Consider the following 57,671-nt stretch of genomic DNA (forward strand, 5'->3'; position numbering starts at 1 on the left):
GTGGGGTTCGCCGGAGCAGATCACCGACCCGCAGTACGCGACGACGGCGTTCCTCAAGGGCCTCCGACAGGTCGACGGCTGGCAGGACATGCCCCTGACCGACGCCGCCCAGACGGTGCAGGTCTCCGCCTACCCCGACGCCTACGCGCAGTGGGAACAGCAGGCCGCCGACCTCGTCACCCAGCACTGGAACAACAGCTGACACCACACACATACACACACGCCGCCGGCCGGACCCCGACAACAGGGGCCCGGCCGGCGGCGGTTGCGCGGGGCGTACCAGATCAGACGCGGTAGCCGGCGGCGCGGGCGGCCTGGCGTTCGCGGCGACGGTCCCGGCGGCGGCGCAGGAACCAGACGGTGAAGGCGACCAGGCCGAGCAGGAAGGCCAGCACCAGCACCGGCAGGATGATCGCCACCAGGGACATGACGACGCTGGTGGCGTCCTCGGCGGTGCTGGCGACCGGCGCGCCGAAGCCGGCGGTGGTCGCGTTGATCACCGGGCGGGCGGCGGACTTGAGCAGATGGACGCCGAGCGCGATGAGCACGCCGGTGACCACCGGCACCCAGTCGTTGGACGAGAAGAAGCTGCCCGGGTCGCTCACGGTGACCGTCTCGGAGGTGGAGCCCGCGCCGAAGGCGAGGCCGCCGGCGGTCGGCCGGACCACGGTCTGGACGACGTCGTTGACGTGGTCGAGCACCGGCACCTTGTCGGCGACGACCTCGACGGTGAGCAGCACCGCGAGGATGGCGACGACCCAGCCGTTGCCGAGCCACTGCCAGCCGCTGGGCAGGTCGATCAGGTCGGTGTAGCGGGCCAGCAGTCCCATGGTCAGCAGGGGTATGTAGGCGTTCAGGCCGGCCGACGCGGCCAGCCCGGTACCCGTGAGGACTTCGAACACCGTCTCAGCATCGCACCGGCGCGCCAGTGCCGCTCGGCGGCGGACGCCGGGGTCTGGGCTACCCTCGTCGGGTGCGGCTGGTGATTGCGAAGTGCTCGGTGGACTACGTCGGACGGCTCTCGGCACACCTGCCGTTGGCCACACGCCTGTTGATGGTGAAGGCGGACGGGTCGGTGTCGATCCACGCCGACGACCGGGCGTACAAGCCGTTGAACTGGATGAGTCCGCCCTGCCGGCTGGAGGAGGCCCCCGGCGTGTGGCGGGTGGTCAACAAGGCCGGCGAGGAACTGCGGATCACCCTGGAGGAGGTCTTCCAGGACACCTCGTACGAGCTGGGCGTCGACCCCGGCCTGCGCAAGGACGGCGTCGAGGCGCACCTCCAGGAGTTGCTGGCGGCCAACCCGACGGCGCTGGGCGAGGGCTACACGCTGGTGCGCCGGGAGTACATGACGGCGATCGGGCCGGTGGACCTGCTCTGCCGGGACGCCGACCTCGGCGCCGTCGCCGTCGAGGTGAAGCGGCGCGGCGAGATCGACGGGGTGGAGCAGCTCACCCGCTACCTCGAACTGATGAACCGTGACCCCCTGCTCGCCCCGGTGACCGGCGTCTTCGCCGCCCAGGAGATCAAGCCGCAGGCGCGGGTGCTGGCCACGGACCGGGGCATCCGGTGCGTCGTCGTCGACTACGACAAGCTGCGCGGCATCGAGCGCGACGAGCTGACCCTGTTCTGAGGGCCGCCTGCGCGGGCCGGGTCAGCGCCTGCGGCCGTACAACAGCTTGGTGACCTTGACCAGGCGGGCGACGTCGGCGGGGGTGCGCTCGAAGGTCATCGCCGGCAGCAGCGACCGGGCCCGGCGGCGGGTGACGGCCTTGGGACGGCCGAACTCGCGCAGCCCGTCCTCGCCGTGGATGCGGCCGAAGCCGGACTCGCCGACGCCGCCGAACGGCAGGGTGGACATCCCTGCGAACGTCAGGGTGGAGTTCACCGCGGCCATCCCCGAGCGCAGCCGCCGCGCGATGGCCACGGCCCGCCGCCGGCCGAAGACCGACCCCCCCAGGCCGTACGGGAGCGCGTTGGCGCGGGTGATCGCCTCCTCGGCGTCGCGGACCCGGTTGATCGTCAGCGTCGGGCCGAAGGTCTCCTCGCGGACGGCGAGCGAGTCCTCCGGCACGTCGACCAGGATGGTCGGCCGCACGTAGGGCGGCTGCACCGCCTCGGCGCCGCCGAGGACCGCACGCCCGCCCCGGGCCAGCGCGTCGTCGATGTGCCGGCGGATCACGTCGAGCTGGCCGGGCATGGTGATCGGGCCGATGTCGGACCCGTCGGCGCCGACCGTCAGCCGGCCGGCCCGCTCGACGACCTTGCCGACGAAGACGTCGAAGACGGGTTCGACGGCGTACACCCGCTCGATGCCGATGCAGGTCTGGCCGGCGTTGGTGAGCCCGCCCCAGACGCACGCCTCGGCGGCGGCGTCGAGGTCGGCGTCGCTGTCGACGATCATCGCGTCCTTGCCGCCCGCCTCCAGCAGGACCGGGGTGAGCGTCTCGGCGCAGGCGGCCATCACCTTCTTGGCGGTGGCCGTCGAGCCGGTGAAGGCCAGCTTGTTCACGCCGGAGCGGCACAGGGCCGCGCCGACGTCACCGAGGCCGTGCACGGCGGTGAGGACGGGCTGCTCGGGCACCACCTCGGCGAGGCTGTCGACCAGCCACTGGCCGACGACGGGGGTGTATTCGCTGGGCTTCAGCACGACCGTGTTGCCGGCGGCGAGCGCGTACGCCGTGGAGCCGATCGGGGTGAAGACCGGGTAGTTCCACGGCCCGATGACGCCGACCACCCCGTACGGCTGGTATTCGAGGTGGCCGGTGAACTCGGCCAGGATGAGCCGGGAGCGCACGCGGCGCGGGCGTAGCACCCGGCCGGCGTTGCGGGCGGCCCAGTCGATGTGCTCGATGGCGGTGAGGACCTCGACGATCGCGTCCGGGACGGGCTTGCCGCCCTCGGCGTGCATCAGCTCGGCCAGCTCCTCGATCCGCCGGGCGAGGACACCCCGCCAGCGCAGCAGCCGCTCCCGGCGGCCGGTGAAGCCGAGCCCCGCCCACCAGCCGGCCGCCTCCCGGGCCTGCTCGACCGCCCGCGCGACGTCGTCCCCGGCGGCGACGGGCAGCCGACCCACCTCGGCCCCGGTGGCGGGGCTGGTGGAGACCAGCCGCCCGTCTGAGATGATCGGGGCACCCGGGACACGTACAGCCGTCATGGCGGAAGTCTAGACCCCGAAGCTACTCGTCGGTAGGTGTTCGGTCGGGCTGGTCAGCGGTCCCCGGCGCGGGGCCGGCGGCTCCCGGGGCCGGTGCCCGGCGCGGGACCAATGGCCCTGGTGCGCCGCGCCGCAAGCCGAACCGGCTAACGGGAGTTGTCCGCCCGGGGGCTGGGAGGTGTCCGGGCGGTGGTGGGCATCGATACGGTGTGCTGGCAGGCTGACGCCGGACACCGGTGGCTGGAGGCTGACCGTCCATGGAGGACTTTCCGGAACTGATGCCGCTGCTGACGGTGGCGGGTGGACCGATGCGTGGGGCGAGCTTCCGGCTCAGCCGCACGCCCCAGGTGATCGGCCGTGCGACGACCGTGCAGGTCAGCGTCGACGATCCACACCTGAGTCGCCGGCACGCCAGCGTACGGCTGGCCGCCGACGGGGTGTGGCTTGAGGACCTGGGCTCGACCAACGGCACGTGGCTCAACGACCGCCGGATCGAGGTGCCGGAGCTGCTCTCCGACGGGGACGTGATCCGGCTGGGCCGCACCGAGCTGCGCTTCTTCGACCCGGGCCTGGCCCGGACGGACCCGGTCGGGCTGCGGCTGGCCCCCCAACTGGGCCCGCAGCGCCGCGACCGCCGGCCGACCCTGCCGCTGCCCGTCGCCGCCCCGCCGGCCGCCCGCGCCTGACCCCCGCCTGGCCGCCGCCTGGCTCCGCCGGGTGGCGGGGTGAGCAGGGGACCCTTCTCTACCGTATGCGTTAACAAGGGGCCCCTCCTTTCATGTGGGCCGGCCACATGGAGCCGGCCGCCGCCGCGTGGCAGCATGCCGCGGCATGGAGAGCACGCAGCACACCGTGCAGGCCAACGGCATCGTCCAGCGGGTCCGGGTGGCGGGGTCACCCGACGGCGCGCCCGTGCTGCTGGTGCACGGCAACTGTTCGTCATCGGCGTTCTGGGAGCCGCTGCTGCGGCGGCTGCCCGACACCCTCCGGGTGGTCGCCCCGGACCTGCGCGGTTACGGCGACACCGAGACCGCCGCGGTGGACGCCACCCGGGGGCTGCGGGACTTCGCCGACGACGTGGCCGCCCTGCTCGACGCCCCGGGGCTCTTCGCCCCCGGCGCGCGGCCGGTGGTGGTCGGGCACTCCCTCGGCGGGGGCGTGGCGATGCGGCTGCTGGTCGACCACCCCGACCGGGTGGCCGGGCTGCTGCTCTCCGCGCCCGTCTCCCCGTACGGCTTCGGCGGCACCCGGGACCTCGACGGCACGCCGACCACGCCCGACTTCGCGGGCACCGGCGGCGGCACCGCGAACGGGGACTTCGTGGCCCGGCTGGCCGCCGGTGACCGGGGCGCGGACGGCCCGACCAGCCCCCGCAGCGTGCTGCGGACCGCGTACGTGGCCGACCCGGCGTCGCTCGGCGACGACGAGGAGCTGCTGCTGGACAGCCTCCTGTCCACCGCGACGGGGGACGGCAACTACCCCGGCACGGCGGTCGCCTCGCCGCACTGGCCGGGCACCGCGGCCGGCGACAGCGGCGTGCTCAACGCCCTCGCTCCGGCCCACTTCCGCATCGCCGACGACCTCGTCGCCGTCGCCGGCAAGCCCCCCGTCACCTGGGTACGCGGCGACGCCGACGTGATCGTGTCGGACACCTCGCTGTTCGACCTGGCACACCTCGGGTCGCTCGGGGTGGTGCCCGGCTGGCCGGGGGAGCGGGACTGCCCGCCGCAGCCGATGGTCGGGCAGACCCGGGCGGTGCTCGACCGGTACGCTGCGGCCGGCGGGGCGTACCACGAGGTGGTGTTGCCGGGTTGCGGGCACAGCCCGCACCTGGAGCGGCCGGCGGAGTTCGTCGCCGAGCTGCTGGCGCTGACCGACCGGAGCCGCTGAGCCGCCCGACCGGCTCTGCGGCCCCCTCCGCGTCCCGGCGACGGTCCGTCACGTGGCAGACTCGCGCGCATAACCTTAGTGACCGTTCATGCGGTCCCGCGGGGTCCCGTCCCCGCGGTCCCGCGCAGCATTGGGGAGGCCGGTCGTGGCGCGCGAGTTCACCAGCGTGGGCGTTGTGGGGCTGGGCACCATGGGTGCCGGCATCGTCGAGGTCTTCGCGCGCAACGGCATCGACGTCGTCGCGGTCGAGGTCTCCGAGGCCGCCCTCGACCGTGGCCGGGCCAACCTGACCGGCTCGACCGACCGGGCCGTCGCCCGGGGCAAGCTCGCCGAGGCCGACCGGGACGCCCTGCTGGCCCGGGTCGACTTCCAGGTAGGGCTGGACGCGCTGCACTCGGTGGACCTGGTGGTCGAGGCGGTCCCCGAGCGCCTCGACCTCAAGCGGCGGATCTTCGCCGAGCTGGACCGGGTCTGCAGGCCCGACGCGATCCTCGCCACCAACACGTCCTCGCTGTCGGTCACCGAGGTCTCCGTCGCCACCGGCCGACCCCAGCAGGTCGTCGGCATCCACTTCTTCAACCCGGCCCCCGTGATGAAGCTGGTCGAGGTGGTCCGCACGGTGGTGACCGCCGCCGACGTGGTCGCCGACGTCGAGGCCCTCTGCGCCCGGCTCGGCAAGGTCGACGTCACCATCGGCGACCGGGCCGGCTTCATCGCCAACGCGCTGCTCTTCGGCTATCTCAACCACGCCGTGGCGATGTTCGAGTCGCGCTACGCCAGCCGCGAGGACATCGACGCCGCCATGAAGCTTGGCGGCGGCCTGCCGATGGGGCCGCTCGCCCTGCTGGACCTGATCGGCCTCGACACCGCGTACGAGATCCTGGACACCATGTACCGGCGCGGCGGGCGGGACCGCCGGCACGCCCCGGTGCCGCTGGTCAGGCAGATGGTCACCGCGGGTCTGCTCGGCCGCAAGTCCGGCCGGGGCTTCTACACCTACGAGAAGCCGGGCTCGTCGAAGGTCGTACCGGACGAGTCGACCCCGCAGGAGCGGCCGGCGGCCGGCGACGGCGCGCGCCGCGTCGCCCGGGTCGGCGTCGTCGGCTCCGGCGCGACGGCCGCCGGGCTCGTCGAGGTCTTCGCCGGGGCCGGGTACGACGTGGTCCAGGTGGCCCCGGGCGCGGAGCCGCTCGACGGGCTGGCCGAGGTCGACCTGGTCGTCGAGGCCGTGGCGGAGGACCTGGGCGTCAAGAAGGAGCTGTTCGCCAGCCTCGACGGCGTCTGCAAGCCGGGCGTCGTGCTCGCCACCACCACCTCGTCGCTGCCGGTGATCGACATCGCGATGGCCACCGGGCGGCCCGCCGACGTGGTCGGGCTGCACTTCGCCGGCCCGGTGCCGGCGCGGCCCCTGGTGGAGATCGTGCGGACCATCCGCACCGGCGAGGAGGCCACCGCCACCGCCCGCGCCGTCTGCGCGACGCTCGGCAGGACCGCCGTGGTCTGCGGCGACCGGGCCGGTTTCGTGGTCGACGCGCTGCTCTTCCCGTACCTGAACGACGCGGTGAAGATGCTGGAGGCCGGCTACGCCACCGTCGACGACATCGACCACGCGATGAAGCTCGGCTGCGGCTACCCGACGGGCCCGTTCGAGCTGCTGGACGCGGTCGGCCTGGACGTGACGCTCGCCAGCCAGCGCGCGCTGTACCGCGAGCTGCGCGACCCCGGCTTCGCCCCGGCACCGCTGCTGGAGCACCTCGTCACCGCCGGCTACCTGGGCCGCGAGGCGGGGCGCGGCTTCCGCGACCACACCGCCCGCTGACCGGGCCGCCCCGCGCGTGGCACCCGCCGCCGGCCGGGCCGCCCCCGCGCGTGGCACCGGCCGCCGGCCGGGCCGCCCCCGCGCGTGGCACCGGCCGCCGGCCGGGCCGTCGCGCAGGCGCACCTCGCCGGGCCGGTGGCGGGAACCGACCGTAACCTTGACGAGGTGAGCCCCCGTCGCAACCGTCCCCGCCGGGACGAGCACGCCCACCTCGACGCCGACCGGGCCCGCCACGGGGTGCCCACCGTGCAGCAGTGGCGCGACGGCGACTGGCAGGTGCGCGGGATCAGCGGCGGCGCGTCGGTCAAGACGTACCGCTGCCCGGGCTGCGACCAGGAGATCCGCCCGGGGGTGGCGCACCTGGTGGCCTGGCCGGCCGACGACCGGGGCGACCTGACCGACCGCCGGCACTGGCACAGCGGGTGCTGGCGGGCGCGGGACCGGCGCGGCCCCGGCATCCAGCGCGGGCGGGGCGCGCCCCGCTACGGCTGAGCGATCTGGATCACCCTGTTTCCGCCCGGGCGGGCGGTGCCGGCGCCGACGCGCGAGACTGGGACGGTGAGCACACCGATCCGCGCGTCCTCGATCCTGCCCGGGCACCGCGAGGACATCGAGCTGCACACCGCCGACGGCCTGACCCTCGTCGGCGAGCTGGCCCGCCCCGTCGGGAAGGAGCCGGCCGGCACGCTGGTCTGCCTGCACCCGCTGCCCACCCACGGCGGGATGATGGACAGCCACGTCTTCCGCAAGGCCGCCTGGCGGCTGCCGGCGCTGGCCGACCTGGCCGTGCTCCGGTTCAACACGCGCGGCACCAGCAGCGTGCGGGGCACCAGCGAGGGAGCGTTCGACAACGCCGTCGGCGAGCGCTTCGACGTCGCCGCCGCCATCGAGTACGCCGAGTTCGCCGAGCTGCCGAACGTCTGGCTGGTCGGCTGGTCGTTCGGCACCGACCTGACCCTCAAGTACGGCTGCGACCCGGCGGTGGCCGGCGCGATCCTGCTCTCCCCGCCGCTGCGCTTCTCCGCCCCCGAGGATCTCGCCCACTGGGCGCAGGAGGGCAAGCCGCTGACCGCCCTGGTGCCGGAGTTCGACGACTACCTGCGCCCCGACGAGGCGCGGCGGCGCTTCGCGGCGGTGCCGCAGGCCGAGGTGGTCGGGGTGCCCGGCGCGAAGCACCTGTGGGTCGGCGACGCCGAAACCGTGCTCGACGAGATCGTCCGCCGGGTCAACCCGGCCGCCCCGCTGCCCCTGCCGCGCACCTGGGACGGGCCGATGACCACCGGCGACGTCAGCGCGTACGCCGACCGGACGGTCGCCTCGTTCGCCGACGTCCCGGTGCCGGGCCCGAAGGCCGGCTCCGCCGACTGAGCCGGGGCGGGTCGGTCGCCCGTCAGCGGGCGTCCTGGCGGGGCAGCACCACCTCGCGCAGGATGAGCTGGCCGGCGGCCACCGTCGGGATCGCGATCAGCGCGCCGACCACGCCCATCAGCGACACCCCCAGCAGTGCGGCGAGCAGGGCCGCGACCTCGTTGACCTCGACCGAGCGGCGCATCACCTTCGGGTAGATCAGGTAGTTCTCCACCTGCTGGTAGACCACGAAGAACGCGACGCAGGCGATCCCCACCGGCAGGTCGGTGGCGAAGCCGACGAGGCTGACCACCACCGCGCCGAGGGTGGCGCCGATCTGCGGGATCAGGTCGGTCACCGCGACCACCACGGCCAGCGCGAACGGGTACGGCAGCCCGACGGCCAGCGCGAACACGAAGGTGGTCACGCCGGCCAGCACGGCGATGCTCAGGGCGCCCACCATGTACGCGCCGACCTTCGCCAGGATCTCGTCGCCGATGAGCTGCACTCGGTGCCGGCGGGAGCGGGGCACCAGCGCGTACCCCACGCGGCGCAGCCGGTCGAAGTACGCGAGGAAGTAGATCGTCAACACCAGCACGGTGAGCGCCCGGAAGACCGTGCCGAAGATGAGCTGGGCGCCGCCGAGGACCCCGCCCAGCGCCCGCCCGATCGTGTCGGCGTTGGCCGCGGCCTGCACCTTGGCCATCACGTCGTACCGGACGACGAAGTCGTTGACGGCCTCGTTGCGGCGCAGCTCGTCAACGTAGCTGGGCAGCTGCTCGACGAACTGCCCGGACTGGGTGACCACCGGCGGGACCAGCGCCACCAGGCCGCCGACGATCAGCAGCAGCACGATCAGCGTCACCGCCGTGACGGCCAGCCCGTTGGGCAGGCCCCACGAGCGCAGCCGGACCACCGCCGGATTCAGCCCGACGGCGAGGAAGAGCGCGATGACGACCAGCACCAGGATGCCGGCCGAGTTGCGGACGCCGAGGAAGACGGCGTACGCCAGCAGCACGCCGAGCGCGCCGGTAAAGCCGACGAGAAAGCTGTTGCGGCGCAGGGGCCGCCCCGGCACGCCGAAGCGGCCCGAGCTGGCGGCGGGCGACCCGGGCGGGTCGAAGTCGCCGGGGTCGCCGAGGTCCGCCCGGTCGTCGTCCGGTGCGGTCCGATCCGGTGCGGTCCGATCCGGTGCGGAGCGCATCGGCGGGGGGCCGACCGGGTCGGTGCGGCCCGCTGGGACGCCGTCCGGACCGGTGTGGTCCATCTGCCCGTGGCCCACCGGCGCGTGGTCCGGCTGCCCGTCGTGCGCCCGTCCGCCGTCCGCCACCGAGACCTCCTCCGCCCTCCGGCGGGTGCGCCCGGAGGGTCGTCAGCCGCCCACGGCCCCGGCCGGGCGCGGGTCCTGCCGACAGGAGGGTAGTTGCCGGGCGGACGGTCCGGCCACCCCGGCTCACTCGGACTCGACGGACACCTTGCTCGGCCTGGCGCTGCGCTCGTCGGTCGTCGGCTTGGTCGGCCGCTTACCGTTCTCACCGGTGCTGGTGATCTTCGTGGGGGTCGCCCCCCGGCCGCCCTCGCCGGGCACCGCGGCCACCGTCGGCTCGCCGTCCACCCCGGCGCTGGCCGCACCGCCGTCCACCGTGGTGACCGGCTCGGCCACCGGCCGGGTCCGGGCCGGGGCGGCGTCGTCGGTGGGTGCGGTCTTCGCCGCTCCCGCGTCGGCCGTCGCCTTGATCGGGGTGGGCTTCGCGGGCTCGCCGGGCCCGGCGGCGGCCGGCTTGCCCGACGTGGCGGCCTCGGCCGGCTTGCCCGGGGCGGCAGCCGCCTTGACCGGAGCGGCAGCCGCCTTGACCGGGGCCGTGCCGTCGGCGGCCGGGTCCGGTGCGGAGCCGTCGAGGGACACCGCCGGGGCGGTCGCCTTCGCCGGAACGCTGGCCGACAGGCGGGCACCGGCCAGCTGCTGCCGCAGGTCGAGCAGCTGGTGCTGGAGCTCGTCCGACTCCTGCCGGGACTGCCAGGTCTCCTGCCGCAGGTCGGCCAGCTGCTGCTGGGCCTGGGCGATCTCCAACATCACCTGGGCGAGCTGCTGGCGGCCGGCGGCCACCTCCTGCTGGGTCGCCGCGAGGTGCTGCTGCGTGGTGGCCAGGTGCTGCTGGGTGGTGGCCGCGTACTCCTCGAACTGGCGACGGGAGGCGGCGACGTGCTCGTCGGCCCGGCGTCGCCTGTCGGTCGCGTCGGCCTCGGCCCGGCCCAGCAGCTCGGCGGCCTCCTCCTCGGCCTGCCGGCGCATCGCGAGGGCGTCCTGCTCGGCGGCGCGCCGGATCTCCGCGGCACCGTCCTCGATCTCGGCCCGCCGGGCGGTGTACTGCTGCTCCAGCTCGTCCTGCCGGGCCGTGAACTGCTGCTCCAGCTCGTCCTGCCGGGCCGCGTGCTGCCGGTCCAGCTCGTCGCGGCGCTGGGAGTGTTCCCGCTCGGCGGTCTCCTTGCGCTGGGCCAGCTCCCGGTCGGCGGCCTCCCGCCGGCCGTTGACCTCCTGCTCCACCCCGGCCCGCCAGGCACCCAGCTCCTGCTGCGTCTGGGCGCGGGACTGCTGCACGTACGCCTCGGTCTCCGTGCGCATCCGCTGCACGTACGCCTCGGTGTCGGCGCGTTGGCGCTTGCTGGCCTCGGTCGCCTGCGCGGTCAGCCGCTCGGCCTCCTGCCGGGCCCGGTCGCGGGTGGCCTTCGCCGCGCCCTCGGCGTCGTCGGTGATCCGCTTGGCCTCCTGCAACGCCTTGGCGTGGGTCGCCCGGCCGGCCTCGGTGGCGTTGTCGGTGAGCCGCTTCGCCTCCTGCTGGGCCTTGGCGTGCACCTCCTTGGCGGCCTCGCGGAGCTGGGTGGCCTCCTGCTGGGCCTTGGCGAGGGCCTCCTTGGCGGCCTCGCGCAGCTTGGTCGCCTCCTGCTGGGCCCGGGTGTGGATCTCCTTCGCGGCGTCCCGGAGCTGGGTGGCCTCCTGCTGGGCCTTCTCCAGGGCCTCCTGGGCGGCCTTGCGCAGCCGGGTCGACTCGTCCTTGGCGGCCTTCAGCGTGGCGTCCGCCTCGGCGCGTCGGGCGGCACCGTGCCGCTCCTCCTCGGCCCGCCGGGCGGCGAGGGCGATCTCGAAGTCCTTGAGCGCCTGGGCGGCCTGCTCCTTGGCCTCGGCGACGATGTGCTCGGCGGCGGCCCGCCGCGCCTCGATCTCCTCGTTGGCGGCGGCGAGGATGTCGTCGGCCTGCTCCTCGGCGAGGACGAGGATCTGCTCCACCCGGGGGCCGAGGTGCCGGAACGAGGCCCGGTCCACCACGCCGACCTGCTTGCGCACCTGGGCGAGGTCGCGTTGCAGCACCTCGACCTGCCCGGCCAGCTTGTGGATCTGGGTGTACGCCTGTTCCCGCTCGGCCGCCAGTGTCGCGATCTCGTGCTCCGCGCGAGCGACGTACCTGTCGACCTGTCGTTTCTCGTACCCCCGCAGGGCGGACTCGAAGCTGGGCTCCGTCGTCACATCCCCGCCGAGAGCGAACAGTTCCTCGCCGTGCGACATGCCCCCATCCTCACACGCATCCGGCTCGGCTGGGGCGATACGGACGCCCCGGATGGGAGCTGATTCACTGCCGTTACCGGCGTCCGGGCCAGAGTGCGGGAAACGCATACGGCGCGGGGTCACACCGGTTACCCGGTGTCACCCCGCGCCGTGTCCATGCCCCCCGGCCGTGCGGTCGCTCAGCCGGCGGACTCCGCGTTCACCCGCTCGTCCTTGCTGTCCGCCTTGGCCGGCTCCGGCTTGGCCTGCGCCGGCGGCACGCCCGGCACGATGCCGGCGAGGCCCGACAGCATCTGGCCGAGCTGCGAGGTGACGGCGTCCTTCTGCCGGGTGAGGTCCTCGACCTCGCGGCGGGCGGCCTGGGTGGTCAGGTCGGCCTCGGTGCGGGCCTCCGTGAGCAGCCGCTTCGCCTCGGCCTTGGCCTCGTTGAGGGTCTTCTCGGACAGCGCCTTGGCCTTCTCGACGGTGTCGTTGGCGGTGCGCTCGGACTCGACCCGGCGGGCCTCGGCGCGCTGCTCGATCTCCTTGGCCCGCTCCTGGGCCGCCCGGGCGCGCTGCTCGGCCTCGCCGACCAGCTTCTGGGTCTGGGCGACCTGGGCCGCGTGCCGCTCGGACTCCTCGCGCTCGGCCTTCTCCCGCCGCTCGGCGAGCTGCAGCTCCAGCGCCTGGAGGTCCTTGTCGCGCTTGTCGCGGGCATCGGTGAGGAGCTTGGTCGCCTCGGCGCGCTTCTCCTCGGCCTCCCGCGCGGCCTTCGCCCGCTGCTGGGTGATCTCCCGCTCGGCGGTGGCGCGCAGGGTGGCGACCTCACGCTCGACGGTCGACTTCAGCTCGGCGACCTCGTGCGCGGTGACGGTGCGCAGCTGCTTGGTCTCCCGCTCGGCGTCGGCGCGCAGGGTGTCGGCCTCCCGACGGGCCTGCACGCGCACCTCGGCGGCCTCGCGCTCGGCGGCGGTGCGGACGCTGCCGGCCTCGCGCTCGGCGGTGGCCTTCATCGCGGCGGCCTCGGCGCGGGCCTTGTCGGTGATCTCGCGCGCCTCCAGGCGGGCCGCGGAGAGGATGCCCTCGGACTCCCGCTTGGCCTCGTTGCGGTGGTCGTTGGCCTGCTCCTCGGCCAGCCGCAGGATCTGCTCGACGCGGGTGCCCAGGCCGGACAGGGTCGGCCGGCTGTTCTCCTCGAGCTGCTTGTTGGTCTCGGCGAGCTTCTGCTCCAGCGCGCTCTGGCGCTGCTCGGCCTGGCGGAGCCGACGCTGGGCGTCGTTCATCCGCTGCTCGGCCTCGGCGCGGGCCTGCTCGGACTGGGTCAGCGCGGCGGTCAGCCGACCGATGAAGTCATCGACCTGCCCGACGTTGTATCCGCGCAGGCCAACGGTGAAATCTGGCTGCGAGTTCGCGTTATCGAAGAACGCAAGAGGGGAGGACTGCTGCTGGGGCATTGGGACATACTCGCAGACCCCCCGGGGTGCTTCGCAAGAGCGGTGCGGGGCTTTCGTGTCCTGTTTACATGGTCAACAGGCCGCCGTCGGGCGGGTCCGATCGATGGGCGATCTTGGCAGCTCCGGGGCCGGTCCGGCGGCCCAGCGGGCGGGTGGTCGGGCGTGCTGGAGGCGGGTGGTCGGGCGGCCCGGTGGGCGGGTGGTCGGGCGCGCGGGGGCGTGCGGGAAAAGGGCCGTGGGAGCGCCCGGCGGTCCTTTGCCGGCCCGTGCCGGTTTCTTGTCGGCCGGTGCCGGGGGTCGGCGGCTGCCGAACCGCTTGATCGACTTGATGTCGGCCGGACGGGGGTTTCCCGTCCCGTTGATACCGCCATGCCGCCGACATGAAGTCGATCAACTCGGCCGCGCACCACTGCGCTCGCGCGGGGGCTGTCGTGGTGCCGGGGCGGGTGCCACCGGGGCGCGAGGCGGGGCAGGGCGGGGCAGGGTGGTTAAGAAGGGGCCCCTGCTCCACAGAATGCGTTAACAGGGGGCCCCTCCTTTCACCTTTCACCGCTGGGCGGGCTCGACCAACTCGACGAGGACGCCGCCCGCGTCCTTGGGGTGGACGAAGTTGATCCGGGAGTCGGCGGTGCCCCGGCGTGGGGTCTCGAAGAGCAGCCGCAGGCCGCGCTCGCGCAGCGCCGCGCACGCCGCGTCGATGTCGGTCACCGTGTACGCCACCTGCTGCACGCCCGGCCCGTTGCGGTCGAGGAACTTGGCGATGGTCGACTCCGGGGTGAGCGGGGCGAGCAGCTGCACGCAGCCGCCCTCGGCGGTCGGCCCGACCGTCAGCATCGCCTCGCGCACGCCCTGCTCGGCGTTGGTCTCGGTGTGCACGCAGCGCATGCCGAAGGTGCGCTGATAGAAGTCGATCGCGGCGTCGAGGTCGGCGACGGCGATCCCGACGTGGTCGATGCGGCGCAGGCCGATGTCTGTGACGAAGTCGGCAGCGGGCTCGGCGGGGGAGTTCTCAGCCATGGCGTTAGTCTGACCGAACACCCGTCCAACCGAACAATCGTTAAGGTTCACAGCTCGGCACCCCCCTCGGAGGCAGGCACATGGCTTCGGTGATCGTCAGCGGCGCGCGGACCCCGATGGGGCGCCTGCTCGGCAACCTCAAGGACCTCCCCGCCACCAAGCTCGGCGGCATCGCGATCAAGGCCGCGCTGGAGCGCGCCGGGGTGCCCCCCGAGCAGGTGCAGTACGTCATCATGGGCCAGGTCCTGCAGGCCGGCACCGGGCAGATCCCGGCCCGCCAGGCCGCCGTCGAGGCGGGCGTCCCGATGTCCGTGCCGGCGCTGACGATCAACAAGGTCTGCCTCTCCGGACTGGACGCGATCGCCCTGGCCGACCAGCTCATCCGGGCCGGCGAGTTCGACGTCGTGGTGGCCGGCGGCATGGAGTCGATGACCAACGCCCCGCACCTGCTGCTCGGCCAGCGCGCCGGCTACAAGTACGGCGACGTGACGATCAAGGACCACATGGCCCTCGACGGGCTGACCGACGCCTGGGACTGCTGCTCGATGGGCGAGTCGACCGAGCGGCACGGCGCGCGGCACGGCATCACCCGCGCCGAGCAGGACGCCTTCTCCGCGGCCAGCCACCAGCGGGCCGCCGCCGCGCAGAAGAGCGGGCACTTCGCCGACGAGATCACCCCGGTGATCATCCCGCAGCGCAAGGGCGACCCGGTGGTGATCAGCGAGGACGAGGGCATCCGCCCGGACACCACCGTCGAGTCGTTGGGCCGGCTGCGCCCGGCGTTCACCTCCGACGGCACGATCACCGCCGGCAGCGCCTCGCCGATCTCCGACGGTGCGGCGGCCGTGGTCGTAATGAGCAAGGCGAAGGCCAGGGAGCTGGGGCTGACCTGGCTCGCCGAGATCGGCGCGCACGGCAACGTGGCGGGCCCGGACAACTCGCTGCACTCGCAGCCCTCCAACGCGATCAGCCACGCCCTGCGCAAGGGCGGCCTGGGGGTGGAGGACCTCGACCTGGTCGAGATCAACGAGGCGTTCGCCGCGGTCGGCATCCAGTCCATGCGCGACCTGGGCATCGGCGACGACAAGGTCAACGTCAACGGCGGCGCGATCGCGCTGGGCCACCCGATCGGCATGTCCGGTGCCCGGCTGGTGCTCACCCTCGCCATGGAGCTCAGGCGGCGCGGTGGCGGCACCGGCGCGGCGGCGCTCTGCGGCGGCGGGGGCCAGGGCGACGCCCTGATCATCCACGTGCCCGACCCCGCCGAGCAGCAGTGAGCGGAGCCGTCGAGCAGGTCCCGGTCGCCGGTGTGCCGTCGGTGCGCCGCAGCCGGGACGTGCCGATGCTCGTGGAGCGGGCCCGCGCCGGTGACCCGCGTGCCGTGGCCCGGCTGATCACCCTGGTCGAGTCCGGCGACGAGGTGCTGCCCCGGGTGGCGGCGGCCCTCGCGCCGTACGCGGGGCAGGCCCAGGTGGTCGGGCTGACCGGGTCCCCCGGGGTGGGCAAGTCGACCACCACCAACGAGCTGGTCCGGGCGCTGCGCTCGCGCGGGCACCGGGTCGGGGTGCTGGCCGTCGACCCGTCCAGCCCGTTCACCGGCGGGGCGATCCTCGGCGACCGGGTCCGGATGCAGGACCACGCCACCGACCCGGGCGTCTACATCCGGTCCATGTCCAGCCGGGGCCACCTCGGCGGCCTGTCGGCGGCGACCCCGCAGGCGGTGCGGGTGCTGGAGGGCGCCGGCTGCGACGTGGTGCTGGTGGAGACCGTCGGTGTCGGGCAGGCCGAGGTCGAGGTCGCCTCGCTGGCCGACACGACGCTGGTGCTGCTGGCCCCGGGCATGGGCGACGCGATCCAGGCGGTGAAGGCCGGCATCCTGGAGATCGCCGACGTCTTCGTGGTCAACAAGGCCGACCGGGACGGCGCCGACGCCACCGTCCGCGACATCCAGGGCATGATCGCCCTCGGCGAGCGGGGGCCCGGCGAGTGGCGGCCGCAGGTGGTCCGGTCGATCGCCGCGCGGGGCGAGGGGATCGACGACATCGCCGCCGCGATCGACAAGCACCGCGGCTGGCTGGTCGAACACGACGAGCTGCGCCGCCGCCGCGAGAAGCGGGCCGCCGCCGAGATCGAGGCGATCACGTTGGGCGTGCTGCGGGCCCGGATCGGTTCACTTCGCGACGGTACGGAGCTGCCGGCGCTCGCCGCGAAGGTGGCCGAGGGGGCGCTCGACCCGTACGCCGCAGCCGACGAGTTGCTGGCGCAGATCGGCTCCTGACGCGTCCACTGCGGACCCTCGGCAACGAGTACGCTCGCACCGCTCCACGGTCGTCGTGGGGCGGTGTGCGCGTACTGGGGGAGAGGCATGGCTGACGAGGCGACGCAGGAGCTGTCGGTGACGCCGGACGCGGTGGCGGGCGGGACCACCCACGTCTCGGACGAGGTGGTGGAGAAGATCGCGGTGGCCGCCGCGCGTTCCGTCCCCGGGGTGGCCGACCTCGGCGGCGACGTGGCCCGGTTCTTCAACGCCGTGTTCGACCGGGTCGGCCTGGACCAGGTCGGCGACGCCCGGCGCGGCTGCTCGGCGCACGTCACGAACGGCGCGGCCGTGGTCAACCTGGTCATCGTGATCGACGCCGGCCAGCCGGTGCCGCAGGTGACCGACGGGGTGCGGGCGGCGGTGACCCGGGCCGTCGAGGCGTACGGGCTGCGGGTCGACGAGATCAACATCCGGGTGGACGACGTGACGCTCGGCGACCCCGCCGCGCCGCCGGCCTGACCCGGTTACCTGCCGGTACGCATCTCCTTAGCGATCGTTCAGGCCGGGGATTACACTCGGTCCTCTGACGAGGACTCGAGGAGGAGCCCTGCGCATGGACGCCGACGAGATCGCCGCCGGACGGGCACGCTGGCAGGCCCGCTACGACGCCGCGCGGAAGCGGGACGCCGACTTCACCACGCTCTCCGGGATGCCCGTCGACCCGGTCTACGGGCCGCCCGAGGGCGTGGCCTACCCGGGCTTCGAGCGGATCGGCTGGCCGGGCGAGTTCCCGTACACCCGGGGGTTGTACCCGACCGGCTACCGGGGACGGACCTGGACGATCCGGCAGTTCGCCGGCTTCGGCAACGCCCGGCAGACCAACGAGCGCTACAAGATGATCCTCGGCGCGGGCGGCGGCGGCCTCTCCGTGGCCTTCGACATGCCGACGCTGATGGGCCGCGACTCCGACGACCCGCAGGCCCTCGGCGAGGTCGGCCACTGCGGGGTGGCCGTCGACTCGGCCGCCGACATGGAGGTGCTCTTCGACGGCATCGACCTGGCCGCCGTCACCACCTCGATGACCATCTCCGGCCCGGCCGTGCCGGTGTTCTGCATGTACCTCGTCGCCGCCGAGCGGCAGGGCGCCGACCTGTCCACCCTGGACGGCACGCTGCAGACGGACATCTTCAAGGAGTACATCGCGCAGAAGGAGTGGCTCTTCGACCCCGAGCCGCACCTGCGCCTCATCGGCGACCTGATGGAATACTGCGCGCGCGAGATCCCCCGCTACAAGCCGCTCTCGGTCTCCGGCTACCACATCCGCGAGGCCGGCTCGACCGCCGCGCAGGAGCTGGCGTACACCCTCGCCGACGGGTTCGGCTACGTCGAGCTGGGGCTGTCGCGCGGGCTGGACGTCAACGTGTTCGCCCCCGGCCTGAGCTTCTTCTTCGACTCGCACGTCGACTTCTTCGAGGAGATCGCCAAGTTCCGGGCCGCCCGCCGGATCTGGGCCCGCTGGCTGCGCGACGTCTACGGCGCGACCAGCGAGAAGGCGCTGTGGCTGCGATTCCACACCCAGACCGCCGGGGTGTCGCTGACCGCCCAGCAGCCGGTCAACAACGTCGTACGCACCGCCGTCGAGGCGCTCGCCGCCGTGCTCGGCGGGACGAACTCGCTGCACACCAACGCCCTCGACGAGACCCTGGCGCTGCCCACCGACGAGTCCGCCGAGATCGCCCTGCGTACGCAGCAGGTGCTGATGGAGGAGACCGGGGTGGTGAACGTGGCCGACCCGCTCGGCGGCTCCTGGTACGTCGAGGCGCTGACCGACAAGATCGAGGCCGAGGCGGAGGAGATCTTCGCCCGGATCCGGCAGCTCGGCGGCGAGGGCCCGCACCAGATCGGCCCGATGACCTCCGGCATCCTGCGCGGCATCGAGGACGGCTGGTTCACCGGGCACATCGCCGAGTCCGCGTTCGTCTACCAGCAGGCCCTGGAGAAGGGCGACAAGCGCATCGTCGGCGTCAACTGCCACACCGGCACCATCGCCAAGGACCTGGAGATCCTGCGCATCTCGCACGAGGTCGAGGTGGAGCAGCGCCGGGTGCTCGCCGAGCGCAAGGCGGCCCGCGACGACGCGGCGGCGCGCGCGGCGGTGACCCGGATGGTCGAGGTCGGCCGCACCGGCGAGAACATGATCCCGGCCATGCTCGACGCGGTCCGCGCCGAGGCGACCCTCGGCGAGATCTGCGACGCGCTGCGCGCCGAGTGGGGCACCTACCGCGAGCCGGCCCGCTTCTGACGGGTGTCAGGAAGGGCCCCTTCCTATCCGAAAAGCGTTAGGAAGGGGCCCTTCCTCGCAGGCCGGGGCGGGGGTGAGAGTCGCAACTGTCGCCGTCGCGGTTGATCTGAGTTCGGCGGGACACGTGCGAGACTAGATAACCATGAGCGACCCACGGATCACCTCGTCGATCTTCACCCGCGGCGCGGTCGACCTCAGCGCACTGCGCAACACCGCACCGCCCGCCACCCGCCCCAGCACACCGGCTCAGGCCGGTCCGTCCACCGGGCTGCCGGCCGCCACCGGCGGCGGCTCCGTGATCGACGTGACAGAGGCCAACCTCCAGGCCGAGGTGCTCGAACGGTCCACCGCCATGCCCGTCGTGGTCTTCTTCGGCGCGGCCGGATACCCGGAGAGCGACCAGTTCGCCCCGGTGCTGGAGCGGCTGGCCGCCGAGGGCGGCGGCGCGTGGGCGCTGGCCCGCATCGACGTCCAGGACAACCCGCGGATCGCTCAGATGTTCCAGGTGCAGGGGGTCCCGACGGTCTACGCGGTGGTCGGCGGCCGGCCCGTCGACGCGTTCTCCGGCGCGGTCCCCGAAGCCCAGCTGCGGCAGTGGATCGGCGCGGTGCTCAAGGCCGGCGGCGTCGACGCCGCCGCACCGGGGGACCCCCGCCTCGACGAGGCCGACGACGCCCTGATGAGCGGCGACCTGGACGCCGCCGAGGAGGCGTACAAGAAGATCCTCGCCGAGTCGCCGGCGGACGCCGCCGCCGAGGCCGGCCTGGCCCAGGTCGGGCTCGCCCGCCGGGTCGCCGGCGCCGACCCGCGCGTGGCGCTCGCCGCCGCCGAGGCCAACCCCGACGACGTGCCCGCCCAGCTGCTCGCCGCCGACATCGAGGTGCTCAGCGGCATGGCCGAGCAGGCGTACGCCCGCCTGGTCGACCTGGTCCGCCGCACCTCCGGCGACGACCGGGACAAGGCGCGCCAGCACCTGATCGCCCTGTTCACCGTCGCCGGCCAGGACGACCCCGCCGTCGCCTCCGCCCGCCGGGCCCTGGCCAGCGCCCTGTTCTGAGTTCCGCCGTACGCCAGCGCGGGCCGGCGTTCGCCGGCCCGCCCGACCCACGAGGACGGGAGCCCCCGATGCGCCGGATCGCCGTCCTCGACGCGCCGTCCAACCTCGGGCTGCGCCCGCCCACCCCCACCGCCGTCCCCGGCTGCGCCAAGGCGCCGGGAGCGCTGCGCGACCAGGGCCTGCTCGCCCGGCTGCGGGCGCGCGACGCCGGCTGCCTCACCCCGCCCCGGTACGACCCGGGCGACTGGCGCCCCGGCGACGGCGTCTGCCACGCCCCGGAGATCGCCGCGTACTCGGCGGCGCTGGCCGACCGGATCGGGGCGATCATCGACCGGGGGGAGTTCCCGCTCGTCCTCGGCGGCGACTGCTCGATCCTGCTCGGCTCGGCGTTGGCGATGCACCGGCTCGGCGAGGCGGTCGGCGGGCGGATCGGGCTCGTCTTCGTCGACGGCCACTCCGACTTCCGGCACCCCGGCAACGCCTCGTACGTCGGCGCGGCGGCCGGGGAGGACCTGGCGCTGGTCACCGGGCGGGGGCAGGCCGACCTGGCCGCGATCGAGGGGCGGCGGCCCTACTTCCGCGACATCGACGTGGTGGTCCTCGGCATCCGCGCCCAGGACGAGTACCGCCTCGACCTCCAGGCCGCCGGCATCACCACCCGGCCGGTGCCGGCGCTGCGCGCCGAGGGTGCGGCCCGCACCGCCCAGTGGGCCCACGAGGAGCTGGCCGACTGCGCCGGTTACTGGGTGCACGTCGACGTGGACGTGCTCGACCCGGCGGTGATGCCGGCGGTCGACGCCCCGGACCCGGGCGGGATCGCCTTCGCCGAGCTGGAGATCCTGCTCGCCGGCCTGGTCGACACCCCGCACTGCCTCGGCGTGGAGCTGACCGTCTTCGACCCCGACTACGACGTCGACGGCGCGTACGCCGCCGAGATCGTCAACACGGTGGTGGCCGGGCTGGCCCCGGTGACCGCACCGAGCGCCGTGCCGCCGCGCCTGCTCCCGGCCGCCCCGGAGCCCCGCCTGGTGCCGGCCGCCCCGGAGCCCCGCCTGCCTCCCGAGTCGCGCCCGGTCCCGGCCCCGGAGCGGCTCCTGCCCGCCGGTCTCGCCGGTCCCGCCGGCCCGAGCGGTTCGGCCGCTGGTCCGCTGGCCGCCGGTGCACCGACCGACTCGTCGGCCGTCGGCGCACCGGCCGCTGGTCCGCTGGCCGTCGGCGCACCGACCGGCTCGCCGGCCGGGCCGGACGAGGTTGGGGGCGGGCCGGAGGGGTCGGCCGGGCTGGTGGACGATGTCGACCTCGTCGCGGGCTACCCAGCCGGCCCGACGGGTGCCGCCCCGCTGCTGGAGCCCGTCGGGCCGCCCGCCTCGGTCGGGCCGGGCCTGCTGCGCCGGGTCACCGGGGCGACCCCGGGCGACACCCCGCCGCCCCCCGAAGACGATGCCCCGCCCCGGCCGGCGGCCGGTATCGCCTGACCGAGGGCCCAGCCTCCTCGCCTCCTCGCCGCCCGCCTCCTCGCCGGCCACGGCGCGCCGCCATGTCGGCGACATGGGGGCATCCCGCCGCCCCGGATACCGCTATGTCGCCGACATGGCGGCTCAGCCTAGGCCCGGCCGCCGGCCCCGGCCGACAGGCCCGGCGGGCCGGCCCGTCAGGAGGCGGCCCGTCAGGAGGCGGCCAGGGCGCGCAGGAAGCGCTCGGCGATCGGGACCGCGCTCGACCCGCTCGACCCGCCCCGCTCCACGAACACCGCGAACGCCACGTCGCCCTGCCAGCCGACGAACCAGGCGTGGGTGTGCGCCGGGTCGTCGTCGTACTCGGCGGTGCCGGTCTTGCCGTGCACGGGCCCGCCGGGGACGTCCTTCAGGGCGGTGGCGGTGCCGGCGGTGACCACCTCGCGCATCATCGTGCGCAGCGGCTCCACCGACTCCGGCTTGAGCTGCGGCCCGGCGGGCGCGGCCTTGGCCGGGGCCGGGTCGACGACCAGCTTCGGCTGCTCCCAGCGGCCCCGGGCGACGGCGGCGGTGGCGGCGGCCATGGCCAGCGGGCTGACCACGGTGGTGCCCTGCCCGAACGCGGCGGCGGCCTGCTCGGCCGGTGAGCCGTCGGCGGAGACCTTGCCGGTGAACGCGTCCAGGCCGAGGTCCCACTCGGCCTCCAGGCCCAGGGCCCGGCCGGTCTCGGCGAGGCCGTCGGGGCCGAGCTTCGGGGCGAGCGCGGCGAACGCCGTGTTGCAGGACTTCGCGAAGTCGGTGCGGAACGGCACCGTGCCGAGGGCGAAGTTGTCGGAGTTCTTGAACGAGCGACCGTCCACCGTGAACGTCTTCGGGCAGGCGACCGGGCCGTCCAGGGTGACCGCGCCCCGGTCGAGCAGGCCGAGGGCACTGACCATCTTGAACGTCGAGCCGGGCGGCACCTGGGCGGTGAACGCGAGGTTCTCGCCGGCGGCCCCCGGGCCGTTCGCGGCGGCCAGCACCGCGCCGTCGCCGACCCGCACGGCCACCAGCGCGGCGCGCCGCTTCTCGCCGCGCAGGGCCGCGTCGGCGGCGTTCTGGGTGGCCACGTCGAGGGTGGTCCGCACCGCCTGGCCGGGCTTCGGCTCCTGCCGGAACAGCTCCGTGCCGGTCGGCGCGACGGTGCCGTCCGGCCCGGCCCGCTCGCTGATCACGGTGAGCCCGGGCGTGCCGCGCAGCCGCTCGTCGTGCCGGCCCTGGAGGCCGCCGTGGCCGACGAGGTCGCCCTGCCGGTAGCGGTCGGGGTGGGCGGCCAGGTCGTCGGCCTGGGCCTGGTCGACCGAGCCGAGCACCGCCCGGGCGAACTCCCGGGTCGGGGCCAGGTCGAGCTTCTCGGCCCGGAACTTCGTGCCGGGCAGGTCGTAGATGCGGGACCGGATCTGCCGGTACGCCTCTTCGCGCAGCGTCACCACCTCGACGAACGCGCCCGGGTCGGCGTCGGCGAGGCGCTTGGGCAGGTCGGTCAGGTCGACCGGCGGGGTGATGGCCGGCCGGACCGCCCGGAACGCCGCGTCGAGCTGTCGCGCCACGGCCTTGGCGTCGGTGACCTCGCTCGGTTGCAGCCCGACGCGGACCACCGGCCGGGGCGTGACGATCGGCTTGCCCGCGCCGTCGAGCACCCCCGCCCGGGGCGCGGCGTCGCGGCGCAGCGCCATCCGGTCGCCGTCGGTGAGCTGCTCGTGCACCACCTGGGGCTCCCAGATCACCCGCCACTGCCCGTCGTCGCCGGTGGTCAGCCGCACCTGCCGGTCGTACTCCCAGCGGGTGCCGCCCGGCAGGGCCCAGGCCACCCGGATCCCGGCGGTCGCGACGTTCGCGTCGACCTTCGGGTCGCCGGTGCGGCGCAGGACCGGCGGGGTGTCGGCCAGCTCGCCGGAGAGCTCGCGGAGCTGACGGGTCACGTCGGCGGCGGGGACCTTGAGCCCGGCCGGGGTCACGAAGCCGACGGCCTGCAGGTCGCCCTTGCCCCAACCCGACAGGAAGGCGTCGACGGTCGGTGCGGGGCCGTCGTCGGACGAGCAGCCGACCAGCGTGCCGGCGGCCAGGACGGTGGCCGCCAGCGCCGCGAGTGACCGCCGGGCGCGGGTGCGGGCGCTGCCGCGACGGATCGGGTGCGTCTGGTGCATACGGGCGGTCCCTCCGGATCTCCGACTGACCGTCACGGTAGTACGACCGTCGCCCGCGCACCGCCCCGCCGAGCCCGTCACGTGCGGGAAGACGTGCCCCGGGGAGGTGAGGAAGGTCGCGCGCCGGGGTACACCCCAGCCGGCCGACCAGGGATCTGCAACGGGTGAAAGGACGGAGTCCCGAACCGTACGTCCGGCCGTAGGTCCGACCAAAGCACCAATCGGGAGGGCCTAGGCTGGGCGGCAGAGTGACCCACAACGCGGTGGGTCGAGGGGAGTGGCACCGATGGACCGGCGTCCGGCGATCAAACCGGGACCCGACCTCCGGCAGGACGACACCGGCCGGGACGACAGTTTCGATTCGGCAACCGACGGGGACGGCTTCGGCCGACTCGACACAGGCGTGACCGGGATGACCGGTGCGAGCATCGACACCCTCTACGACCTCGGGCTGCCCGCAGAGGCGCTGGCCGACGACGTCGAGGACGCCGAGCTCGACGAGCCGGTCCCGAACGCCGAACGCCTGGTCGCCCAGGCCGTCGCGCTGGCCGGGGACGACCACGACGCGGCGACACTGGTCGGCCGCTTCTGGCGGTTCGCCCCCGACGAGGAACTGATCGGGTTCACCGCGGAGGAGATGCTCGACGCGGCCCGCGCCCATCGGGACCTCGCCCAGCAGCGGGTGCCGGGCGAGCTGAAGCTGCGCATCCACGAGCCGGACGCCGACCAGCACCACACGGTGATCGAGATCGTCACCGACGACATGCCGTTCCTGGTCGACTCGGTGACCGCCCTGCTCAACGCCCACCACCTCGACGTGCACCTGCTGGTCCACCCGCTGGTGGTGGTGCGCCGCGAGCCGCTGGGCCGCCTCGTCGAGGTCGCCGCCGACGTGGAGCCCGACGACTCGATCGACGGGGACCTCGTCGAGAGCTGGATGCGGATCGAGATCGACCCGGTCCGCGACGCCGCCGAGCGGGAGAAGCTGCGCCGCGAGTTGCAGCGGGTGCTCACCGACGTGCGGGAGGCCGTGGAGGACTGGCCGAGGATGCGCCAGCGCGCCCTGGCCCTGGCCGACGAGCTGGCCACCGCGCGCACCTCGGACAACCGCCCGCCGGTGCCGGAGAAGGACATCACGGACTCGGTGGAGCTGCTGCGCTGGCTCGCCCACGACCACTTCACCTTCCTCGGCTACCGGGAGTACCGGCTGGTCGACGCCCCCGGCGGCGAGGGACCGGCGCTGGAGGCGGTGCTCGGCACGGGCCTGGGCATCCTGCGGTCGGACTCCCCGGAGGCGCGGGCGCTGTCGTCGATGACGCCCGAGGCGCACGAGAAGGTGCTGGAGAAGCGCCTGCTGATCATCACGAAGGCGAACTCGCGGGCCACCGTGCACCGGTCGGCGTACCTCGACTACATCGGCTTCAAGGTCTTCGACGACGCCGGTCAGGTGGTCGGCGAGCGGCGGTTCCTCGGCCTGTTCTCCACGGCGGCGTACCGCACGAGCGTACGGGAGCTGCCGGTGGTGCGCCGGAAGGTGGCCGAGGTGCTGGACCGCTCCGGCCTGAGCCAGCGCAGCCACTCCGGCAAGGACCTGCTCCAGATCCTGGAGACGTACCCGCGCGACGAGCTGTTCCAGATCAAGACCGAGGACCTCTACCACGCGGTGATCGGCGTGCTGCGCATGGCGGGCCGCCGGCAGCTGCGGGTGTTCCTGCGCCGCGACGCGTACGGGCGGTTCATCTCCTGCCTGATCTACCTGCCCCGGGACCGGTTCACCACGCAGAACCGGCTGCGCATGCAGGACATCCTGCTGCGCGAGCTGAACGGCGTCGGGGTGGACTACACCACCCGGGTCACCGAGTCGATGCTGGCCCGGGTGCACTTCATCGTGCGGACGGACCCGACCCGCCCGCCGGGGGACATCGACGCGGACCTGCTCGCCGAGGAGCTGGCCGACGCGACCCGGCTGTGGGACGACGACTACCGCCTGGTGCTGGAGCGCAAGCTCGGCGACGAGCAGGCCAAGCACCTGTTCAGCCGGTACGCCGACGCGTTCCCGGAGGGCTACAAGGACGGGCACACGCCGTACGAGGCGATGAAGGACCTGGCGAAGCTGGAGCTGCTGGAGGAGCCCGGCCAGCTGGAGATGCACCTGTTCCGCAAGCAGCTCGCCCCGCGCGCGGGCGTCGGCCGGGACGCCGACGTCGACGAGACGATGGACGTGCGGTTCAAGGTCTACCGCTACGGCGAGCCGATGATGCTGTCGGCGGTGCTGCCGGTGCTGCACTCGCTCGGCGTGAAGGTGGTCGACGAGCACCCGTACGAGGTGGAGCGCGTCGACGGGCGGATCTGGCTGTACGACTTCGGGCTGCGGCTGCCCGAGGGGCACCAGGAGCTGGCCGAGGTGCGCCCGCACGTGGAGAACGCCTTCGCGGCGGCGTGGCGGGGCGAGGCCGAGGTGGACGGCTTCAACGAGCTGGTGCTGCGCGGCGGGCTCACCTGGCGGCAGGTGGTGGTGCTGCGGGCGTACGCGAAGTACCTGCGGCAGACCGGGACGGTCTTCTCGCAGGACTACATGGAGCAGACGTTCATCGCGTACCCGAGGATCGCCGCGCTGCTGGTGGAGCTGTTCGAGGTGCGGTTCGCCCCGGGCGAGGCGAGCGTCGAGCAGCGCCGCGAGCGCGGCGGCGAGCTGGTGGCGGCGGTCAAGGCGGCGCTGGACGACGTGGCCAGCCTCGACCAGGACCGCATCCTGCGCTCCTACCTCACCCTGATCCAGGCCACCCTGCGCACCAGCTTCTACGCCAAGCCGGTCGGCGGCCGGCCGAAGCCGTACGTGGCGTTCAAGCTGGACCCGCAGGCCATCCCGGACCTGCCGGCCCCGCGCCCGCGGTTCGAGATCTTCGTCTACTCGCCCCGGTTCGAGGGCGTGCACCTGCGCTACGGGCCGGTGGCCCGGGGCGGGCTGCGCTGGTCCGACCGGCGGGAGGACTTCCGCACGGAGGTGCTCGGCCTGGTCAAGGCGCAGATGGTGAAGAACGCCGTGATCGTGCCGGTGGGCGCGAAGGGCGGCTTCGTGCTCAAGCAGAAGCCGGGTGACCGGGACGAGGCGGTCGCCTGCTACCAGGAGTTCGTCGGCGCGATGCTCGACGTCACCGACAACATCGTCGCCGGTGAGATCGTGCCGCCCGAGGACGTGGTCCGGCACGACGCGGACGACCCGTACCTGGTGGTGGCGGCGGACAAGGGCACCGCCACGTTCTCCGACATCGCCAACGAGATCTCGGCGGGGCACCAGTTCTGGCTGGGCGACGCGTTCGCCTCGGGCGGTTCCGCCGGGTACGACCACAAGAAGATGGGCATCACCGCCCGGGGTGCCTGGGAGTCGGTGAAGCGGCACTTCCGGGAGCTGGGGCACGACACCCAGGCCCAGGACTTCACGGTGGTCGGCGTCGGCGACATGTCCGGCGACGTGTTCGGCAACGGGATGCTGCTCAGCGAGCACATCCGGCTGGTGGCCGCGTTCGACCACCGGCACATCTTCCTCGACCCGGACCCGGACGCCGCCGCCTCGTACGCCGAGCGGAAGCGGCTGTTCGACCTGCCCCGGTCGTCGTGGGAGGACTACGACGAGAAGCTGATCTCCGCCGGTGGCGGGATCCACCCGCGTACCGCGAAGTCGGTGCCGGTGTCGCCGCAGGTCCGCGCGGTGCTCGGGCTGGACGACGACGTCACCCAGCTCTCGCCGCAGGAGCTGATGAAGGCGATCCTGACGGCCCCGGTGGACCTGTTCTGGAACGGCGGCATCGGCACGTACGTCAAGGCGTCCTCGGAGACCAACGCGGAGGTGGGCGACAAGTCCAACGACGCGATCCGGGTCGACGGGCGGAGCCTGCGCTGCCGGGTGGTCGGCGAGGGCGGCAACCTGGGCTGCACCCAGCTCGGCCGGATCGAGTACGCCCTCGCGGGCGGGCGGATCTACACCGACTTCATCGACAACGCGGCCGGGGTGGACTGCTCCGACCACGAGGTGAACATCAAGATCCTGCTCAACACGGCGGTCGCCGACGGGGAACTGACCGTGCCGGAGCGCGACGAGCTGCTGGCCGGGATGACCGACGAGGTCGCCGAGCTGGTGCTGCGCGACAACTACGACCAGGCCCGCGCGATCAACAACTCGCAGGCGCAGGCCGCCTCGCTGCTGCCGGTGCACCGGCGGATGATCAACGAGCTGGAGCGTTCGGGCGCGCTGAACCGGGCGCTGGAGGCGCTGCCGCCGGACGAGGAGCTGGCGGCCCGCACCGAGACCGGGCTGACCGCGCCGGAGTTCGCGGTGCTGCTCGCGTACACGAAGATCGTGCTGGAGCGGGAGATCCTGGCTGAAGGGCTCGCGGACGAGGAGTGGACGACCGACGTCCTGGTCAACTACTTCCCGACGCCGATGCGCGAGCGGTTCGCCGACCGGATGGGCCAGCACCGGCTGCGCCGCGACATCGTCACCACCGTGCTGGTGAACGAGGCGATCAACCGGGGCGGCATCACGTTCGTCTTCCGGGTGGTCGAGGAGACGGCGGCGTCGGCGGCGGACGTGATCCGCGCGTACGTGGTGGTCCGCGAGGTGTTCGGGCTGCGCGAGCTGTGGGACGCGGTCGAGGCGCTGGACAACAAGGTCGACCCGGAGCTGCAGACCGCCGTCTACCTGGACACCCGGCGGCTGCTCGACCGGGCGGTGCGCTGGCTGGTGACCAACCGGCGTTCCCCGCTGGACGTGCCGGCGGAGATCGCCCGGCTGCGCGACGGGGTGGCCCGGCTGCTGCCCGGCCTGGAGAACCTCTTCTACGGCAGCGAGCGGGAGGGCATCGCGGCCCACATCGACGCGATGACCTCGCGGGGGCTGCCGCGCGGGCTGGCCGAGCAGGCGACCCGGCTGATGTACAGCTTCGGCCTGCTGGACGTGGTGGAGACGGCGGCGACCAGCGGCCGGGACGTCGGCGAGGTGGCCTCGGTCTACTTCGTGCTCTCCGACCGGTTCCGGGTCGACTCGCTGCTGTCGAAGATCTCCCTGCTGCCCCGGGCGGACCGCTGGCAGACCCTGGCCCGGATGGCGCTGCGCTACGACCTGTACGCCGCGCTGGCCGCGCTCACCGCGGAGGTGCTCGGCTCGACGCCGGACTCGCTGCCGCCGCTGGAGCGGGTGGAGCAGTGGGAGCAGTCCAACGCGACGTCGATCCACCGGGCCCGGCGGGCGATGGGGGAGTTCGACGACTCGCGGGCGGACCTCGCCGCGCTGTCGGTGCTGCTGCGCCAGATCCGCACGTTGGTGCGCACCTCGGCGGCCTGAGCCGGGTCGCGGGTGCGGGGCGCGGCCGGTCGGGCATCCGACCGGCCGCGCCCCGCACGGCCGAACCGTCCGGTCAGCCGGTCATCGTGGCGAACACGATGACGTTGTCCACGTAGCTGCCCGCCGCCTGGTCGAACTGCCCACCACAGGTGACGACCCGCAGGCCGGCCCGGTCGTTGGGTCCGTAGACCAGCTCGGTGGGGAAGGCGGCCTTCGGGTACGCCCGCACCTCGTCGACCGTGAAGGTGACGCGGCTGCCGTCGTCCCGGGCCACCTCGATGGTGTCTCCCGGTTGGAGCGCGCCGAGGGAGTAGAACACGGCGGGGCCGCCGACCTTCGCCGAGTCGACGTGGCCCACGACGACGGCGTTGCCGATCTCGCCGGGGCTCGCGCCCGGGGAGTACCAGCCGGCGCTCAACGCCTGCTCCAGCGGGGGAACCTGGACGGTGCCGTCCGGGTTGGTGCCCAGCGTCATGATCGGTGCGTCGACGCCGATGCGGGGGATCCTGATGGTGGTCGGGGTGGCCCGGGCCAGGCCGGCCGTCGGCTGTCCCCCGTCCGCCGCCTCCGTGTCGGCGTCGAGGGGCCCCTGACCGGCGACGTTCCCGCCGTCGTCCGTGACCCCACCGACGCGGTCGGGGTTGGCCTGGGTGACCGGCTGGGGCGGGCGGGGGGTGGGCGCGGCGCGCATGGAGGCGCCGACCATTCCGGCGCCCACCATGGCGAGCAGGACGACGACGGCCGCGCCGGCGGCGCGCCACGGTGTCCCGTGGCGGCCGCCGGCCGGTGTCGCCGTCACGTCAGGCGAGGGACCCATTGGCCCGCCGCCGCCGCATCAGCACGATGCCGCCGAGCGCCGCGGCGCCCATCATGCTCGCCCCGGTGGTGGCGAGCCCACGGTCGGTGCCGCCGGCCGCGCCGCCGTCACCGCCCTCGACGTGGCCGCGCGGGAGCACGACCAGCTCGCCCTCGGCGCAGGAGCCCTTCAGCTCGTAGCGGCCCGGGGCGGCGTCCTCGGCGACCTCCGCCTCGCCGTAGTAGACGAAGTCCTTCTTGTGCTCCCAGGACTTCTCCTCGCCGTACCCCTTGTCCTCGCCGTAGCTGGAGTCCTTGCCGTAGCTGGAGTCCTTGCCGTAGCCGGAGTCCTCGCTCGACCAGTCCTTCTCGGCCTTCTTCTCGGACTTGTCCCCGTAGCCCTTCTCGGCCTCCTGGTCGTGCTCGTAGCCGCTCCACTCGCCGGACGAGTCGTCGGCGGCGCCGCCGCCCTTGCCGCCCTTGGCCTTCTCGTCCTCCTTGGCCTTGGACTTCTCGTCCTCCTTGGCCTTCTCGTCTTCCTTGGCCCCGCCGTGCTCCTCGCCGGCCTTCTCCTCGGCCCAGGCGCCCTCTTCCTCGCCCTGGTAGCCGTGGTCCTCCTCCGCCGGGTGCAGCTTGACCTTGCCGGTCACCTCGGACCAGACGGCGGCGTGCTCCTGGGCCTCGGGGCAGATCTCCAGGATCTTGACCTTCTCGCCGGGCTTGACGACGTGCGGCTTGGCATAGACCTTGCCGTCGCGGGTCTCGCCGTCGTAGTGGCCGTCCGCGAACGCGATCCCCGGCGTGAACACCAGCAGGGACGCGCCGCCGAGCGCGGCACCCGCAACGACCTTCCCGAGCATCTTGTTTGCCATGACCTGCGTCACTCCATCCCTCTTCGTCCTGAGCCCGACGTCAGCCGAGCTACCCACGACGTTAGCCCTGTTCGCGAGCTATCAGGGGAAAGATTCGTGTTTTACAGTTTGCCTGGGCGTGAGGGGGAAGGCCGCTTAAGCGTGGTTGACGCCATGTGTCGGATGAATCGGGTCGGTCGACGGGGTTGCGACCGGCCGGGCGTTCCCGCACCCTTTCGAGGAGGGAGGGGCGCTCACGTGCGGCGTCCCGGTCGGCACCTCCGGTGCTCCGACGCCCTCACCGGGCCGCTCGTCCCCGGTGGGTGGGGCCACCCGGCATCGAACCATTGCCATGGAAGCGCTCCCATGCAAGAATTCCCTCACGCGGTACGGGGAGCCACACCGCGCAAGGCAGATGTCGAGGGCACCGGTTCCACCGGACGACGTCCGCCGCCCGACCGGCCGTTCCACGCGCCGGTCGCGCACCACCACCACACTGCCCGTCCGGGTCGGGCACCCCCGAAATCCCCCGTGGCGCCGTCGATGTCCTTTCGATGTCGCGCGCCGTTCCGCCGGGCCGCGAGTCCGGTCTCGCCCAAGGAGATCAGTGGCATGAGTATGAGGAAGAGACTGTCCGGCCGTCGCCGGGCGCTCGCACTGACCGGTGCGGGCGCGCTGGTCGCCGGCGGTCTGGTGACCATTCCGGTCACCGCGGCCCAGGCCGCGACCCAGTGCAGCGTCGACTACACCACCAACGACTGGGCCGGCGGCTTCACCGGCAGCGTCACCATCAAGAACATCGGCGACGCCGTCTCGTCCTGGAACCTCGGCTTCACCTTCCCGAACGCCAGCCAGAAGGTCGTGCAGGGCTGGTCGGCGAAGTGGAGCCAGAGCGGGCAGAACGTCACCGCCACGAACGAGTCCTACAACGGCTCGATCGCCAGCGGCGGCAGCGTGACCCTCGGCTTCAACGGCTCGTGGAGCGGCAGCAACCCGAAGCCCACCTCGTTCACCCTGAACGGCGTGGTCTGCAACGGCGGCACCACCAACCCCACCACGCCGCCGCCGACCACCACCCCGCCGACGACGCCTCCGTCCACGACGCCCCCGCCGACGACCCCGCCGCCGACCACCCCGCCGCCCACCACCCCGCCGGGGCAGAAGGTGGACAACCCGTACCTGAACGCCAAGGGGTACGTGAACCCGGAGTGGAAGGCCAAGGCCGAGTCCGTCGCGGGCGGCAACCGGGTGTCCAACACCCCCACCGCCGTGTGGATCGACCGGATCGCCGCCATCAACGGCACCCCGGACAGCAGCTCCAACGGGGCCATGGGCGTGCGTAACCACCTGGACGCCGCGCTGGCCCAGGGTGCGAACTACATCCAGTTCGTCATCTACAACCTGCCCGGCCGCGACTGCGCCGCGCTCGCCTCCAACGGCGAGCTGAAGCCGGACGAGCTGCCCCGCTACAAGACCGAGTACATCGACCCGATCGCCGCGATCCAGCGCGACTCGAAGTACTCCAGCCTGCGGATCATCAACATCATCGAGATCGACTCGCTGCCCAACCTGGTGACCAACACCTCGGACAAGCCGGGCGGCACGGCGACGTGCGACACGATGAAGGCCAACCGCGGGTACGTCGAGGGCGTGGGCTACGCCCTGGCGAAGCTGGGCGCGATCGGCAACGTCTACAACTACATCGACGCCGGCCACCACGGCTGGCTGGGCTGGGACAGCAACTTCAGCCCGAGCGCCACGATCCTGCGTGAGGCCGCCGGCGCGTCCGGCAGCACCCCGGCCAACGTGCACGGCTTCATCGTGAACACCGCGAACTACTCGGCTCTCAAGGAGCCGTACTTCAAGGTCACCGACACGGTGAACGGCCAGAGCGTCCGCCAGTCCAAGTGGGTCGACTGGAACTTCTACGTCGACGAGCTCTCCTTCGCCCAGGCGTTCCGCAACGAGCTGGTCTCCAAGGGCTTCGCCAGCAACATCGGCATGCTGATCGACACCTCCCGCAACGGCTGGGGCGGCTCCGCCCGGCCCACCGGCCCGGGTGCGATGACCAGCGTGGACACCTACGTCAACGGCGGCCGGGTCGACCGGCGCTTCCACGCCGGTAACTGGTGCAACCAGGCCGGCGCGGGCCTCGGCGAGCGTCCCAAGGCCGCTCCGGAGCCGGGCATCGACGCCTACGTCTGGGTGAAGCCCCCGGGTGAGTCGGACGGTTCCAGCACCGAGATCCCGAACAACGAGGGCAAGGGCTTCGACCGGATGTGCGACCCGACCTACACCGGTAACGCCCGCAACGGCAACAGCATGAGCGGCGCGCTGTCGGGTGCCCCGATCTCGGGTGCCTGGTTCCCGGCGCAGTTCGCCCAGCTGATGCAGAACGCCTACCCGCCGCTCTCCTGACCAGGCGGAAGGCCTACCGGCCGCCGCGGGAGTGAGGCACCGCGCCGGCAGGTTCCCCCCGGCCCCTGGTCCGACCGTCCACCGGTCGGGCCAGGGGCCCCCGCCTGTTCCTGGCCCGTCAGGTCCGGGCCGGTGTGTGCCTGGTCGGTGTGTGCCTGGCCCTCAGGCCCGAGCCGGTGAGGTGCGGGCCGGTCAGGGCACCGTCCGCTCCACCGCCGCCCGGCCCTGCTCGGCCAGGTCCCGGCGGGCCCGCTCGATGTTCTCCGGGGTCGGGTCCTGGCCCCGCGCCAGCACCAGGTCCTCCGGGTCCCACGGCTGCTCCGCGCCGGTGCGGATGTTGTCCCCGCTAGCACCCGTGCCCCCGCCGTACGGGTCGCCGAGCAGGTCCTCGGTCGAGCCGACCCCCTCCACGGCCTCCCCCGGCCCGGCGAAGGACGGGTTGTCCCGGTCGGCCCCGCCGCCGGTACGCAGCTGCGGCACCGTGCTCTCGTCGTCCACCGCCGCCGCCACCTCGGGGCTCTCCTCCAGCGGTCGCCCCGCGTTCGGTTCGCGCTCCGTCATCCTGCTGCCCTCCTGTGCGCCAGGTGCTGCCTGATCCCCCTGGCGTACCCCGCAGGGCCGGGGGCATGCCGACGACGCCGGACCCCGGTCGGCCCCGCTCGTCGCCCCGGTCGGCTGCTGTTCGCCGCGAACGGGAACTGTCCAAGAATCAGAGGGCGGACGCCGACGCGCCCCGGCCGTGGTCGGCCGGGGCGCGCGCAGCGGGGACGGTCAGCGGCCGAGCACCCGGTCCAGGAAGTCGCGGTACCCGCGTACCGCGATCCGGAGCTGCTCGGTGTCGTCGTCGCCGGTCTGCTGCCAGTCGCCCAGCTTGTTCTTCTGCTCCGCGAGCGCGGCGGCCAGCGCTTCGATCGCCTCCCCGACCAGCGACTCGGCCTGGCCGGCGGCGGCCCGGGGGTCGTCGACGAAGCGGAGCTGGACGTCGCGCCAGCGGTCCCGGAAGCCCTGGGCGGTGCCGGGCTCGAAGAGCGTGGCGGCGTCCTCGGGCACGGCGCCCGTGGTGGGCCGGGCCGCCGCCGTGACCGCGGCGACGCCGTCCCGCGTGTGCGCGCCGGCACCGTCACGTGCGTCTGCGCCGACACCGAGGGCGGACGGGGCGTCGTCCCGCGCGTCCGGGTCGGTCATGCCGGGCTCGGGTCGGCCGTACCCGGCCGCGCCGGCAACCACCGCGCCGGTCTGGTCGCGGTCCGCGCCGGCCCGCCCGTCGACCGCGTGGCGGGCCCCGGTGCGCCCGTCTCCCGGCTCGTCGGTCGTCCACCGGGACCGGTCGTGCAGCCGGTCGGCGGCGGTCGGGTCGGCCCGCTCGTCGTCGAACGCGTCCGTCCTGCCCGGCGCGCCGTCGCCCGGCCGGGCGGTGTCCTCGCCGCGCGGGTCCCGCTCGTCCTCGGGGCGGCCGCTGGCCATCGCCGAGGCCGCGACCGCGCCGCCGACCGTGGTCGCCCCGAACGCGGTCGGCAGCGGGGCCGGCTCGTGGAACTCGGGCGCGCTGTCGCCGCGCTCGTCGGCCACGGCCGGGTCGTCGAAGGTGCCCCGGTCGTCCAGCACGTCCTCGGGCACCTCGGCGCGGCCCTCGACGTCCCGGCCCCGGCGGGCCGCCGCGTCGCCGGTCGCCCCGCCCGGGGGCGGCACCGGCACCGGCGCGGACCTGACGGCCTCGGGGTGGTCGCTGCTCACCTGCTGCTCCTGGCGCATCTGGCTCTCCTCAACGGCTCGTGACGTCGTGCGGACGGTCGACCGGCGTCTGCTCCGCCTCCCGGGACGCGCTGTCCGGCTGGCGCTGCTCCGGGTGGTGCTGCTCGGGCCGGCGGTGCTCCGGGCGCGGCTGGTCCAGGTGCTGCTGGTCCGGGTCGCGCTGCTCGGGGACGCGGGCGCCCACCGGGTCCGCGCCCTGCCCGGGGACGGGGGCGCCCACCGGGTCCGCGCCGAGCAGGTCGGCGAAGAGCGCCCGGTAGTGGACGACGGCCTGGCGCAGATCCTCGGTGCCGGCCTCGCCGCGCTCGTTGCGCAGCCGGATCTCGTGGGCGTCCCGGTAGTGGGAGAGGGTCCGGGCGTGTTCGACGGAGAGGTGGGCGATCTGGTCGGAGAAGTCCCCGGTCGGGTACCCGCGCTCGGCGACGAGCCGGCCGACCAACTCGTCCGCGTCGCTGACCGTCTCGGCGGGGGAGTCGACGAAGCGGACCTGGAGCTCCTCCCACGCCGCCGCGTACCGGGCCCGGGACTCGGGGGTGAGCGGGGTGAGCGTCAGCTCCGCGTGCCGGCGTTCCCGGTCCCGCAGCTCCCGCTCGGCGTCGGCGCGGCTGTCCCGCTCGGCGACCACCCGGTCGTACTCGGGCCCGAACCGGGACCGCAGCGCGCGGCGGCGGGCGACCTGCCGGCCGACGACGGCCAGGGCCGCGACCACCACGAGTACGACGAGAACTATGACGATTACCTGCGTGGGCGACATGGCTCCTCCTTCGTCCCTCCGGTATTCCCTCCGGTCGCTGATCGCCAATCCCGATCCGGGCGACTTTCCTGGGCGATCGGCGGATGCCGGGTGACGGATGGGGGGTTCCCGCCCTGATGGGTCCGGACTCCGATACAGCGGAGCGTGCCGGGGCGAGCGCACCGGGCGAGAGGCCGGTACCGCATCCGCCGACGATTACGTATCCTGCCCAAGGCGCCCGTGCCGGTGCCCCGGTGCCAGGGCGGCGAAGCCTGGCCGGTGCCGGTGCCACCCGCTGCCACACGTTCCGGGCGAGGTCTGATGAACACCCGCGACTGGCCGATCCGCTCGAAGCTGACGGCCCTGGTCGTAGCGCCGGTCAGCGCGCTGCTGGCCCTGTGGATCTTCGCAACCACGCTCGCCTTCGGCCCCGCGCTGGACCTGCTCTCCGCGGGCACCCTCCTCTACGACTTCGGCCGGCCCGGGGAGACCGTCGTCGCCGAGCTGCAACGCGAGCGGCGGCTGACCGTGGTGCAGCTCGCCGGCACCGCCGAGCTGCCGGAGCTGACCGAGCAGCGGCGACGCACCGACGTCGCGGTCGCCGAACTGCGCCGCCGGGTCAACGGTGAGCGACTGCGCGACGCCGCCGGCGACCTGCTCGACGCCCGGCTCGACGGGCTGCTCGGCGCGCTGGACGCGCTGCCCGCCGGCCGGGGGTTCATCGACCGCCGCCAGGTGGACCGGACGGGCGCGATCGGCCTCTACAGCGGCATGGTGGGCGCGGCCTTCCAGGCGTTCACCGCGCTGGCCGCCCTGCCCGACAACGACCTCAACCGGCAGGCGCTGGCGTTGACCGCGCTCGGCCGGTCCCGGGAGCTGCTCGGGCAGGCCGACGCGCTGCTCGCCGGGGTGCTCGTCACCGGGCGCTACGCCACGGGCGAGCACACCCAGCTCGTCCAGGTCATCGGCAACCAGCGGTTCCTGACCGAGACGGCGGTGGCCGACCTGCCGGCGGACGACCGGGCGGCCTACCAGCGGCTGGCCGAGAGCGAGGCGTTCGTCCGGTTGCGCGTCCTCCAGGACGAGCTGGTGCGGGCCGATCCCGGCCGGGCGCCGCGGCTGGACGCCCGCGCCTGGGAGACCAGCCAGGAGGCGGTCCAGCGTGGACTGCGCGACTTCGAGCTCACCCAGGCCGACGCGATCGCCGACCGGACGGTGCCGGTGGCGGTCGGCATCCTGGCCCGGCTCGGCGTGGCCGGCGTGCTCGGGCTCGCCGCGATCGTGGCGTCGGTGCTGTTCTCGCTGCGGGTCGGCCGGTCGCTGGCGCGGCGGCTCACCGCCGTGCGCGACGCCGCCCTGGAGATGGCCGAGCGCCGGTTGCCGGACGTGGTGACCCGGCTGCGCCGCGGCGAGGACGTCGACGTGGCCAGGGAAGCCCCGCCGCTGCAGTACGGCGAGGACGAGATCGGCCAGGTGGGGCGCGCGTTCACCGAGGTGGGCCGGACGGCCGTCCGTTCCGCCGTGGACGAGGTGACCCTGCGGCGCGGGCTCAACGAGGTCTTCCTCAACATCGCCCGGCGCAGCCAGGGGCTGGTGCACCGGCAGCTCGCCCTGCTGGACCGGATGGAGCGCCGCGTCGAGGACCCGGACGAGCTGGCCGAGCTGTTCCGGGTGGACCACCTGGCCACCCGGTTGCGCCGGCACGCCGAGGACCTGGTGATCCTCGCCGGGGCCGCGCCGGGCCGGGGCTGGCGCAATCCGGTCGCGATGGTCGACCTGGTGCGGGGCGCGATCTCCGAGGTGGAGTCGTACGACCGGGTCGACATCGCCGACGTGCAGCCCGCAGCCACCGTCGGCCGGGCCGTCGGCGACGTCATCCACCTGCTGGCCGAGCTGATCGAGAACGCCACCGCGTTCTCCCCGCCCGGCACCCGCGTCACCGTGCGGGGGCAGAGCCTGCCCAACGGGTACGCCGTGGAGATCATCGACCAGGGGCTGGGCATGTCCGCCCCGGCGCTGGAGGAGGCCAACCGCAGGCTGGCGACGCCGCCGGAGTTCGACCCGGCCGACAGCGCCCGGCTCGGGCTGTTCGTGGTCGCCCGGCTCGCCGCCCGGCACGGTGTCCGGGTGCAGCTGCGGCCGGCAGCCCAGGGCGGGGTCACCGCCGTGGTGCTGATCCCGCACGACCTGGTGACCAGCGAGCCGCCGCCCGGCCCGCCCGGCAGGCGGGAGGCGCAGGGCGCGGCCGACGACCGGCGGATGGCCAAGGTGACCCGGCTCAACACGCTGCCCCGGCCCCGGTCCGCCCGGATCACCCGGGAACGCGGCGACTCGTCGACGGCCGTGGTGCCGCTGGTGCCCAGCCGCTCCGTGCCGGCCGATCCGGGCGGCGACGGCGACGGCCTGCCCCGGCGGGTGCGCCGGCGTGGCCCCACCACCCGCCCCCGGCCGACGGCCCAGGACGCCCCGGCCCCGCGCGCCCCGGAGGAGGCCCGCCGGCTGATGTCCGCGCTCCAGGCCGGCACGGCCCGGGGCCGCCGGGACGGTGCGGCCGGCACCACCGCCGCCGACCTGCCCGCGGTCGGCGACGGCACCGCCCCGCCCGCCGCCGCCCCGATCTCGCCCGCCGCACCCACCCCGACCACCGCCGCCGACGCGACACCGGAACCGGACGCCCCGGCGGCGCCCCCGCAACAACCCACGACCGCAACTGAGAGGGACGCCTAGTGGTGCACACGACGAAGCCGAACGTCGATCTCGACTGGTTGCTCGACGAGCTGGTGGAGCGGCTACCAGCCGCCCGTGAGGCGGTGGTGCTCTCGGCGGACGGGCTGCTGCTCGGCGCCTCCGCCGAGCTCGACCGGACGGCCGCCGAGCACCTCTGCGCCCTGGCCTCCGGCTTCTCCAGCCTGGCCAAGGGCGCCAGCCGGCACCTCGCCGCCGGCGGGGTGCGGCAGACGGTGGTGGAGATGGAGTCGGCGTACCTCTTCGTGACCGCCGCCGGTCAGGGCGCGTGCCTCGCGGTCGTCGCCGAGGCCGACGCGGACATCGGGCTGGTGGCGTACGAGATGGCGATGCTGGTGATCCGGGTGGGCGAGAACCTGGCGGCGCCGGTCCGGGCCTCCTCGGGTGGGGCCGATGCGGGCTGAGTCCCCGGGGCCGCAGCACGAGTGGTTGGACGGCGACGCGGGCCCGGTCGTCCGGCCGTACACGCTGACCGGCGGGCGGGTCCGGCCGCCGGTCGGCCTCGACCTGGTGGCGTTCGTGCTCGCCGGCCGGAGTGCGGACCCGGCGGCCCACCCGCGGCTGCACCCGGAGCACCGCCGCCTGGTGGAGCTCGCCCGGCGGCCGGTCCCGGTCGCCGAGCTGGCCGCCGAGCTGGACCTCGCGGTGGGTGTGGTCCGGGTGCTCGTCGGCGACCTGCTCGCCCGTGGCCTGGTCTCGGTGCACGAGCCGGCCGGCACCGCGTTCCTACCCGACGACAACATCCTCAAGGCGGTGGTCAATGGACTCCGTGCGCTATGACCGGAACGGGTCCGGGGTGCGGATCCCGCTGGCCCTGAAGATCCTCATCGCGGGCGGCTTCGGCGCCGGCAAGACGACGCTGGTGAGCGCGCTGAGCGAGGTCCGGCCGTTGCAGACCGAGGAGGTCCTCACCGGCGCCGGGATCGGCGTGGACGACCTCTCGGGCGTGGAGGGCAAGTCCACGACCACGGTGGCGATGGACTTCGGCCGGATCACCATCAACGAGGACCTCCAGGTCTACCTGTTCGGCACCCCGGGACAGGACCGGTTCTGGTTCCTCTGGGACGAGCTGGCCTTCGGGGCGCTCGGGGCGGTGGTGCTCGCCGACACCCGCCGGCTGGCCGACTGCTTCCCGTCGATCGACTACTTCGAGCAGCGGAACATCCCGTTCGTGGTCGGGGTGAACTGCTTCGACGACGGCCGCCGGTTCAGCCTGGACGCCGTACGCCAAGCCCTGGACCTCGACCCGGGCGTGCCGCTGTTGTTCTGCGACGCCCGGGACCGGCAGTCCGGCAAGCTGGTGCTGATCTCCCTGGTCGAGCACGTCGCCCGGCAGCGCGGCGAGCCGGTTCCGGCCTGACCCGGCCGCGCGGGCAAGGACCCGGAACGACGTGGGTAGGGATCCGGACCGACGCGGGTAAGGACCCGGGGTGACGGGCACGGACGGCGGGCCGGGACGGCCGGCGACGGACAACAGCGGAAGGCGGACCGGATGACCGGGCAGCAGACGATCGTCCACCTCGGGTGCTACACGGCGGCCAGCGGCGGGCGGGGCGAGGGGATCGTCGCCGCCCGGCGTGACCCCGTGACGGGCGCGCTGACCCCGCTCGGCACCGCCGCGGCGACCCCGTCGCCGTCCTTCCTCACCCGGCATCCCACCCTGCCGGTGCTCTACGCCGCCAACGAGCTGCCCGAGGGGGAGGTCAGCGCGTTCCGGGTCGGCCCGGACGGCGACCTGACCCCGCTCGGCTCGCGCGGCACCGGCGGCGGCGAGCCCTGCCACCTGGCGGTCACCTCCGACGGCGGGCACCTCGTGGCGGCCAACTACGGCGGCGGGAGCCTGGCGGTGTTCCCGCTCGACCCGACGGGCGCGCCGGGCGACCGCAGCGACCTGGTGGTGCACGCCGGGCACGGGCCCGACCCGCAGCGGCAGGAGAAGGCGCACTGCCACATGGTCTCCCCGGCACCGGACGGCGGGCCGCTGCTCGCCGTCGACCTGGGGACCGACTCGGTCTACCGGTACGACCTCGACGCGGCCTCCGGGCGGCTGGTGCCCCGGGCGCCCCGGGTGCACGCCGCACCCGGCTCCGGCCCCCGCCACCTGGCCCGGCACCCCGACGGCCGGCGCTGCTGGCTGGTCGGCGAGCTGGACGCCACGGTCACCGCGTACGAGCTGACCGCCGACGGGGCGCTGCACCAGCGGGGCCGGGTGGACGCCAGCACCCGCGCCGGGCACGTCCAGCCCTCCGAGATCGCCGTCGGCGTGGACGGGCGCTTCCTCTACGTCGGCAACCGGGGCGTCGGCACGGTGTCGGTCTTCGCCCTCGCCGGAGAGCTGCCCGAGCCGGTGGCGGAGGTGGAGACCGGCGGGGAGTGGCCCCGGCACTTCGCGCTGACCGGCCAGCACCTGTACGTCGCCGACGAGCGCGCCGACATGGTCCGGGTGTTCCGGGTGGACGCCGCGACGGGGGTCCCGACGCCGGTCGGGGAGCCCGTGGCGCTGCCCAGCCCGACCTGCGTCCTGCCGTGACCGCCAGCGGTTCCGGCCCTGATCAGGGGCGTGTCAGCGACCTCGGGGCACCGGGTCGTCACTCAGCGTAGGAAAAGTGATGACATCTGTCTCTCCTGAGTAACTTTCGTCCGAACGGACGTGGCAGTACCAGCAGCGGGTCCGCAAGATGGTCACCGTGTCAGGCCGCCATCGCATGCAGTCAGGTATCCGCGGAGCGGGCGCAGTCGCGTCGGCGACGGCGCTCGTCGTCGTCATCGCGGGTGCCTGGTTCGGCTACCGGGGGCTGGTCCAGCCCGCCTGTTCGGGGCAGGTCCAGCTGTCGGTGGCGGCGGCCCCCGAGCTGGCCCCGGCGGTACAGGCCGCCGCAGCCCAGTGGATGGCCGACGGGGCGGCGGTCGGCGGCACCTGCATCGCCGTGAACGTCTCGGAGTCCGAGCCGGTGGACGTCGCCGCCGCGGTGGCCGGCAAGCACGGGGTGCAGCTGGCCGGCGTCGGCCAGGCCAGTGGCACGGCGGTCACCCCGGACGTGTGGGTGCCGGACTCCTCGACCTGGCTGCTGCGGCTGAAGAACGCCGGGGCCACCGCGTTCGCCCCGAGCAACGGCGCGTCCATCGCCCGCAGCCCGGTGGTGGTGGCGGTGCCCGAGCCGGTCGCCGAGACCCGGTTCGGCTGGCCGGAGAAGAAGCTGACCTGGACCGACCTGCTGCGCCAGGTGAGCAGCAGCAAGCCGATCCGCGCCGGGATCGTCGAGCCGACCCAGGACGCGGCCGGACTGTCGGGGCTGCTGTCGCTGACCGCCGCCGCGAGCGGGGCGGGCGGCGACGCGCAGCAGGCGACCACGGGGGCCCTGCGGGCGCTGGCCACCGGCCGTTCCGCGCTGCGCGAGGACCTGCTGGCCCGGTTCCCGCGTTCCTCCGACCCGACGGCGATCGCCTCCGGCCTCGGCGCCGCCGCGCTGTCGGAGGAGGACGTGATGGCGTACAACGAGCGGAAGCCGCCGATCCCGCTGGCGGCGCTCTACCTGGAGCCGTCGCCGATGCCGCTGGACTACCCGTACGCGGTGCTGCCGGGCATCGAGCCGGCGAAGCAGGCCGCCGCGAAGGTGCTGTTCGAGGTGCTCACCACGCCGGGCTTCCGCAACCGGCTGGCCGAGCGGTCGCTGCGCGCGCCGGACGGCAACTGGGGCGACGGCTTCAAGGCGCCGCAGGGCGCGCCGAGCCCGGCGGGTGGGGCGGCGACCGCGCCGGCGCCGGGTGGCAACGGCGCGGGGGGCCTGGACCCCGTCGCGATAGAGCGTGCCGTCTCCAGCTGGTCCATCGCCACCCAGTCCGGGCGCATGCTCTGCGTCATCGACGTCTCCGGGTCGATGAAGCAGCCGGTGCCCAGCGCCAACAACGCCACCCGGGAGCAGGTGACGGTCGCGGCGGCCAGCCGGGGCCTGAACCTCTTCGACGACTCCTGGTCGATCGGGCTGTGGACCTTCTCCACCGAGCTGGTCGGCAGCCTCGACTACCGGGAACTGGTGCCGATCAACCCGCTGTCCAGCAACCGCAGCCGACTGGAGCAGGGGCTGGCCACGATCCGGCCCTCCAGCGGCGACACCGGCCTGTACGACACGATGCTGGCCGCCTACAAGGCGGTGCAGGAGGACTGGGAGCCGGGGCGGGTCAACTCGATCGTGCTGTTCACCGACGGCAAGAACGAGGACGCCAACGGCATCTCCCAGCAGAAGCTGCTCGCCGAGCTGAAGCGGATCGCCGACCCGGACCGGCCGGTGCAGGTCGTGATCATCGGCATCGGCAACGACGTCAGCAAGTCCGAGCTGGAGTCGATCACCAAGGTCACCGGCGGCGGCAACTTCGTCACCGAGGATCCGACCAAGATCGGTGACATCTTCCTCAAGGCGATCGCGCTCCGCCCGAACGCGCCTCGCTGACCGTGCACCATACTGAGTCCCGAATCAGCGACGGTGGCTCGCCGCGCGGGAAAACCGTTGCGCCAAGCCACCTGTCGCACCCGTCCGCCAGCAAACTGACGGCAATACGTCCGAAGTAGTTGGTGGCCATAGTTGTTAAGAGAAGATGTCGAGGTGCTCCGGCGCCGTCGGTCCCGTTGGGGAGACCGAGCAACGACCGGGGCCTTTCTCAGCAGAGTGGGGAGGGCCGGTGACGTCGGCGACGCTGTTGACCGCCACCAGGACGCCGCCGCGGCCTGGGGCTGACCGGGGCGGGCCCGTGGCCCGCGTCGACGAGCGGGCGTACGTTCGCATGCTGGTCGTGCTGGACACCGCCGTCCTGGCCGTCGCGGTGCTGATCGGCTACGTCGCCCGCTTCGGCGACGAGGAGCCGGTGGGCTCGAAGATCCCGTACGTCGTGGTGGCCCCCGTGCTGCTGCTCACGTGGCTGCTCTCGCTCAAGGTCCTGCGCTGCTACGACGACCGGGTGCTGGGCTACGGCGCCGACGAGTACCGGCGGGTCGGCAGCGCAAGCCTGCGCCTCGCCGGCGGCACCGCCATCGCCGGCTACATCGCCGACGTCGGCGTGTCCCGGGGCTTCCTGGCCATCTCGTTCGCCGTCGGCATGCTGGGCCTGGAGGTGGCCCGGTTCGCCGCCCGCAAGCGGCTGCACCGGGCCCGGTCCCGGGGGCGCGGCTGGTCCCGCAAGGTCCTGGTGGTCGGCGACACCGCGCACGTGCTGGAGCTGGTCCACCAGCTGCGCCGCGAGCCGTACGCCGGCTACCACGTGGTGGGCGCCTGCATCCCGGACGCGCTGCTCGCGCCGGTGCCGCAGCGGCTCGGCGACGTGCCGGTCGTCGGCTCGTTCCGGGGCATCCCCGAGGCGGCCACCGCGATCGGCGCGGACACCGTGGCCGTCACCGCCTCCGGCGAGCTGACCGCGACCCGGCTGCGGCGGCTCGGCTGGCAGCTGGAGGGCACCGGCGTCGACCTCGTCGTCGCGCCTGCGCTCACCGACGTGGCCGGCCCCCGCATCCACACCCGGCCGGTCGCCGGCCTGCCCCTGATCCACGTGGAGGCCCCCGAGTTCCGGGGGGCCCGCAAGCTGGTCAAGGGCTTCGTCGACCGGTCCGCCGCCGCCGTGGCGCTGGCCCTGCTGCTGCCGCTGCTGGCCGTGATCGCCCTGGCGATCAAGCTCGACAACCGGGGCCCGGTGCTGTTCCGGCAGACCCGGGTCGGCCAGGGCGGCCGCGAGTTCGGGGTGTTCAAGTTCCGCACGATGGTGGTCAACGCCGACGCCCTGCTCGCCGAGCTGACGACCCGCAACGAGACCGACGGCCTCATGTTCAAGATGCGCGACGACCCCCGGGTGACCCGGGTCGGTCGGGTGTTGCGCAAGTGGTCGCTCGACGAGCTGCCCCAGCTCGCCAACGTGCTGCTCGGGCAGATGAGCCTGGTCGGCCCGCGCCCGCCGCTGCCCTCCGAGGTGGCCCGCTACGACGGCGACGTGGCCCGGCGGCTGCTGGTCAAGCCCGGGATGACCGGCCTCTGGCAGGTCAGCGGCCGGTCCGACCTGAGCTGGGAGGACGGCATCCGGCTCGACCTCTACTACGTGGAGAACTGGTCGCTCGCCGCCGACCTGACCATCCTGTGGAAGACCTTCGGCGCAGTGGTGCGCAGCCGGGGCGCGTACTGACCGGTGATGTGCGGCCGGGGCGCGTACCGGACGTGGGGTGTCCCGGGCCGGCGTCGCGCCGACCCGGGCACCGGGCCGGTCAGGGCTGCGGGCCCGTCCAGTCGAGGCAGACCACCACCGCGTCGTCGACCAGGTCACCGGCGACGAACGCCCGCAGATCGCCGATCAGCGACCGCACCGCGTCCAGCGGCTCCATCGGGCCGGTCCGGCGCAGGAACCGGTCCAGCGCGGTCTCGCCGTACCGGACGTTCTGCCCGGTCGCCTCGACCACGCCGTCGCTGAGCACGAAGAGCCGGTCGCCGCGGCGCAGCGTGAACTGCTGCTCCCGGTAGTCGGTGCCGTCGAACATGCCGAGCGGGAACTGCGCCTCCAGCGGCTGCTCCACCACCTCCCCGCCGCGCAGCAGCACCAGCCGCGGCGAGCCCGCGTCGACCACCGTCATCACGCCGCCGGCCAGGTCCAGCTCCAGCAGCAGCGCCGAGACGTGCTGCTCGCCCCGGTGCAGCGCGTACACGGCCTGGTCGGCGAGGGCGGCCTGGTCGGCCAGGCCCAGTCCCGCCCGGCGGGCGTTGCGCAGGGCGTGCGTGGCCAGGGCGGTCAGCACGGAGGCCTGCACCCCCTCGCCCATCCCGTTGATCGTCGACAGCCACAGCCGGTGCCCGTCGTCGGACCAGTCGAAGCTGTCGCCCCGCACCGCGTACGCCGGTTCGAGCTGGCCGGCGAGGCTGAAGGACGGGCGGATCCGGCTGCGCCCGGGCAGCAGCTCCCACTGCATCTCGGCGGCGAGGGTGAGCCGGCGGCTGCGGCGGGCGGCCCGGTAGACGTCCGTGCCCTCGTTCACGGCGACCAGCTCGTGGCCCAGCGCGGTGGCCACCCCGAGCAGCTCGCCCACGGCGGCCGGATCGCCGGGCAGCGGCGACACCCGGAGCACCCCCCGCCGGTCGCCGCGCATGCTGACCGGGAGGTAGCCGGTCCGCTCGGTGACGATCGGCTCCTGGTGGTCGAAGCAGCGCCAGGCGGGGTGCCCCGGGCCCTCGATCGGTTCACCCTCGGTGAGCGGCAGCAGCGCCGAGAGGCGGTAGTCGACCTGGAAGAGTTCGACCTCCGTGATCCCGTACGACCGCAGGAGTTCCCCGGCGAGCCGGTCGACCAGCAGGTCGGCGGGCGCCTCGGTCAGGGTACGACGGGCCCGGTCTTCCGCACCGCTCATCGTCACTCCTCTGTTCGGAGGGGCCGGCGACCAGGGACGCCGGGTAGTCTCTTGCCCAACATGACCGAAGAACACGGTCCGCACGGACCAGAAGCGAGTATGGCCGCCGCCCTCGACGCGGCGGCCGGCACCCTGCTCACGGTCTTCGAGGCGGCGCGCGAGCGCACCACCAGCCGGCTCTCCGGGGCGCAACTGCGCGCCGTCATGGTGGTCGAGCAGCACGACGGGATCAACCTGCGTCGGCTGGCCACGCTGCTCGACATGCTGCTCTCCTCGGCCAGCCGGCTCTGCGACCGGCTCGTGGCGGCGGGCATGCTGGAGCGCGAGCCGGGCCGGTCCGACCGGCGGGAGATCTCCCTGCACCTCACCCAGGAGGCCGAGAAGCTCCTCGCCGAGCTGCGGGCCGACCGCCGGCAGCGGCTGGCGGCGATCCTGTCCGGGATGACCCCCGAGGGGCGGCAGGCCCTGCTCGGCGGGCTCCAGGAGTTCGACGAGGTCGCCCGGCTGCGGCACCCGCCGGAGCCGCCGACGGCGGAGTTAGCCGCCGAGGCCCGGCCGGACGAGTGGACTCCGCCGCCCGGACAGGGCTGGCCGGCGGGGGAGCACCCGGCCGGGTGGGCGACCGGGGGCGTGCCGCGCGGCCGACCGGCGACGGACTCGGCCCCGGGCGGCTGGCCCGGCGACGCCACCGCGGGCGGCGGCTGGTCGGCCGGCGACCCGCAGGTGGCCCGCACCGCCTGACCCCGCACCGCCCGACGCGGCGCGCCTCCTCCAGCACGGCAGGTGTTAGGAGGGGGCCCTTCCTATACAGAAAGCGTTAACAGGGGGCCCTTCCTTGCATCTCGCGGGCCCAGCGCAGGTGCTCGCACGCGCGGGGGTGGTCGGCCAGGACGGTGCCGCAGGCCGCCAGCACGGCGTCCAGGAGCGGCTCGCGGCCCTCGCCCCGGGCCGCCAGCACGCCGGCCTGCCACGTCGTGTGGTCGAGCAGGAGCTGCGGATCGCCGACCCGGATCGCGGCGGCCAGCGCGTCCACCAGGTGCCCGACGGCGGCGGCGAACTGGTCGGCCTCCGCCTCGGGCGGTGCCACCGCGCGCAGGGCGAACTGCACGACGTCGCGTCGTCGGCGCAGCACCGCGGCGTACTCGTCGCCGCCCACCGCGGGCGGCGGGCCGGTGTGCCCGGCGAAGAGGTCCGTCTCCAGCAGCCGGGCCGCGTCGCGGGCGGACGCGCCCCACGCCGCCGCCCCCACGGCGGCGGCCCACCGGCCGTCGGGGCCGAACCCCGGGCCGCCGGCGACCACCGGGACCCCGGCCGAGCGGCACGCCTCGATCGTGCGCCCGGCCCGGACCAACCGGCTCGGCTGCACGCAGCTCAGCAGCACCGCGTCCGGCCCGGTCTGGTGCAGGTAGGAGACCAGGTGGCGGGCGGGGACGCTGGCGCCGAGGAAGGTCACCCGCCAGCCCGCGGCGCGGACCACCTCGGCGACGATGCGGGCGGCCAGCGCGTGCCACTCGCCCTCCACGCAGGCCAGCACCACGTGGCCGCGCGCCGGCCGGCCGGTGGTCCGCGCGCCGACGGCGGCGACGACCAGCTCGCTGACGTGCGTGGCGGCGTGCTCCTGGGCGACGCTCCACCGCCCGGCCGACCAGCGCAGGCCGATCTCCCGCTGCGCCACGGCCACCACGTCCACCAGGACGTCCGCGACGCTGGCCCCGGCGTCGAGCAGGTCGAGGGCGAGTTCGACGGCCGCCGGGTGGTCGGCGGCGTCCAGGCAGGCGAGGTACGCCTCGACCGCCGCCGCCCCCGGCCCGGCGGCGACGGGGGACGCGGTCGTCACCGGCCGCCCGCCCGCACGGCGAGCATCGCGATGTCGTCGTGGGCCTGCCCGTCGAGCCACTCGTCGACGAGCTGGAGCACCCGGTCGACCAGGGCGGCGGGCGGCAGCCCGGCCCCCGACGCGACCGCCCGGCGCAGCCGCTCGTCGCCGAACATGTCGACCTCGCCCGCGCCGCCCCGGGCCTCGGTCACCCCGTCGGTGTAGGCGAGCAGCACCTCGCCGGGGGCGAGGCGGACCTCCGTCTCGGCGAACCGGGGGGTGGCGAGCGCCCCGATCGGCATGCCACCCACCCGGACCTGCTCGACGGTGCGGTCGGCCCGGACGACCAGCGGCGACGGGTGGCCGCCGCCCGCGACGCGGACCAGCAGGCCCCCGTCGGACCGGGGCGTGAGGGTGCCGAGCAGGACGGTGGTGAAGTGGCTGCGCCGGGCGGCGTCCGGCGCGTCGAACAGGGCCCGGTTGAGCAGCCGCATCAGCTCCAGCGGGCGCTGCTCGACCAGGCGCAGCGTCTGGAGGGACTGGCGGACGCGGCCGGTGAGCACGGCCGCCCCGACGCCCTTGCCGCAGACGTCGCCGAGGGCGAACAGCGCGCCGTCGGCGGTGGGGAAGACCTCGTAGAAGTCCCCGCCGATGCGCAGGCTGTCACCGGCCGCCCGGTAGCCGCCGGCGAGGGTGATGCCGCCGATCGTGGGCAGCTCGGGCGGCAGGAGGCTGTGCTGCAGCACCCGCGCCAGGTGGGCCTGCTCGCCGTAGAGCTCGGCGGTGGCCAGGGCGGCCCCCGCCCGCGCCGCGAACTCCCGGGCCAGCTCGATCTCCCGGGCGTCGAAGCCGGGTCGCCCGGCCCGCCGGATGAGCACCAGCGCCCCGGCGGCGCCGGCCGCGCCGAGCATCGGGCTGACCAGGACGGTGCCGGGCCGCCCGAAGCCCGCCGGCAGCACGGCACCGAGGTCGGCCAGCTCGGCGTCGAGCCAGGGGCTCGGCTCGGCGTGGTCACCGGCGAGCGCCTCGGCGAGGCCGGGCACTGCCAGGGGCAGGCCCGCCGGCGCGACCCCGGCCGTCGGGCCCCGGTCGCCCTCGGCGTACCGGAGCCAGTGCGGGGCGTCCCCGGCCGGGGGCGGCGGGCGGTGCACGACCAGCGCCGCGTCCGCGAGGTACGGCACCGGGAGGGTGGCCGCGGCCCGCAGGGTCTGCTCGCGGTGCAGGGAGAGCCCGAGCCGGCTGCCGGCCTTGGCCAGGAACGTGGTGCGCGACCGCTCGGCCAGCAGGGCGTCGGTGCGGGCGCGCTCCTCGGTGACGTCGCGCACGTACCAGGCGAACCGGCCGCCCCGCAGCGCGCGGCGGACACCGTGCAACCGCCGGCCGTGGTGCTCGGCGTCGAACGTGTCCGCGCCGGCCGCCGCCGCCCCGGCCAGCGCGGACACCGCGCACCCGGCCAGCTCGCCGCCCGGCGCGAGCTCCGGCAGCAACTCGCCCGCCATCGCGTTGAGCAGGGTGACCACGCCGGCGTGGTCGGTGGTGACGACCGCCTCGGCGAGCCCGTCCAGCAGCTCCCGGGCCAGGCCGGAGTCGGCCGGGAGCGGGGGCTCGGCGGGGCGTCGGTGCGTCGGGCGGGACGCCTGCCCGCCGCCGCTGACCGGCCCGGCGAGACCGCCCCGTCGGATGGTCGTCACGGCCGGGCGCCGGTCGGAGGCGCTGTGTGCATGCTGGTCGTGCGCTCCTCCGCTGCCGAGAACTTGCCTTCGGGCAAGGGTACCGAGGGGCTCCGACGGTCGCCCATCGAGCGGAAGGGGAGGTCAGCCCTGTCGGGTCAGCCAGCCGACCGGTTCGGCGACGATCCGGCGGACGACCGAGCCGGCCGCGCCGACCACGGCGGCCTCGGGGCCGAGTGTCGACGGGCGTACGGTGACCGGCGCCCAGCCGGCGGTGAGCACCCGCCGGGACACCTCGGCCAGCACCGCCGGCCGCAGCCAGGGGGTGAGGAGCGCGTAGCCGCCCCCGAGGACCACGGTGTCCAGGTCCAGCAGGTTCACCACGCCCGCCACCGCGACCCCGAGGGCCTGCCCCGCCTCGGCCAGCGCCGCCAGGGCGGCGGGGTGGCCGGCGGCGGCGAGGTCGGCCAGCCGCGCGGCGGCCGTGTCCGCCGGCAGGTCCGCCCGGTCCAGCCCGGCGGCGGCGAGCACGGCCTCCTGGCCCGCGTACTGCTCCAGGCAGCCCCGGCCGCCGCAGCGGCAGGGCCGCCCCTGCGGCTGGACGGGGATGTGACCGATCTCGCCGCTCCACCCGCGTACCCCCCGGAACAGCGCGCCGTCGAGAACGATCCCGGCACCGATGCCCACCTCGCCGGAGACGTGCAGGAAGCTCGCCGGCCCGGTCGGGTCGGCGTGCAGCTCGCCCACGGCGGCCAGATTGGCCTCGTTGTCGACGACCAGCGGCGGGACCCCGGGCACCGGCCCGGCCAGCGGCGGGTGGCCGGCCAGCAGCTCGGGCACGGCCACGTCCCGCCAGCCGAGGTTCGGGGCGAGCCGGACCAGCCCGGCGTCGCCGACCAGGCCGGGCACGGCGAGGGCCACCCCGGCCAGGGTGAGGCCCTGCCCCTCGGCGTCGGCCCGCGCCTCGGCGGCCAGCGTGACGAGCCGGGCGAGGGCGTCGGCGGGGGAGACCGGGCGCAGGTCGGCGCGGCGCACCGTGTGGTGCCGGACCTCGCCGGCCAGGTCGACCACGCAGGCGGCCAGGTAGTCGACGTTGATCTCCAGCCCGAGGCCGGCGGGGCCGGACCCGGCCAGCACCAGCCCGCGCGCCGGCCGGCCGGCCCCGGCGCGCGGCGCGGGCTCCGACTCGGCGACCAGCCGGCCGGCGATGAGGTCGTCGACGACGGCCGAGACGGTGGCCCGGGTGAGGCCGGTCGAGGCGGCCACGTCGGCCCGCGACGGTGGGCGGGGCGCGGCGGCGATCCGGCCGAGCACCACGGCGAGGTTCAGCTCGCGCAGGCTGCCCTGGCGGACCGCCCCGGGGACAGGGGCGGGGCGGGTCACCCCTTGACAGTGCCACATGCCCGCCAAATAATTCAACCACTGAACAAATAGCTACCGGAGGTCTGCCATGGCACCCCGTCCCACCCCCGCCGACAAATTCTCCTTCGGCCTCTGGACGGTGGGCTGGCAGGCCCGCGACCCGTTCGGCGACGCCACCCGCGGTGAGCTGGACGCCGTCGAGGCCGTGCACAAGCTCGCCGAGCTGGGCGCGTACGGGATCACCTTCCACGACGACGACCTGATCCCGTTCGGCGCGGACTCCGCCGCCCGCGACGCCCAGATCGCCCGGTTCCGCAAGGCCCTCGACGAGACCGGCCTGGTCGTGCCGATGGTCACCACCAACCTGTTCACCCACCCGGTGTTCAAGGACGGCGGCTTCACCAGCAACGACCGCGACGTGCGGCGGTACGCGCTGCGCAAGGTACTGCGCAACGTCGACCTCGCCGCCGAGCTGGGCGCCAAGACGTTCGTCATGTGGGGCGGCCGCGAGGGCTCCGAGTACGACCTGGCCAAGGACATCCGCGCGGCGCTGGACCGCTACCGCGAGGGCGTCGACCTGCTCTGCGAGTACGTCGTCGACCGCGGCTACGACCTGCGCTTCGCCATCGAGCCGAAGCCGAACGAGCCGCGCGGCGACATCCTGCTGCCCACCGTCGGCCACGCGCTGGCGTTCATCTCCACCCTGGCCCGCCCCGAGATGGTCGGCCTCAACCCCGAGGTCGGCCACGAGCAGATGGCCGGGCTCAACTACGCCCACGGCATCGCCCAGGCGCTGTGGCAGGGCAAGCTGTTCCACCTCGACCTCAACGGCCAGCGCGGCATCAAGTACGACCAGGACCTGGTCTTCGGCCACGGCGACCTGATGAACGCGTTCGCCCTGGTGGACCTGCTGGAGAACGGCGGCCCCGACGGCGGGCCGGCCTACGACGGCCCCCGCCACTTCGACTACAAGCCCTCGCGCACCGAGGACTTCACCGGCGTGTGGGCCTCGGCCGAGGCGAACATGCGCACCTACCTGCTGCTCAAGGAGCGGGCCGCCGCGTTCCGGGCCGACCCGGAGGTGGCCGAGGCCCTCGCCGCGAGCCGCGTCGGCGACCTGTCCATCCCGACCGTCGCCGACGGCGAGGGCTACGCCGGGCTGCTCGCCGACCGTTCCGTCTTCGAGGAGTACGACGTCGACGCCGCCGCCGCGCGGGGCTTCCACTTCGTCCGGCTCAACCAGCTGGCCGTCGAGCACCTGCTCGGCGCTCGCTGAGGCCGCCGCCATGCCCCTGGTCGCCGGGTTCGACTCGTCCACCCAGTCCTGCAAGCTGGTGATCCGCGACGCGGAGACCGGGGCGCTGGTGCGCTCCGGCCGCGCCGCCCACCCCGACGGCACCGAGGTCGACCCGGCGGCCTGGTGGGCGGCGCTGGAGGCCGCCGTGGCGCAGGCCGGCGGCCTGGCCGACGTCGCCGCCGTCTCCGTCGCCGGTCAGCAGCACGGCATGGTCTGTCTCGACGCGTCGGGCGAGGTGGTCCGCCCGGCGCTGCTGTGGAACGACACCCGCTCCGCCGGTGCCGCCGCCGACCTGATCGAGGAGGCCGGCGGCGGCGAGGCCGGCGGGCGGTTCTGGGCCGACGCCGTCGGCGTCGTCCCGGTGGCCAGCTTCACCGCCACCAAGCTGCGCTGGCTGGCCCGGCACGAGCCGGCCAACGCCGACCGGGTCGCCGCCGTCTGCCTGCCGCACGACTGGCTGACCTGGCGGCTGGCCGGCGCGCCCGGCCTGGACGCGCTGCGCACCGACCGCAGCGACGCCAGCGGCACCGGCTACTGGTCGCCGGCCACCGGCGAATACCGGTTCGACCTGCTTGAACGCGCCTTCGGTCGGCGGCTGGAGGTGCCCGTCGTGCTCGGGCCGACCCAGTCCGCCGGGGCCCTCGACCCGGCGGCACTCGCCGCCGGCGGGGGGCCGGGCGGGGCGCTGCTCGGGCCGGGGGCCGGCGACAACGCCGCCGCCGCGTTCGGCGTCGGGGCCCGCCCCGGCGACGTGGTCGTCTCCATCGGCACCTCCGGCACCGTGTTCAGCGTCGCCGACGCGCCGACGGCCGACCCGACCGGCACCGTCGCCGGGTTCGCCGACGTGACCGGCCGCTATCTCCCGCTGGTCTGCACGCTCAACGCGGCCCGGGTGCTCGACGCGGCGGCCACCATGCTCGGGGTCGACCTCGACACCCTGTCCGACCTTGCCCTGTCCGCCCCGCCCGGCGCGGACGGCCTGGTGATGGTCCCCTACCTGGAGGGGGAGCGGACCCCGAACCGGCCGTCGGCCACCGGGTCGGTGCACGGGCTCACCCTGCGCACCTCCACCCCGGCGCACCTGGCCCGTGCCGCGGTCGAGGGGATGCTCTGCGCGCTCGCCGACGGCCTCGACGCGCTGACCGCGCAGGGCTGCCGGGCCGAGCGGGTGATCCTGGTCGGCGGCGGGGCCCGGTCGGCGGCGGTGCGTCGCATCGCGCCGCAGGTCTTCGGCCGCCCGGTGGTCGTGCCGCCGCCCGGGGAGTACGTGGCCGACGGGGCCGCCCGCCAGGCAGCCTGGCTGGCCCTGGGCGGGCAGGACGCGCCCGACTGGTCGCCGGCCGGCACCCAGGAGTACGCGGCCGACGGCGTCGCGGCCGTCCGCGAGCGGTACGCGGCGGCCCGCGACCGGGTGCTCGACCGGCCCGCCTGACGGGGGCCGACCCGGCAGCGGGCATGCTGGGTCGGTGACGGGTCGGTCGGTGGTACGGCGGCGGGGCTGGGGCGGTAGCGCGGCGCACCGGTCGTACAGCGTGCTGGTGTTCGTGCTGCTCGCCTCGCTGGACAACGTGGCGATCGGCCTCGTCCCGCCGCTGTACGGCCCGATCTCCGGCTCGCTCGGCGTGTCCCAGCGCCTGCTCGGGCTGGTCACCGCCGTCAGCTTCCTGGTCAGCGCGGTCGCCGCCGTCGGTTGGGCGTACGTCGGCGACCGCACCGACCGCAAGCCGCTGCTGATGGTCGGCACCCTGGTGTGGGCGGCCGGCACCGGCGGCAGCGCGCTGGCGCAGGGCTACCCGGCGTTCCTGGCGGCCCAGCTCGTCGCGGCGGTCGGCCTCGGCGCGGTCGGTTCGGTCGGCTTCTCCGTGGTCACCGACCTCATCTCGCCGCGTCGCCGAGGGCTGGTGATGAGCTTCTGGGGGCTGTCCCAGGGCGTCGGCACCCTGGCCGGGACGCTCGTCGGCGGCCTGCTCGGTGCCGCCGACTGGCGGCGGCCGTTCTGGCTGCTCACCGTGGTCGGGCTGGCGGCCACGGCGGCGTACCTGTTCACGTACGACATCCGGCGCGGGCAGAGCGAGCCGGAGCTGGCCGGCGCGCTTGCCGGCGGCGCGGAGTACGACTACCGGATCACCCGCGCCGACCTGCCGGGCATCCTGGCCCGGCGGACGAACCGCTGGCTGGTCCTGCAGGGGCTGACCGCCCAGGCGGCCTTCGGGTCGCTGGTCTGGCTACCGGTGCTGTTCGCCCAGCGGGCGCAGGCCCAGGGCTACTCGGCGGCGACGGCCGTCGTCGTCGGCAGCGTCTTCGCCACCCTGTTCCAGCTCGGCGGGGTGCTCTCCATCGTCGGCGGGCTGGTGGGTGACGCCGTGCAGCGGCGTACGCCCCGGGGCCGGGCGCTGGTCGCGGCGGTGGGCATCCTCGCGGCCCTGCCGTTCTACCTGGTCCTGTTCTTCGTGCCGTTGCGCATCGACGTGCCCGACGGCGGCTCCACCGGCGCGGTGGTCGGCGCGGTGCTGGCCAGCGTCGTGACCGAGCCGACGGTCGGGCTGAGCCTGCTCACCGCCGTCTTCGCGCTGGCGCTGACGTCGGCGAATTCGCCGAACTGGTTCGCCCTCATCGCCGACGTCAACCCGCCCGAGCACCGGGGCACCGTCTACAGCCTCGGCAACCTGGTCAACGGGGTCGGCCGGGCGGCCGGCAACGGGCTGGTCGGGGTGGCCTTCCACGCGCTGCGGGCGGCGTTCCCGCCGCCGCTGAACTACGCCGTCGGGCTGGCCGTGTTCCAGCTCTTCTTCGTGCCGACGGGCGTCATGTACTGGCTGGCCTCCCGCACCTCGCCCCGCGACATCGACGCCGTGCGGACCCTGCTGCACGAGCGCGCCGAACGCCTGTAGGACGCGGTCGCGGCGGGCTTCCGGCGTGTGCGCCTTCACTCACGGCGGGCTCCCGGCCAGGGATCCTCCGCCGCATAGGGAGCTGATGTCATAGATGACTCAGGGGCCCGTGCAGCCCCGGCTGCGCCCATCCGTTGCTTCTGCCCCGCTCGTCCCGCCTGCCGCGCGTCCCCGTTCCGCCCCGCCTCACCGGTCGGCGGGGCGGGGCGGAACGGGGGTGAGTCATCTACGACATCAGCTCCCTACGCGGCGACAGAGCCCCCAGCACCCGCCGGATCGCCCTGCGACGCCAGCGGAGCACCCGGTGCGCGGCAGGCCAGGCCGGGCCGGGCCGGGTGGGGTGGCGGGGATCAGGCGGGGCGGAACCAGACGGTGACGTCCTGGCCGACGGTGCCGTCGTCGGGCAGCGGGGCGCTGGCGTGCAGCACCTGCGCCCCGGCCGGCACCGGCACCGGCGTCGCGCCAAAGTTCGTCAGCACGGTGACGTCGCCGTTGCGGAAGCTCACCACCTCGTCGCCCGAGGCCAGCCAGTAGAGGCTGCCCCGGCCGAGCCCGTGCTCGCGGCGCAGCCGCAGCGCGGTGCGGTACAGCTCGTACGTCGAGCCGGGCACGTCGCGCTGCCGGTCGAGCGCGTACTCGGCCCACGACGGCGGCTGGGGCAGCCAACTCGCGTCGGTCGGCCCGAAGCCGTACGACGGGGCGTCGGCCTCCCACGGGATCGGCACCCGGCAGCCGTCCCGGCCGCGCTCGGTGTGCCCGCTGCGCTCCCAGGTCGGGTCCTGCCGCACCTCGTCGGGGAGCGTCATGTGCTCCGGCAGGCCCAGCTCCTCGCCCTGGTAGAGATAGGCCGAGCCGGGCAGGGCCAGCATCAGCAGGGTGGCCGCCCGGGCCCGGCGCAGGCCCAGCGCGGCGTCGGGCTGCGGGTCGCCGATGCCGATGCCGTTCGGGCGGGGGGCGCCGACGGGCAGGCCGAGGCGGGAGGCGTGCCGGACCACGTCGTGGTTGGACAGCACCCACGTGGTGGGCGCGCCGACGGCGTCGGTGGCCTCCAGCGAGCGGGTGATCACCGCGTACTGGGCGGGTGCGGTCCAGGACGCGGTGAGGTACTCGAAGTTGAACGCCTGGTGCATCTCGTCGGGCCGCACGTAGCGGGCCAGCCGCTCGGCCGGCTCCACCCACGCCTCGGCGACCAGGATCCGCTGGCCGTCGTACGAGTCGAGCAGGCGACGCCAGTCCCGGTAGACCTCGTGGACGCCGTCCTGGTCCCACATCGGCGGGCGGGGCTTGTCGACCTCGCTGCCGGAGAGGATCTCCTGCGGCTCCTGCCAGTTCGCCAGGTCGGCCTGCTTGATCAGGCCGTGCGCCACGTCCACCCGGAAGCCGTCGACGCCCCGGTCGAGCCAGAACCGCAGCACGTCGAGGAACTCGGCGCGGACCTCCGGGTTGTCCCAGTTCAGGTCGGGCTGCCCGGGGTCGAACAGGTGCAGGTACCACTGGCCGGGCCGGCCGTCGGGCTCGGTGACCCGGGTCCACGCGGGGCCGCCGAAGACGCTGGTCCAGTCGTTGGGCGGCTGGTCGCCGTCGGGCCCGAGGCCGTCGCGGAAGACGTACCGGGCGCGCTCGGGGCTGCCCGGGGCGGCGGCGAGGGCCGCGGTGAACCAGCGGTGCGCCGACGACGTGTGGTTGGGCACGAGGTCGACGATGACCCGTAGCCGGCGGGCGTGCGCCTCGGCGATCAGCCGGTCGGCGTCGGCGAGCCGCCCGAACAGCGGGTCCACGTCGCGGTAGTCGGCCACGTCGTACCCGGCGTCGGCCTGTGGCGACGGGTAGAACGGCGACAGCCAGACCGCGTCCACGCCCAGCTCGACGAAGTGGTCGAGGCGGGCGGTGATGCCCGGCAGGTCGCCGATGCCGTCACCGTTCGCGTCGGCGAACGAGCGCGGGTAGATCTGGTAGATCACTGCCTCGGTCCACCAGTCGGTGGTGGGGCCGGTGGACTGCTGCTGTGGGGTCGCGTCGGTGTTCAGGGCCTTCTCCCGTGTGTCGAAGCCGTCCCGGTCATGGTTCCCCGGTGGCACGCGGACGAACCCGTCCAGTCTGCCCGGTGCCGGGCGGACGGCCCGCGTTCAGTCGGCCCGGGGCGGGGCGGTCGAGTCGCGTACCACGAGGCGGGTGGGCAGGATCAGCGGCGCGGCGGACGGCCCGGCCGGGCCGAGCCCGCGCGGGCCGGGCACGAGCGGCCCGGGCACGAGCGGGCCGGCCGGCGGCGGGAGGTCCCGGCCGCCGAGCGGGTCGAGCAGGATGCGGGCCGCGAGCCGGCCCTGCTCCGCCGCCGGCTGGGCGATCGTGCTCAGCCCGAGCACCCCGGACAGGTCGTGGTCGTCGATGCCGATGACGCTGACGTCCTGCGGGACCCGCAGGCCCGCGTCGCGCAGCGCGCTCATCGCGCCCATGGCCATCTCGTCGCAGGCGGCGAAGATGGCGGTCGGTGGCTCGCCCCGGGCGAGCAGCTCGATGGTGGCCTGCTCGCCGCCGTCGATGGTGAACTGCGACTCGACGTCCAGGCACGGGTCGGGCTCGATGCCGGCGGAGCGCAGCGCCTCCTGGTAGCCCCGGCGCCGGTCCAGGTGGGTGGTGAAGGCCAGCTCGTCGTCCGGGTCGCCGGAGATGTGCGCGATCCGGCGGTGGCCCAGGTCGAGCAGGTGTCGGGTGGCGGTCCGCGCGGCGGCCACGTCGTCGATGCGTACGCAGGGCCAGCCGGGCACCCCGCTGCCGGAGCTGATGGTCACGCCAGGCAGGTCCAGCACGGTGAGCGCGGCCAGCTCGGCCCGGCGCAGCGGGGTGGCGACCAGCATCACGGCGTCCACCCGCTTGTGCAGGTTGGCGGTGCCCAGCACCCGCTGGCGGGTGCGTTCCCGGCCGCCGAGGTTGTAGAGCAGCAGGTCGTAGCCGGACTCGTGCAGGGTCTCCTCGACGGCCTCGACCACGGTGCCGAAGAACCAGCGGGTGATCCGGGGGACGATCACGGCCACGGTGGCGGTTCGCCCGCCGGCGAGCCGCGACGCGCTCGGCGAGACCGCGTACTGGAGCTGCTCGGCGGCGGCGAGGACCCGGCGGCGGGTGGCCGCGGAGACCGTCGGCAGG

At 74.5% G+C, this 57,671-nt stretch carries 42 protein-coding genes and 2 pseudogenes (1 of these 44 running past the window's edge); 26 read left to right on the forward strand and 18 right to left on the reverse strand.

The annotated features are described in order from the left end of the window. Positions 1-202 (forward strand): annotated as a pseudogene (locus tag ACVMYR_RS30070) (hypothetical protein); the annotation flags it as partial. Between the two features lie 82 nt (positions 203-284). Here the strand turns inward: ACVMYR_RS30070 and ACVMYR_RS30075 are convergent. Next, positions 285-902: a DUF4126 domain-containing protein gene (locus ACVMYR_RS30075; protein WP_077938553.1), complete on the reverse strand. Its 618-nt coding sequence runs from the start codon at positions 900-902 to the stop codon at positions 285-287. Between the two features lie 71 nt (positions 903-973). Between ACVMYR_RS30075 and nucS the strand changes: the two genes are divergently transcribed. Continuing rightward, on the forward strand, positions 974-1,633 hold the full coding sequence (nucS, locus tag ACVMYR_RS30080; protein ID WP_043966085.1) for an endonuclease NucS: 660 nt from the start codon (positions 974-976) through the stop codon (positions 1,631-1,633). Between the two features lie 21 nt (positions 1,634-1,654). On the opposite strand, the gene ACVMYR_RS30085 is transcribed toward nucS, so the two are convergent. Then, entirely contained in the window at positions 1,655-3,157 is a 1,503-nt protein-coding gene (locus ACVMYR_RS30085) for an aldehyde dehydrogenase family protein (RefSeq protein ID WP_457123405.1), read from the reverse strand. A 257-nt stretch (positions 3,158-3,414) separates the two neighbouring features. On the opposite strand from ACVMYR_RS30085, the gene ACVMYR_RS30090 reads away from it, so the two are divergent. The 5 genes from ACVMYR_RS30090 (at position 3,415) to ACVMYR_RS30110 (ending at position 8,234) form a co-directional block, all read left to right on the forward strand. After that, positions 3,415-3,843: an FHA domain-containing protein gene (locus ACVMYR_RS30090; RefSeq protein WP_077938555.1), complete on the forward strand. Its 429-nt coding sequence runs from the start codon at positions 3,415-3,417 to the stop codon at positions 3,841-3,843. A 145-nt stretch (positions 3,844-3,988) separates the two neighbouring features. After that, positions 3,989-5,047 carry an alpha/beta fold hydrolase gene (locus ACVMYR_RS30095; RefSeq protein ID WP_091281161.1) on the forward strand — a complete coding sequence of 353 codons (1,059 nt, stop codon included), beginning with the start codon at positions 3,989-3,991 and terminating at the stop codon, positions 5,045-5,047. A 145-nt stretch (positions 5,048-5,192) separates the two neighbouring features. Beyond that, complete coding sequence (locus ACVMYR_RS30100) at positions 5,193-6,866, forward strand: 3-hydroxyacyl-CoA dehydrogenase family protein (RefSeq protein ID WP_457123406.1); 1,674 nt, start codon at positions 5,193-5,195, stop codon at positions 6,864-6,866. Positions 6,867-7,031: 165 nt separating this feature from the next. Next, entirely contained in the window at positions 7,032-7,358 is a 327-nt protein-coding gene (locus ACVMYR_RS30105; RefSeq protein ID WP_043966091.1) for a hypothetical protein, read from the forward strand. A gap of 66 nt (positions 7,359-7,424) precedes the next feature. Then, positions 7,425-8,234, forward strand: coding sequence for an alpha/beta hydrolase (locus ACVMYR_RS30110; protein ID WP_396789061.1), 810 nt, complete (start codon positions 7,425-7,427; stop codon positions 8,232-8,234). Positions 8,235-8,256: 22 nt separating this feature from the next. On the opposite strand, the gene ACVMYR_RS30115 is transcribed toward ACVMYR_RS30110, so the two are convergent. From ACVMYR_RS30115 to mce, 4 genes are all read right to left on the reverse strand, one after another. Then, positions 8,257-9,480: an AI-2E family transporter gene (locus ACVMYR_RS30115; RefSeq protein ID WP_457123430.1), complete on the reverse strand. Its 1,224-nt coding sequence runs from the start codon at positions 9,478-9,480 to the stop codon at positions 8,257-8,259. 186 nt (positions 9,481-9,666) lie between these two features. Next, a complete protein-coding gene (locus ACVMYR_RS30120; RefSeq protein WP_457123407.1) occupies positions 9,667-11,775 on the reverse strand; it encodes a hypothetical protein in 2,109 nt (702 codons plus the stop codon). A gap of 179 nt (positions 11,776-11,954) precedes the next feature. Next, the gene (locus ACVMYR_RS30125) at positions 11,955-13,208 is read right to left on the reverse strand and encodes a coiled-coil domain-containing protein (RefSeq protein WP_043966097.1); all 1,254 of its coding nucleotides are present in this window, start codon (positions 13,206-13,208) and stop codon (positions 11,955-11,957) included. 546 nt (positions 13,209-13,754) lie between these two features. Continuing rightward, complete coding sequence (gene mce, locus ACVMYR_RS30130; RefSeq protein ID WP_077938561.1) at positions 13,755-14,225, reverse strand: methylmalonyl-CoA epimerase; 471 nt, start codon at positions 14,223-14,225, stop codon at positions 13,755-13,757. A gap of 80 nt (positions 14,226-14,305) precedes the next feature. Between mce and ACVMYR_RS30135 the strand changes: the two genes are divergently transcribed. The 6 genes from ACVMYR_RS30135 to ACVMYR_RS30160 all read left to right on the forward strand — a co-directional run bounded on the left by ACVMYR_RS30135 (position 14,306) and on the right by ACVMYR_RS30160 (position 21,319). Continuing rightward, the gene (locus tag ACVMYR_RS30135; RefSeq protein WP_457123408.1) at positions 14,306-15,502 is read left to right on the forward strand and encodes an acetyl-CoA C-acetyltransferase; all 1,197 of its coding nucleotides are present in this window, start codon (positions 14,306-14,308) and stop codon (positions 15,500-15,502) included. Positions 15,503-15,567: 65 nt separating this feature from the next. Beyond that, positions 15,568-16,503, forward strand: a complete 936-nt coding sequence (gene meaB / locus ACVMYR_RS30140) for a methylmalonyl Co-A mutase-associated GTPase MeaB (protein ID WP_255705467.1) — start codon at positions 15,568-15,570, stop codon at positions 16,501-16,503. An 87-nt stretch (positions 16,504-16,590) separates the two neighbouring features. Then, positions 16,591-17,004, forward strand: coding sequence for an Asp23/Gls24 family envelope stress response protein (locus ACVMYR_RS30145; protein WP_043966105.1), 414 nt, complete (start codon positions 16,591-16,593; stop codon positions 17,002-17,004). Between the two features lie 94 nt (positions 17,005-17,098). Continuing rightward, positions 17,099-18,787 carry an acyl-CoA mutase large subunit family protein gene (locus tag ACVMYR_RS30150; protein ID WP_077938564.1) on the forward strand — a complete coding sequence of 563 codons (1,689 nt, stop codon included), beginning with the start codon at positions 17,099-17,101 and terminating at the stop codon, positions 18,785-18,787. Between the two features lie 142 nt (positions 18,788-18,929). Further along, complete coding sequence (locus ACVMYR_RS30155) at positions 18,930-19,844, forward strand: tetratricopeptide repeat protein (RefSeq protein ID WP_077938565.1); 915 nt, start codon at positions 18,930-18,932, stop codon at positions 19,842-19,844. Positions 19,845-19,912: 68 nt separating this feature from the next. Then, positions 19,913-21,319, forward strand: coding sequence for an arginase family protein (locus tag ACVMYR_RS30160; protein WP_457123409.1), 1,407 nt, complete (start codon positions 19,913-19,915; stop codon positions 21,317-21,319). Positions 21,320-21,510: 191 nt separating this feature from the next. Here ACVMYR_RS30160 and ACVMYR_RS30165 read toward each other — a convergent pair whose 3' ends face one another. Next, on the reverse strand, positions 21,511-23,484 hold the full coding sequence (locus tag ACVMYR_RS30165; protein ID WP_457123410.1) for a penicillin-binding transpeptidase domain-containing protein: 1,974 nt from the start codon (positions 23,482-23,484) through the stop codon (positions 21,511-21,513). Between the two features lie 286 nt (positions 23,485-23,770). Between ACVMYR_RS30165 and ACVMYR_RS30170 the strand changes: the two genes are divergently transcribed. Beyond that, on the forward strand, positions 23,771-28,825 hold the full coding sequence (locus tag ACVMYR_RS30170; protein WP_457123411.1) for an NAD-glutamate dehydrogenase: 5,055 nt from the start codon (positions 23,771-23,773) through the stop codon (positions 28,823-28,825). 73 nt (positions 28,826-28,898) lie between these two features. Here ACVMYR_RS30170 and ACVMYR_RS30175 read toward each other — a convergent pair whose 3' ends face one another. Beyond that, positions 28,899-29,624, reverse strand: a complete 726-nt coding sequence (locus ACVMYR_RS30175; RefSeq protein ID WP_228986622.1) for a class F sortase — start codon at positions 29,622-29,624, stop codon at positions 28,899-28,901. 1 nt (position 29,625) lies between these two features. After that, positions 29,626-30,492 (reverse strand): hypothetical protein, encoded by an 867-nt coding sequence (locus ACVMYR_RS30180; protein WP_457123412.1) that lies wholly within the window; start codon positions 30,490-30,492, stop codon positions 29,626-29,628. A gap of 591 nt (positions 30,493-31,083) precedes the next feature. On the opposite strand from ACVMYR_RS30180, the gene ACVMYR_RS30185 reads away from it, so the two are divergent. Continuing rightward, on the forward strand, positions 31,084-32,889 hold the full coding sequence (locus tag ACVMYR_RS30185) for a glycoside hydrolase family 6 protein (RefSeq protein ID WP_457123413.1): 1,806 nt from the start codon (positions 31,084-31,086) through the stop codon (positions 32,887-32,889). 192 nt (positions 32,890-33,081) lie between these two features. On the opposite strand, the gene ACVMYR_RS30190 is transcribed toward ACVMYR_RS30185, so the two are convergent. The 3 genes and pseudogenes from ACVMYR_RS30190 to ACVMYR_RS30200 form a co-directional block, all read right to left on the reverse strand. Then, complete coding sequence (locus ACVMYR_RS30190; RefSeq protein ID WP_457123414.1) at positions 33,082-33,450, reverse strand: hypothetical protein; 369 nt, start codon at positions 33,448-33,450, stop codon at positions 33,082-33,084. Positions 33,451-33,660: 210 nt separating this feature from the next. Then, positions 33,661-34,641 (reverse strand): hypothetical protein, encoded by a 981-nt coding sequence (locus ACVMYR_RS30195; RefSeq protein WP_457123415.1) that lies wholly within the window; start codon positions 34,639-34,641, stop codon positions 33,661-33,663. Positions 34,642-34,780: 139 nt separating this feature from the next. Continuing rightward, a pseudogene (locus ACVMYR_RS30200) lies at positions 34,781-35,395 on the reverse strand (hypothetical protein); the annotation flags it as partial. 300 nt (positions 35,396-35,695) lie between these two features. Here ACVMYR_RS30200 and ACVMYR_RS30205 point away from each other — a divergent pair. From ACVMYR_RS30205 to ACVMYR_RS30235, 7 genes are all read left to right on the forward strand, one after another. Next, the gene (locus ACVMYR_RS30205; protein ID WP_457123416.1) at positions 35,696-38,101 is read left to right on the forward strand and encodes a sensor histidine kinase; all 2,406 of its coding nucleotides are present in this window, start codon (positions 35,696-35,698) and stop codon (positions 38,099-38,101) included. Further along, positions 38,101-38,523: a roadblock/LC7 domain-containing protein gene (locus ACVMYR_RS30210; RefSeq protein WP_043966125.1), complete on the forward strand. Its 423-nt coding sequence runs from the start codon at positions 38,101-38,103 to the stop codon at positions 38,521-38,523. The genes ACVMYR_RS30205 and ACVMYR_RS30210 overlap by 1 nt, the downstream gene beginning before the upstream one ends. Continuing rightward, positions 38,513-38,899: a DUF742 domain-containing protein gene (locus ACVMYR_RS30215; RefSeq protein ID WP_077938598.1), complete on the forward strand. Its 387-nt coding sequence runs from the start codon at positions 38,513-38,515 to the stop codon at positions 38,897-38,899. The genes ACVMYR_RS30210 and ACVMYR_RS30215 overlap by 11 nt, the downstream gene beginning before the upstream one ends. After that, a complete protein-coding gene (locus ACVMYR_RS30220) occupies positions 38,880-39,479 on the forward strand; it encodes a GTP-binding protein (protein ID WP_077938573.1) in 600 nt (199 codons plus the stop codon). Before ACVMYR_RS30215 ends, ACVMYR_RS30220 begins: the two co-directional genes overlap by 20 nt. Positions 39,480-39,611: 132 nt before the next feature. Then, on the forward strand, positions 39,612-40,649 hold the full coding sequence (locus ACVMYR_RS30225; protein ID WP_077938574.1) for a lactonase family protein: 1,038 nt from the start codon (positions 39,612-39,614) through the stop codon (positions 40,647-40,649). 175 nt (positions 40,650-40,824) lie between these two features. After that, complete coding sequence (locus tag ACVMYR_RS30230; RefSeq protein ID WP_077938575.1) at positions 40,825-42,567, forward strand: substrate-binding domain-containing protein; 1,743 nt, start codon at positions 40,825-40,827, stop codon at positions 42,565-42,567. A 229-nt stretch (positions 42,568-42,796) separates the two neighbouring features. Further along, positions 42,797-44,281: a sugar transferase gene (locus tag ACVMYR_RS30235; RefSeq protein ID WP_077938576.1), complete on the forward strand. Its 1,485-nt coding sequence runs from the start codon at positions 42,797-42,799 to the stop codon at positions 44,279-44,281. A gap of 79 nt (positions 44,282-44,360) precedes the next feature. On the opposite strand, the gene ACVMYR_RS30240 is transcribed toward ACVMYR_RS30235, so the two are convergent. After that, positions 44,361-45,491, reverse strand: coding sequence for a PP2C family protein-serine/threonine phosphatase (locus tag ACVMYR_RS30240; protein WP_396789051.1), 1,131 nt, complete (start codon positions 45,489-45,491; stop codon positions 44,361-44,363). A 99-nt stretch (positions 45,492-45,590) separates the two neighbouring features. On the opposite strand from ACVMYR_RS30240, the gene ACVMYR_RS30245 reads away from it, so the two are divergent. Further along, positions 45,591-46,232 (forward strand): MarR family winged helix-turn-helix transcriptional regulator, encoded by a 642-nt coding sequence (locus tag ACVMYR_RS30245; protein ID WP_077938578.1) that lies wholly within the window; start codon positions 45,591-45,593, stop codon positions 46,230-46,232. A gap of 76 nt (positions 46,233-46,308) precedes the next feature. Here the strand turns inward: ACVMYR_RS30245 and ACVMYR_RS30250 are convergent, their stop codons facing one another. The 3 genes from ACVMYR_RS30250 to ACVMYR_RS30260 form a co-directional block, all read right to left on the reverse strand. Further along, positions 46,309-47,328 carry a cobalamin B12-binding domain-containing protein gene (locus ACVMYR_RS30250; RefSeq protein ID WP_091281108.1) on the reverse strand — a complete coding sequence of 340 codons (1,020 nt, stop codon included), beginning with the start codon at positions 47,326-47,328 and terminating at the stop codon, positions 46,309-46,311. Then, the gene (locus ACVMYR_RS30255) at positions 47,325-48,998 is read right to left on the reverse strand and encodes a PP2C family protein-serine/threonine phosphatase (protein WP_457123417.1); all 1,674 of its coding nucleotides are present in this window, start codon (positions 48,996-48,998) and stop codon (positions 47,325-47,327) included. The genes ACVMYR_RS30250 and ACVMYR_RS30255 overlap by 4 nt, the downstream gene beginning before the upstream one ends. A 123-nt stretch (positions 48,999-49,121) precedes the next feature. After that, positions 49,122-50,378, reverse strand: a complete 1,257-nt coding sequence (locus ACVMYR_RS30260; protein WP_176734244.1) for an ROK family transcriptional regulator — start codon at positions 50,376-50,378, stop codon at positions 49,122-49,124. Between the two features lie 49 nt (positions 50,379-50,427). On the opposite strand from ACVMYR_RS30260, the gene xylA reads away from it, so the two are divergent. The 3 genes from xylA to ACVMYR_RS30275 are packed head-to-tail and all read left to right on the forward strand — an operon-like array spanning position 50,428 to position 54,527. Continuing rightward, the gene (xylA, locus tag ACVMYR_RS30265) at positions 50,428-51,615 is read left to right on the forward strand and encodes a xylose isomerase (protein ID WP_077938580.1); all 1,188 of its coding nucleotides are present in this window, start codon (positions 50,428-50,430) and stop codon (positions 51,613-51,615) included. A 10-nt stretch (positions 51,616-51,625) separates the two neighbouring features. Beyond that, a complete protein-coding gene (gene xylB, locus ACVMYR_RS30270) occupies positions 51,626-53,068 on the forward strand; it encodes a xylulokinase (RefSeq protein ID WP_077938581.1) in 1,443 nt (480 codons plus the stop codon). A 34-nt stretch (positions 53,069-53,102) separates the two neighbouring features. After that, positions 53,103-54,527, forward strand: a complete 1,425-nt coding sequence (locus ACVMYR_RS30275; protein WP_077938582.1) for an MFS transporter — start codon at positions 53,103-53,105, stop codon at positions 54,525-54,527. 350 nt (positions 54,528-54,877) lie between these two features. Here ACVMYR_RS30275 and ACVMYR_RS30280 read toward each other — a convergent pair whose 3' ends face one another. Next, complete coding sequence (locus ACVMYR_RS30280) at positions 54,878-56,554, reverse strand: glycoside hydrolase family 13 protein (RefSeq protein WP_396789162.1); 1,677 nt, start codon at positions 56,552-56,554, stop codon at positions 54,878-54,880. Between the two features lie 99 nt (positions 56,555-56,653). Beyond that, positions 56,654-57,671: the 3' portion of a LacI family DNA-binding transcriptional regulator gene (locus ACVMYR_RS30285; RefSeq protein WP_396789048.1), read on the reverse strand. It continues 71 nt past the right edge of the window; only the last 1,018 of its 1,089 coding nucleotides appear in the window; the start codon falls outside the window, past its right edge; it ends in the stop codon at positions 56,654-56,656.

This window comes from Micromonospora sp. PTRAS2 (assembly GCF_054052245.1).

Excerpts from the sequence above, each read along its gene's own strand:
- ACVMYR_RS30085 (WP_457123405.1), bottom strand. The coding sequence starts at position 3,157 with ATGACGGCTGTACGTGTCCCGGGTGCCCCGATCATCTCAGACGGGCGG.
- ACVMYR_RS30090 (WP_077938555.1), top strand. The coding sequence starts at position 3,415 with ATGGAGGACTTTCCGGAACTGATGCCGCTGCTGACGGTGGCGGGTGGA.
- ACVMYR_RS30095 (WP_091281161.1), top strand. The coding sequence starts at position 3,989 with ATGGAGAGCACGCAGCACACCGTGCAGGCCAACGGCATCGTCCAGCGG.
- ACVMYR_RS30115 (WP_457123430.1), bottom strand. The coding sequence starts at position 9,480 with ATGGACCACACCGGTCCGGACGGCGTCCCAGCGGGCCGCACCGACCCG.
- ACVMYR_RS30120 (WP_457123407.1), bottom strand. The coding sequence starts at position 11,775 with ATGTCGCACGGCGAGGAACTGTTCGCTCTCGGCGGGGATGTGACGACG.
- ACVMYR_RS30125 (WP_043966097.1), bottom strand. The coding sequence starts at position 13,208 with ATGCCCCAGCAGCAGTCCTCCCCTCTTGCGTTCTTCGATAACGCGAAC.
- mce (WP_077938561.1), bottom strand. The coding sequence starts at position 14,225 with ATGGCTGAGAACTCCCCCGCCGAGCCCGCTGCCGACTTCGTCACAGAC.
- ACVMYR_RS30135 (WP_457123408.1), top strand. The coding sequence starts at position 14,306 with ATGGCTTCGGTGATCGTCAGCGGCGCGCGGACCCCGATGGGGCGCCTG.
- meaB (WP_255705467.1), top strand. The coding sequence starts at position 15,568 with ATGCTCGTGGAGCGGGCCCGCGCCGGTGACCCGCGTGCCGTGGCCCGG.
- ACVMYR_RS30145 (WP_043966105.1), top strand. The coding sequence starts at position 16,591 with ATGGCTGACGAGGCGACGCAGGAGCTGTCGGTGACGCCGGACGCGGTG.
- ACVMYR_RS30150 (WP_077938564.1), top strand. The coding sequence starts at position 17,099 with ATGGACGCCGACGAGATCGCCGCCGGACGGGCACGCTGGCAGGCCCGC.
- ACVMYR_RS30155 (WP_077938565.1), top strand. The coding sequence starts at position 18,930 with ATGAGCGACCCACGGATCACCTCGTCGATCTTCACCCGCGGCGCGGTC.
- ACVMYR_RS30160 (WP_457123409.1), top strand. The coding sequence starts at position 19,913 with ATGCGCCGGATCGCCGTCCTCGACGCGCCGTCCAACCTCGGGCTGCGC.
- ACVMYR_RS30165 (WP_457123410.1), bottom strand. The coding sequence starts at position 23,484 with ATGCACCAGACGCACCCGATCCGTCGCGGCAGCGCCCGCACCCGCGCC.
- ACVMYR_RS30170 (WP_457123411.1), top strand. The coding sequence starts at position 23,771 with ATGGACCGGCGTCCGGCGATCAAACCGGGACCCGACCTCCGGCAGGAC.
- ACVMYR_RS30180 (WP_457123412.1), bottom strand. The coding sequence starts at position 30,492 with ATGGCAAACAAGATGCTCGGGAAGGTCGTTGCGGGTGCCGCGCTCGGC.
- ACVMYR_RS30185 (WP_457123413.1), top strand. The coding sequence starts at position 31,084 with ATGAGTATGAGGAAGAGACTGTCCGGCCGTCGCCGGGCGCTCGCACTG.
- ACVMYR_RS30190 (WP_457123414.1), bottom strand. The coding sequence starts at position 33,450 with ATGACGGAGCGCGAACCGAACGCGGGGCGACCGCTGGAGGAGAGCCCC.
- ACVMYR_RS30195 (WP_457123415.1), bottom strand. The coding sequence starts at position 34,641 with ATGCGCCAGGAGCAGCAGGTGAGCAGCGACCACCCCGAGGCCGTCAGG.
- ACVMYR_RS30205 (WP_457123416.1), top strand. The coding sequence starts at position 35,696 with ATGAACACCCGCGACTGGCCGATCCGCTCGAAGCTGACGGCCCTGGTC.
- ACVMYR_RS30215 (WP_077938598.1), top strand. The coding sequence starts at position 38,513 with ATGCGGGCTGAGTCCCCGGGGCCGCAGCACGAGTGGTTGGACGGCGAC.
- ACVMYR_RS30220 (WP_077938573.1), top strand. The coding sequence starts at position 38,880 with ATGGACTCCGTGCGCTATGACCGGAACGGGTCCGGGGTGCGGATCCCG.
- ACVMYR_RS30225 (WP_077938574.1), top strand. The coding sequence starts at position 39,612 with ATGACCGGGCAGCAGACGATCGTCCACCTCGGGTGCTACACGGCGGCC.
- ACVMYR_RS30230 (WP_077938575.1), top strand. The coding sequence starts at position 40,825 with ATGCAGTCAGGTATCCGCGGAGCGGGCGCAGTCGCGTCGGCGACGGCG.
- ACVMYR_RS30240 (WP_396789051.1), bottom strand. The coding sequence starts at position 45,491 with ATGAGCGGTGCGGAAGACCGGGCCCGTCGTACCCTGACCGAGGCGCCC.
- ACVMYR_RS30245 (WP_077938578.1), top strand. The coding sequence starts at position 45,591 with ATGGCCGCCGCCCTCGACGCGGCGGCCGGCACCCTGCTCACGGTCTTC.
- ACVMYR_RS30260 (WP_176734244.1), bottom strand. The coding sequence starts at position 50,378 with ATGTGGCACTGTCAAGGGGTGACCCGCCCCGCCCCTGTCCCCGGGGCG.
- xylA (WP_077938580.1), top strand. The coding sequence starts at position 50,428 with ATGGCACCCCGTCCCACCCCCGCCGACAAATTCTCCTTCGGCCTCTGG.
- xylB (WP_077938581.1), top strand. The coding sequence starts at position 51,626 with ATGCCCCTGGTCGCCGGGTTCGACTCGTCCACCCAGTCCTGCAAGCTG.